Origin of the sequence: Pantoea sp. MQR6, assembly GCF_022761075.1 — a bacterium.
GTDB classification, from domain to species: Bacteria; Pseudomonadota; Gammaproteobacteria; order Enterobacterales; family Enterobacteriaceae; genus Pantoea; species Pantoea phytostimulans.
The window spans coordinates 173,014-230,684 of the sequence record NZ_JAKYXB010000002.1; the positions used below are offsets into that span (position 1 = coordinate 173,014).

Annotated in this window: 47 protein-coding genes, 1 pseudogene and 1 other annotated feature (2 of these 49 only partly in view); of the genes and pseudogenes, 18 read left to right on the top strand and 30 right to left on the bottom strand. The window is 52.7% G+C overall.

Annotated features, from left to right (window positions below; all coding sequences use genetic code 11):
• Nucleotides 1-371, bottom strand: partial view of a type 3 dihydrofolate reductase gene (gene folA / locus MUG06_RS10955; RefSeq protein ID WP_215847661.1) — the 5' portion only. It extends 112 nt beyond the left edge of the window; 371 of the gene's 483 nt are visible here — the first part of the coding sequence; it begins with the start codon at nucleotides 369-371; its stop codon lies beyond the left edge, outside the window.
• Nucleotides 372-670: 299 nt separating this feature from the next.
• Here folA and MUG06_RS10960 point away from each other — a divergent pair, with 299 nt between their 5' ends.
• Nucleotides 671-1,045, top strand: a complete 375-nt coding sequence (locus MUG06_RS10960; protein WP_243078619.1) for a DUF805 domain-containing protein — start codon at nucleotides 671-673, stop codon at nucleotides 1,043-1,045.
• A gap of 45 nt (nucleotides 1,046-1,090) precedes the next feature.
• Here the strand turns inward: MUG06_RS10960 and MUG06_RS10965 are convergent, their stop codons facing one another.
• The 9 genes from MUG06_RS10965 to ribF all read right to left on the bottom strand — a co-directional run bounded on the left by MUG06_RS10965 (nucleotide 1,091) and on the right by ribF (nucleotide 14,105).
• The gene (locus MUG06_RS10965) at nucleotides 1,091-2,230 is read right to left on the bottom strand and encodes a porin (protein ID WP_215847663.1); all 1,140 of its coding nucleotides are present in this window, start codon (nucleotides 2,228-2,230) and stop codon (nucleotides 1,091-1,093) included.
• A gap of 296 nt (nucleotides 2,231-2,526) precedes the next feature.
• Nucleotides 2,527-5,748 (bottom strand): carbamoyl-phosphate synthase large subunit, encoded by a 3,222-nt coding sequence (carB, locus tag MUG06_RS10970; RefSeq protein WP_215847664.1) that lies wholly within the window; start codon nucleotides 5,746-5,748, stop codon nucleotides 2,527-2,529.
• 13 nt (nucleotides 5,749-5,761) lie between these two features.
• Nucleotides 5,762-6,910: a glutamine-hydrolyzing carbamoyl-phosphate synthase small subunit gene (gene carA / locus MUG06_RS10975; protein ID WP_243078620.1), complete on the bottom strand. Its 1,149-nt coding sequence runs from the start codon at nucleotides 6,908-6,910 to the stop codon at nucleotides 5,762-5,764.
• Between the two features lie 467 nt (nucleotides 6,911-7,377).
• The gene (dapB, locus tag MUG06_RS10980) at nucleotides 7,378-8,193 is read right to left on the bottom strand and encodes a 4-hydroxy-tetrahydrodipicolinate reductase (protein ID WP_243078621.1); all 816 of its coding nucleotides are present in this window, start codon (nucleotides 8,191-8,193) and stop codon (nucleotides 7,378-7,380) included.
• 225 nt (nucleotides 8,194-8,418) lie between these two features.
• Nucleotides 8,419-9,372 (bottom strand): 4-hydroxy-3-methylbut-2-enyl diphosphate reductase, encoded by a 954-nt coding sequence (gene ispH / locus MUG06_RS10985; protein ID WP_215847667.1) that lies wholly within the window; start codon nucleotides 9,370-9,372, stop codon nucleotides 8,419-8,421.
• A complete protein-coding gene (gene fkpB / locus MUG06_RS10990) occupies nucleotides 9,353-9,823 on the bottom strand; it encodes an FKBP-type peptidyl-prolyl cis-trans isomerase (protein WP_215847668.1) in 471 nt (156 codons plus the stop codon). The genes ispH and fkpB overlap by 20 nt, the downstream gene beginning before the upstream one ends.
• A 3-nt stretch (nucleotides 9,824-9,826) precedes the next feature.
• A complete protein-coding gene (lspA, locus tag MUG06_RS10995) occupies nucleotides 9,827-10,333 on the bottom strand; it encodes a signal peptidase II (protein WP_243078622.1) in 507 nt (168 codons plus the stop codon).
• Nucleotides 10,333-13,149, bottom strand: a complete 2,817-nt coding sequence (gene ileS, locus MUG06_RS11000; protein WP_243078623.1) for an isoleucine--tRNA ligase — start codon at nucleotides 13,147-13,149, stop codon at nucleotides 10,333-10,335. Before ileS ends, lspA begins: the two co-directional genes overlap by 1 nt.
• 29 nt (nucleotides 13,150-13,178) lie before the next feature.
• Nucleotides 13,179-14,105, bottom strand: a complete 927-nt coding sequence (ribF, locus tag MUG06_RS11005; RefSeq protein ID WP_215847669.1) for a bifunctional riboflavin kinase/FAD synthetase — start codon at nucleotides 14,103-14,105, stop codon at nucleotides 13,179-13,181.
• 317 nt (nucleotides 14,106-14,422) lie between these two features.
• Between ribF and rpsT the strand changes: the two genes are divergently transcribed.
• A complete protein-coding gene (gene rpsT / locus MUG06_RS11010; protein ID WP_006117633.1) occupies nucleotides 14,423-14,686 on the top strand; it encodes a 30S ribosomal protein S20 in 264 nt (87 codons plus the stop codon).
• A 37-nt stretch (nucleotides 14,687-14,723) separates the two neighbouring features.
• Here the strand turns inward: rpsT and nhaR are convergent, their stop codons facing one another.
• The 4 genes from nhaR to dnaK all read right to left on the bottom strand — a co-directional run bounded on the left by nhaR (nucleotide 14,724) and on the right by dnaK (nucleotide 20,148).
• Nucleotides 14,724-15,641 (bottom strand): transcriptional activator NhaR, encoded by a 918-nt coding sequence (gene nhaR, locus MUG06_RS11015; protein WP_243078624.1) that lies wholly within the window; start codon nucleotides 15,639-15,641, stop codon nucleotides 14,724-14,726.
• An 18-nt stretch (nucleotides 15,642-15,659) separates the two neighbouring features.
• Nucleotides 15,660-16,832 (bottom strand): Na+/H+ antiporter NhaA, encoded by a 1,173-nt coding sequence (gene nhaA / locus MUG06_RS11020; RefSeq protein ID WP_243078625.1) that lies wholly within the window; start codon nucleotides 16,830-16,832, stop codon nucleotides 15,660-15,662.
• Between the two features lie 167 nt (nucleotides 16,833-16,999).
• Nucleotides 17,000-18,133 (bottom strand): molecular chaperone DnaJ, encoded by a 1,134-nt coding sequence (dnaJ, locus tag MUG06_RS11025; protein ID WP_215847672.1) that lies wholly within the window; start codon nucleotides 18,131-18,133, stop codon nucleotides 17,000-17,002.
• 104 nt (nucleotides 18,134-18,237) lie between these two features.
• Nucleotides 18,238-20,148 carry a molecular chaperone DnaK gene (gene dnaK / locus MUG06_RS11030; protein ID WP_243078626.1) on the bottom strand — a complete coding sequence of 637 codons (1,911 nt, stop codon included), beginning with the start codon at nucleotides 20,146-20,148 and terminating at the stop codon, nucleotides 18,238-18,240.
• Nucleotides 20,149-20,449: 301 nt separating this feature from the next.
• Here dnaK and MUG06_RS11035 point away from each other — a divergent pair.
• Nucleotides 20,450-20,530: pseudogene (locus MUG06_RS11035) on the top strand (GPR1/FUN34/YaaH family transporter); the annotation flags it as partial.
• A gap of 68 nt (nucleotides 20,531-20,598) precedes the next feature.
• Here MUG06_RS11035 and MUG06_RS11040 read toward each other — a convergent pair.
• The 3 genes from MUG06_RS11040 to tal all read right to left on the bottom strand — a co-directional run bounded on the left by MUG06_RS11040 (nucleotide 20,599) and on the right by tal (nucleotide 23,683).
• Entirely contained in the window at nucleotides 20,599-21,909 is a 1,311-nt protein-coding gene (locus tag MUG06_RS11040) for an MFS transporter (RefSeq protein WP_243078627.1), read from the bottom strand.
• Between the two features lie 106 nt (nucleotides 21,910-22,015).
• Nucleotides 22,016-22,603: a molybdopterin adenylyltransferase gene (gene mog, locus MUG06_RS11045; protein ID WP_215847673.1), complete on the bottom strand. Its 588-nt coding sequence runs from the start codon at nucleotides 22,601-22,603 to the stop codon at nucleotides 22,016-22,018.
• Nucleotides 22,604-22,729: 126 nt separating this feature from the next.
• Nucleotides 22,730-23,683, bottom strand: coding sequence for a transaldolase (gene tal / locus MUG06_RS11050; RefSeq protein WP_215847674.1), 954 nt, complete (start codon nucleotides 23,681-23,683; stop codon nucleotides 22,730-22,732).
• A gap of 209 nt (nucleotides 23,684-23,892) precedes the next feature.
• Between tal and yaaA the strand changes: the two genes are divergently transcribed.
• The gene (gene yaaA, locus MUG06_RS11055) at nucleotides 23,893-24,669 is read left to right on the top strand and encodes a peroxide stress protein YaaA (protein ID WP_243078628.1); all 777 of its coding nucleotides are present in this window, start codon (nucleotides 23,893-23,895) and stop codon (nucleotides 24,667-24,669) included.
• A 49-nt stretch (nucleotides 24,670-24,718) separates the two neighbouring features.
• Here the strand turns inward: yaaA and thrC are convergent, their stop codons facing one another.
• From thrC to MUG06_RS11075, 4 genes are all read right to left on the bottom strand, one after another.
• Nucleotides 24,719-26,005: a threonine synthase gene (gene thrC, locus MUG06_RS11060; protein ID WP_243078629.1), complete on the bottom strand. Its 1,287-nt coding sequence runs from the start codon at nucleotides 26,003-26,005 to the stop codon at nucleotides 24,719-24,721.
• Between the two features lie 3 nt (nucleotides 26,006-26,008).
• Nucleotides 26,009-26,938, bottom strand: a complete 930-nt coding sequence (gene thrB / locus MUG06_RS11065) for a homoserine kinase (RefSeq protein WP_215847676.1) — start codon at nucleotides 26,936-26,938, stop codon at nucleotides 26,009-26,011.
• 2 nt (nucleotides 26,939-26,940) lie between these two features.
• The gene (gene thrA, locus MUG06_RS11070; RefSeq protein ID WP_215847677.1) at nucleotides 26,941-29,403 is read right to left on the bottom strand and encodes a bifunctional aspartate kinase/homoserine dehydrogenase I; all 2,463 of its coding nucleotides are present in this window, start codon (nucleotides 29,401-29,403) and stop codon (nucleotides 26,941-26,943) included.
• Nucleotides 29,404-29,429: 26 nt separating this feature from the next.
• Nucleotides 29,430-29,548, bottom strand: a sequence feature (Thr leader region).
• A gap of 194 nt (nucleotides 29,549-29,742) precedes the next feature.
• Nucleotides 29,743-30,447, bottom strand: a complete 705-nt coding sequence (locus tag MUG06_RS11075) for a tRNA/rRNA methyltransferase (protein WP_243078630.1) — start codon at nucleotides 30,445-30,447, stop codon at nucleotides 29,743-29,745.
• Nucleotides 30,448-31,047: 600 nt separating this feature from the next.
• Between MUG06_RS11075 and arcA the strand changes: the two genes are divergently transcribed.
• Entirely contained in the window at nucleotides 31,048-31,764 is a 717-nt protein-coding gene (gene arcA / locus MUG06_RS11080; RefSeq protein ID WP_215847679.1) for a two-component system response regulator ArcA, read from the top strand.
• 37 nt (nucleotides 31,765-31,801) lie between these two features.
• On the opposite strand, the gene creA is transcribed toward arcA, so the two are convergent.
• Nucleotides 31,802-32,275 (bottom strand): protein CreA, encoded by a 474-nt coding sequence (gene creA / locus MUG06_RS11085; RefSeq protein ID WP_215847680.1) that lies wholly within the window; start codon nucleotides 32,273-32,275, stop codon nucleotides 31,802-31,804.
• Nucleotides 32,276-32,473: 198 nt separating this feature from the next.
• Here creA and robA point away from each other — a divergent pair, with 198 nt between their 5' ends.
• A complete protein-coding gene (robA, locus tag MUG06_RS11090) occupies nucleotides 32,474-33,352 on the top strand; it encodes an MDR efflux pump AcrAB transcriptional activator RobA (RefSeq protein WP_243078631.1) in 879 nt (292 codons plus the stop codon).
• Between the two features lie 45 nt (nucleotides 33,353-33,397).
• Here robA and gpmB read toward each other — a convergent pair whose 3' ends face one another.
• Nucleotides 33,398-34,045 (bottom strand): 2,3-diphosphoglycerate-dependent phosphoglycerate mutase GpmB, encoded by a 648-nt coding sequence (gpmB, locus tag MUG06_RS11095; RefSeq protein WP_215847682.1) that lies wholly within the window; start codon nucleotides 34,043-34,045, stop codon nucleotides 33,398-33,400.
• Nucleotides 34,046-34,105: 60 nt separating this feature from the next.
• Here gpmB and yjjX point away from each other — a divergent pair, with 60 nt between their 5' ends.
• Nucleotides 34,106-34,624: an inosine/xanthosine triphosphatase gene (gene yjjX, locus MUG06_RS11100; protein WP_243078632.1), complete on the top strand. Its 519-nt coding sequence runs from the start codon at nucleotides 34,106-34,108 to the stop codon at nucleotides 34,622-34,624.
• Here yjjX and trpR read toward each other — a convergent pair.
• Together trpR and sltY are read right to left on the bottom strand one after the other, a co-directional pair.
• On the bottom strand, nucleotides 34,599-34,934 hold the full coding sequence (trpR, locus tag MUG06_RS11105; protein ID WP_215847683.1) for a trp operon repressor: 336 nt from the start codon (nucleotides 34,932-34,934) through the stop codon (nucleotides 34,599-34,601). The genes yjjX and trpR overlap by 26 nt on opposite strands.
• A gap of 45 nt (nucleotides 34,935-34,979) precedes the next feature.
• Nucleotides 34,980-36,899 (bottom strand): murein transglycosylase, encoded by a 1,920-nt coding sequence (gene sltY, locus MUG06_RS11110; protein WP_215847684.1) that lies wholly within the window; start codon nucleotides 36,897-36,899, stop codon nucleotides 34,980-34,982.
• 269 nt (nucleotides 36,900-37,168) lie between these two features.
• Here sltY and atzF point away from each other — a divergent pair, with 269 nt between their 5' ends.
• The 8 genes from atzF (at nucleotide 37,169) to urtE (ending at nucleotide 49,084) form a co-directional block, all read left to right on the top strand.
• Entirely contained in the window at nucleotides 37,169-38,965 is a 1,797-nt protein-coding gene (gene atzF / locus MUG06_RS11115) for an allophanate hydrolase (protein ID WP_243078633.1), read from the top strand.
• 3 nt (nucleotides 38,966-38,968) lie between these two features.
• The gene (gene uca, locus MUG06_RS11120; protein WP_243078634.1) at nucleotides 38,969-42,586 is read left to right on the top strand and encodes an urea carboxylase; all 3,618 of its coding nucleotides are present in this window, start codon (nucleotides 38,969-38,971) and stop codon (nucleotides 42,584-42,586) included.
• A 9-nt stretch (nucleotides 42,587-42,595) separates the two neighbouring features.
• Nucleotides 42,596-43,297 (top strand): GntR family transcriptional regulator, encoded by a 702-nt coding sequence (locus MUG06_RS11125; RefSeq protein ID WP_243078635.1) that lies wholly within the window; start codon nucleotides 42,596-42,598, stop codon nucleotides 43,295-43,297.
• Nucleotides 43,298-43,326: 29 nt separating this feature from the next.
• Nucleotides 43,327-44,595: an urea ABC transporter substrate-binding protein gene (gene urtA, locus MUG06_RS11130; RefSeq protein WP_215847686.1), complete on the top strand. Its 1,269-nt coding sequence runs from the start codon at nucleotides 43,327-43,329 to the stop codon at nucleotides 44,593-44,595.
• Nucleotides 44,596-44,952: 357 nt separating this feature from the next.
• Nucleotides 44,953-46,518, top strand: coding sequence for an urea ABC transporter permease subunit UrtB (gene urtB / locus MUG06_RS11135; protein ID WP_243078636.1), 1,566 nt, complete (start codon nucleotides 44,953-44,955; stop codon nucleotides 46,516-46,518).
• Nucleotides 46,518-47,594 carry an urea ABC transporter permease subunit UrtC gene (gene urtC, locus MUG06_RS11140; RefSeq protein WP_243078637.1) on the top strand — a complete coding sequence of 359 codons (1,077 nt, stop codon included), beginning with the start codon at nucleotides 46,518-46,520 and terminating at the stop codon, nucleotides 47,592-47,594. Before urtB ends, urtC begins: the two co-directional genes overlap by 1 nt.
• The gene (urtD, locus tag MUG06_RS11145) at nucleotides 47,587-48,384 is read left to right on the top strand and encodes an urea ABC transporter ATP-binding protein UrtD (RefSeq protein WP_215847688.1); all 798 of its coding nucleotides are present in this window, start codon (nucleotides 47,587-47,589) and stop codon (nucleotides 48,382-48,384) included. Before urtC ends, urtD begins: the two co-directional genes overlap by 8 nt.
• A 1-nt stretch (nucleotide 48,385) precedes the next feature.
• Nucleotides 48,386-49,084, top strand: a complete 699-nt coding sequence (gene urtE, locus MUG06_RS11150; RefSeq protein WP_243078638.1) for an urea ABC transporter ATP-binding subunit UrtE — start codon at nucleotides 48,386-48,388, stop codon at nucleotides 49,082-49,084.
• A 38-nt stretch (nucleotides 49,085-49,122) separates the two neighbouring features.
• Here the strand turns inward: urtE and MUG06_RS11155 are convergent, their stop codons facing one another.
• Genes MUG06_RS11155 through rbsK form a run of 3 tightly spaced genes read right to left on the bottom strand, consistent with a single transcriptional unit; the run spans nucleotide 49,123 to nucleotide 52,433 of the window.
• Nucleotides 49,123-50,139 carry an aldose 1-epimerase family protein gene (locus MUG06_RS11155; protein WP_243078639.1) on the bottom strand — a complete coding sequence of 339 codons (1,017 nt, stop codon included), beginning with the start codon at nucleotides 50,137-50,139 and terminating at the stop codon, nucleotides 49,123-49,125.
• Nucleotides 50,136-51,461 (bottom strand): L-fucose:H+ symporter permease, encoded by a 1,326-nt coding sequence (fucP, locus tag MUG06_RS11160; RefSeq protein ID WP_243078816.1) that lies wholly within the window; start codon nucleotides 51,459-51,461, stop codon nucleotides 50,136-50,138. The genes MUG06_RS11155 and fucP overlap by 4 nt, the downstream gene beginning before the upstream one ends.
• A 54-nt stretch (nucleotides 51,462-51,515) precedes the next feature.
• Nucleotides 51,516-52,433: a ribokinase gene (gene rbsK / locus MUG06_RS11165; protein ID WP_215847690.1), complete on the bottom strand. Its 918-nt coding sequence runs from the start codon at nucleotides 52,431-52,433 to the stop codon at nucleotides 51,516-51,518.
• A gap of 406 nt (nucleotides 52,434-52,839) precedes the next feature.
• On the opposite strand from rbsK, the gene deoR reads away from it, so the two are divergent.
• Nucleotides 52,840-53,604, top strand: coding sequence for a DNA-binding transcriptional repressor DeoR (gene deoR, locus MUG06_RS11170; RefSeq protein ID WP_243078640.1), 765 nt, complete (start codon nucleotides 52,840-52,842; stop codon nucleotides 53,602-53,604).
• 4 nt (nucleotides 53,605-53,608) lie between these two features.
• On the opposite strand, the gene MUG06_RS11175 is transcribed toward deoR, so the two are convergent.
• Nucleotides 53,609-54,556: a 2-hydroxyacid dehydrogenase gene (locus tag MUG06_RS11175; RefSeq protein ID WP_243078641.1), complete on the bottom strand. Its 948-nt coding sequence runs from the start codon at nucleotides 54,554-54,556 to the stop codon at nucleotides 53,609-53,611.
• Nucleotides 54,557-54,740: 184 nt separating this feature from the next.
• Here MUG06_RS11175 and ettA point away from each other — a divergent pair, with 184 nt between their 5' ends.
• The gene (gene ettA / locus MUG06_RS11180) at nucleotides 54,741-56,408 is read left to right on the top strand and encodes an energy-dependent translational throttle protein EttA (RefSeq protein ID WP_215847693.1); all 1,668 of its coding nucleotides are present in this window, start codon (nucleotides 54,741-54,743) and stop codon (nucleotides 56,406-56,408) included.
• Nucleotides 56,409-56,461: 53 nt separating this feature from the next.
• On the opposite strand, the gene MUG06_RS11185 is transcribed toward ettA, so the two are convergent.
• The gene (locus MUG06_RS11185) at nucleotides 56,462-57,358 is read right to left on the bottom strand and encodes a LysR family transcriptional regulator (protein ID WP_243078642.1); all 897 of its coding nucleotides are present in this window, start codon (nucleotides 57,356-57,358) and stop codon (nucleotides 56,462-56,464) included.
• Between the two features lie 94 nt (nucleotides 57,359-57,452).
• On the opposite strand from MUG06_RS11185, the gene MUG06_RS11190 reads away from it, so the two are divergent.
• Nucleotides 57,453-57,671, top strand: the 5' portion of a protein-coding gene (locus tag MUG06_RS11190; RefSeq protein WP_243078643.1) for a zinc-binding alcohol dehydrogenase family protein. The gene runs 783 nt beyond the window's last position; only the first 219 of its 1,002 coding nucleotides appear in the window; the start codon lies at nucleotides 57,453-57,455; its stop codon lies beyond the right edge, outside the window.

The following is a 57,671-nucleotide window of genomic DNA, read 5'->3' on the forward strand; positions in this document are numbered from 1 at the left end:
TGCGTGTCACCTTCAACTTCAGCGTCGATATGGGTCAGGTAAAGACGATCGGCACGGTTCAGCATCTGCTCGTATACACGACCGCCACCAATCACCATGATCTCTTCTGCATCACCGGCAGCCTGAACGGCCTCCTCCAGAGATGTTACCCACGTCACGCCTTCTGCGTCACCCGGCTTGCTGCTCACAACGATATTCAAACGTCCCGGTAACGGTCGGCCAATAGACTCAAACGTCAGGCGACCCATAATAACCGGCTTTTTCAAGGTATTACGCTTAAACCAAGCCAAATCCGCAGGCAGGTCCCACGGCATGGCGTTTTCCATACCGATAATGCGATCAGCTGCTAATGCCGCGATAAGACTAATCATGTTAAAAGACTCACTGGAAAAAATTGGCGCCATCATACGTAAAGGCGAAACTTTCGTCGATAGCGATAAGGGTCTATTTGCGTAAAGCTTTTTTGCCGCCGCATTTTTGTTACTGGACAGAATTTTAAACCGTGTTTTTGCGTTCTTTTGAATCAAGCCGCCAGTTAAGATCCGTTAGCGAGTACAAGGAGAAGGTTGCAGCTTCTGGCCGTGACGTCGGAGAGAGAGCTGCATAGAATACACTTGGGTTTACCCTACCAGGTCGCACCTACTGATCACGCAAAATAAGGAAATATGCTGTGAATGAATATCTCTCTGCGTTAAAGCAGTATGGCGTAATACAGGGTCGCTGCCGCCGCAAAACTTACTGGCTGTTTGTTTTAGTGAACATTCTCGTTTCAGTGGTTTTAACCGTGCTTGATACAGTTTTAGGCTTCAATATTTGGCTTGATGAAGGGTTACTCTCAACGCTCTACTCTTTGGCGATATTGATTCCTTCCATCACGGTTTCAATTCGCCGCCTTCACGATCTTGACCGATCCGGCTGGTGGTTGCTGCTAATACTTTTACCTTTCATCGGTACGCTGTTACTGCTGATTTACTTCTGCTTCAAAGGTAGCGAAGGGCCAAATCGCTTTGGCGACGATCCGTTGCGCGCGCCCTCTCATTCTTAAAAAAAACGGCTCCCAAAGGAGCCGTTACGTTTTGATTTTTTTCGCTTAGAAATCGTAGCGTAAACGTACCAGGTTCATATCACCCAGATTGTCCGTGCTTGAGGTAAATACGTGTTCGTAGTCAACACGGAAGCCGTAGTCGAGGAACAGCGTTACGCCCAGGCCATTATCGATACGCTGATAGTCACGACCATTCACGTACTCGAGACGATCGCCCATCACGTAAGGCTGCACAGCTTTCAGGCCATATTGCTTAACCGGGATCTTGTAACCGGCAAAGTATTCGATGCCCCACGCATCATCAGCAAAATAGTTGTTCACATTACTTTGCTTGGTCGGGATGAAGTTTTCGTACCAGCCGCCGCCGGCAGAGAATGTCCAGTTACCTGGCGTCCAGCTCAACGCGGTACCGAAGATATTCTGGTCGTAATCTTTGCTGTCGCCCGTCTCTGCGTTACGCATCGTTGCATGCGTGTAGTTCCACGCGGTGCCCCAAGTCAGATCGTCAGTGATGTGGTAATCAACACCCAACGAACCGCCGCCTTTACGCTTGTAGCGCAGGCTGTTGCCCGGTAAATACTCGTTATCATTAAACAGATAAGAAGCATAAACATCGAGCGCGCCGAAGGTGTTTTTATACTTCAACTGCTTGCGGGAACGGTAAGAGCCGTCATAGTCGCCGCTAATGCCGTTGCCTGGCGCCTGAGCGAGCATATCGTAATCCCAGATGTCAGTTTTAGCGCCAACCACATCGTAATAAACGCTGTTTTGCTGACCAAAGGTCAACTGGCCCCACGTTTTGCTTTTCAGGCCGGTATAGAGCTGGCGGCGAGTGGTGTTGTTTGCACCGTCAGCGTAGTGATCGTCCCAGTCAAACAGCTTAGGAATGTTCACACCCAGCTCGTAATAACTGACCCAGCTCACATCATCGAACAGGTAATAATCTGCACCAAAACGGAAGCGCGTACCGCCGTCGAAGCCGTCGCGTTTGTAAGATGAGTCGTTAACGCCAGTCTGGTGATTGACCTGAGCACGGATGCTGCCGCCCACGGCAAAATTCAGGCGGCTCAGCGGATCGCCTGCCTGTACATCTTGTTTCAGAATCGTGATTTCTGCCTGGCTGGCAAACGGTAAAAAGGTCATCAGTGCAGCCACTGCACTCAGTGAAAATTTATGCATTTTCATTTTTTATTAATATCTCTGTTAACGCTCCAATAATGAGCGAACGAAATATTACATTGTGAATTATTTAGACAGCTAGCTTTTGCTTTATAGATTTGTGCGGAGTAGGATAATTCGCATTATTCGCTAAAAATTAAGTCAAATCAGATACTTTTATAATCAAAGCTTAGAACATATTTTTCTTTATTGTTATATTTCAAACAACAAATACGCTGTCTGCATTCGAATAATTTAAAATAAATCGAAATATTTAAGTAAAAAAAACGGCTCCCGAAGGAGCCGTTTTTTACACGTGATGCTTATTTAATTTGCGCGTGCATTTCCTGCACGGAAATCACTTGCTCAGTCGGATCGGCATTCAACGACATTGCGGTAGCAAAACCACCGTTCAGCGTAGTGTCGTAATGCACTTTGTACTGCAGTGCACTGCGGCGGATTAACTTGGAATCTTCAATCGCCTGGCGACCTTCCGTGGTATTCACGATGTAGGTGTATTCGCCATTCTTTAAACGATCCTGAATGTGCGGACGACCTTCATGCACCTTGTTTACCAGACGTGGGTTGATACCCGCTTCACCCAACACCACGGCAGTGCCGTGAGTTGCGTCCAGTTCAAAACCAAACTTCTGCAGCTTCGCGGCCAGGTCGACGATACGTTTTTTATCGCCTTCACGCACCGACAGTAGTGCACGACCGGTTTTCTTCATGTTGCTCTGCGCACCCAGCATGGCTTTAGAGAAAGCTTCAGCAAAAGTACGGCCCACACCCATGACTTCACCGGTTGAGCGCATTTCTGGACCGAGAATCGGGTCAACGCCCTGGAACTTGTTGAACGGCAACACCACTTCTTTCACTGAATAGTACGGTGGAATCACTTCTTTGGTTACGCCCTGCTCAGCCAGCGTTTTGCCTGCCATCACGCGAGCAGCCACTTTCGCCAGCGGTACGCCGGTCGCTTTTGACACGAACGGTACAGTACGTGCGGCACGTGGGTTCACTTCAATCAGATAGACTTCGTTGTCTTTCACGGCAAACTGGACGTTCATCAAACCACGTACTTTCAGTTCAAAGGCCAGCTTTTCGACCTGCTGACGCATCACGTTTTGAATCTCTTGATTCAGCGTATAGGCTGGCAGTGAGCACGCGGAGTCACCAGAGTGAACGCCCGCCTGCTCGATGTGCTCCATGATGCCGCCAATGAACACGCGTTCGCCGTCGCAAATCGCATCAACGTCAACTTCTACCGCATCATCAAGGAAGCGATCCAGCAATACAGGCGCGTCGTTAGAGACCGATACCGCCGTCTGGAAATAACGCTTCAGGTCAGCTTCGTCATAGACAATTTCCATTGCGCGACCACCCAAAACATAGGATGGACGGACGACCAGCGGATAACCGATGCCAGCTGCTTTCTCGACAGCCTGCTCCAGCGTTGCCACGGTGGCGTTAGCCGGTTGCTTCAGGTTCAAACGTTCTACTGCTTGCTGGAAACGTTCGCGGTCTTCTGCGCGGTCAATGGCGTCTGGACTGGTACCAATTACCGGTACGCCAGCCGCTTCCAGCGCACGCGCCAGTTTCAGTGGAGTTTGACCACCATATTGCACGATTACGCCTTTCGGCTTCTCGATGCGAACAATTTCCAGCACGTCTTCCAGCGTGACCGGCTCGAAGTACAAGCGGTCTGAGGTGTCATAATCCGTTGATACGGTTTCAGGGTTACAGTTCACCATGATGGTTTCGTAACCATCTTCACGCAGCGCTAAAGAGGCGTGGACGCAGCAGTAGTCGAACTCAATACCTTGACCGATACGGTTTGGACCACCGCCCAGCACCATGATTTTCTCACGATCCTGGTTTGGATTGGCTTCGCACTCTTCCTCGTAAGTTGAGTACATATAAGCGGTATCAGTTGAGAATTCTGCGGCGCAAGTATCAACGCGCTTGTAAACCGGATGTAAGTTGAACTGCTCACGCAGTTTACGGATTTCGCTTTCTGCCACGCCCGCTAACGTCGCCAGACGTGCATCGGCAAAGCCTTTACGCTTCAGAGCACGCAGGAACGTTTCATCAAGACTGTTTACCCCTTCGCGTGCAACCTGCTCTTCCAGACGGACTAACTCTTCAATCTGCACCAGGAACCAGCGGTCAACATTGGTCAGGTTGAAAACGCCATCCACTGACATACCTGCACGGAATGCATCAGCGATGTACCAGATACGATCCGAACCGGCGTCTTTTAATTCACGACGGATGCGGGTTAACGCTTCTGTATCATCAAGGCTGACTTTTGGGTCGAAACCGTTAACACCGACTTCCAAACCACGCAGCGCTTTCTGCATTGATTCCTGGAAAGTACGGCCAATTGCCATCACCTCACCGACCGATTTCATCTGCGTGGTCAGGCGATCGTTAGCACCGGCAAATTTCTCGAAATTGAAGCGAGGAATTTTGGTCACAACGTAGTCGATAGAAGGTTCGAATGACGCAGGTGTTAAGCCACCGGTGATGTCATTCATCAGTTCATCAAGGGTGTAACCCACAGCCAGTTTGGCGGCAACTTTCGCAATCGGGAAGCCGGTAGCTTTCGACGCCAGCGCCGATGAACGTGACACGCGCGGGTTCATTTCGATGATGATTAAACGGCCATTCTTCGGGTTTACCGAGAACTGTACATTCGAGCCACCGGTTTCTACGCCAATCTCACGCAGTACCGCCATCGAGGCGTTACGCATGATTTGATATTCTTTATCGGTCAGCGTCTGGGCAGGGGCGACGGTGATGGAGTCACCGGTGTGAATGCCCATTGCGTCGAAGTTTTCGATAGAGCAGACGATGATGCAGTTGTCGTTTTTATCACGCACCACTTCCATCTCGTACTCTTTCCAACCAATCAGCGATTCATCAATCAGCAGCTCATTGGTGGGTGAAAGATCGAGACCGCGTTCGCAAATTTCTTCGAACTCTTCACGATTGTAAGCGATACCGCCACCGGTGCCGCCCATGGTAAAGGAAGGACGAATAATGCAAGGGAAACCGACATCGGCAGCCACTGCCAACGCTTCTTCCATGTTGTGAGCGATGCCGGAACGCGCGGTTTCCAGTCCAATACTCTTCATCGCCACGTCAAAACGACGGCGGTCTTCAGCTTTATCGATGGCGTCGGCGGTCGCACCAATCATGGTGACACCGAACTCTTCCAGTACGCCATGACGCTCCAGTTCAAGCGCGCAATTCAGCGCTGTCTGACCACCCATGGTGGGCAGCACGGCATCCGGGCGCTCTTTTTCAATGATTTTGCGTACCACTTCCCAATGAATCGGCTCAATGTAAGTCGCATCAGCCATTTCCGGGTCAGTCATAATGGTAGCCGGGTTGGAGTTCACCAGAATGACGCGGTAACCCTCTTCGCGCAGCGCTTTACACGCCTGCGCACCGGAATAGTCAAATTCGCAGGCCTGGCCAATCACAATAGGACCGGCGCCAAGAATCAGGATGGATTTTATGTCTGTACGTTTTGGCATGATTAGCTCCTGATTACTTCGCTTTAGAACGGAATGCGTCAATCAATTCAATAAAGTGGTCAAACAGTGGTGCTGCATCACCCGGACCCGGGCTGGCTTCTGGGTGTCCCTGGAAGCTGAACGCAGGCTTGTCGGTGCGATGGATGCCCTGCACGGTTTTATCAAACAGCGAGATGTGCGTAACACGTAAGTTGGCAGGCAGGTCAGCTTCATCAACAGCAAAACCGTGGTTCTGCGCAGTGATCATCACGGTATTATTATCGAAATCTTTAACAGGATGGTTGCCGCCATGGTGACCAAGCTTCATCTTCACCGTTTTAGCACCGCTCGCCAGCGCCAACAGTTGATGACCAAGACAGATACCGAAAACCGGAATTTCCGTTTGCAGGAAGGACTGAATCGCCTTGATGGCATAGTCACAAGGTTCTGGATCGCCAGGACCGTTCGAGAGGAAGACGCCATCTGGATTCAGTTTCAATACGTCTTCTGCTGAAGTCTGCGCAGGCACCACTGTCAGACGGCAGCCGCGATCTACGAGCATGCGCAAAATGTTGCGCTTTACACCGTAATCGTAGGCAACAACGTGATAAGGCAGCTCTTCTGCTTTTGTTTGTTCTGGCAGGCCGCCTTCTAACGCCCAGCTTCCCTGTTGCCAGGCGTAGCTTTCGGTGGTCGAGACTTCTTTCGCCAAATCCATGCCTTTCAAACCCGGGAACGCCTGCGCCTTTTGCAATGCGAGTGCTGCATCCGGGTTATCGCCCGCGATGATACAGCCGTTCTGCGCACCTTTTTCACGCAGCAAACGAGTCAGTTTGCGGGTATCGATATCGGCAATTCCAACAATGTTATTGCGCTGCAGATAAGCGGATAGGCTTTCTTCACTACGGAAGTTGCTGGTAATCAGCGGCAGATCGCGAATAACAAGGCCTTGAGCGTGGATTTGACTGGATTCTTCATCGGCGGCATTAACACCAACATTGCCGATATGGGGATAAGTGAGGGTAACGATTTGGCGGGAATAGGAAGGATCAGTGAGGATTTCTTGATAACCAGTCATTGACGTGTTGAAAACGACTTCCCCCACTGCCGACCCCGTTGCCCCGATGGCCCGACCGTGGAATTGGGTTCCGTCTTCCAGAACCAAGAGCGCTGACTTAATCAAAACATCCTCCAGGGAATAAACAGTCACAATATCTGCATATTAATTCATAATAGCTGCCTGAATCAATGCAAAAACCGCCTGAATTATCGATTTTTGGCAAATTGCGCGCATTCTAATGATCGCCCTGAAGCTTGTCTACCCTATGAACGTATTTTTTTGCCCTTTTCAGGCTTCTGGATGTTAAAACGGGGATAAGCAGTAAAAAGAGGGGAAAACTCGGATAATTAAACGATTGCCAGAGCATGAAAATTACAAAACGGAGCCGCTATACTATTATTTTTGACCATTTGGTCAAAATTGGCATTTTTAGCGGTTTTTCCTAAGTCAAAATCCAAAAAAAAAGCATTTCGAAGTGATTATTAAACCAAGCTCTTATTTTTTATAAAATAAAGGGCAGCAAAAAAGCTGCCCTACTTCAATCAATAAGTTACCGATTGAAACAACCACATCACGATGGTTCACAACACTCACAACATCGACAAATCCAGCACATCACGCATGTCATAAAGGCCACATTTATTGCCCTTCAACCAAAATGCCGCTTTAACAGCGCCATTTGCAAAGGTCATACGGCTTGAAGCCTTGTGCGTTATCTCTACACGCTCGCCAATATCCGCAAACATTGCCGTATGCTCACCGACAATATCGCCTGCCCGCACCGTGGCGAAACCAATGGTTTGCGGTTTGCGTTCGCCGGTATGGCCTTCACGCGCATACACGGCATGTTCATCCAGATTCCAGCTCATCGCATCAGCAATGGCTTCGCCCATCGCTAGCGCTGTTCCAGAAGGCGCATCAACTTTGTGACGATGGTGCGCTTCCACAATTTCGATATCCGCATAATCGCCCATGACCTTCGCTGCTTTTTCAAGCAGCTTCAACACCAGGTTGACGCCAACGCTGAAATTGGCTGCGAACACGATCCCAATCTCTTCTGCGGCAGTGCGGATTGCCGCTTTGCCCGCTTCGTCGAAACCGGTAGTACCAATCACCATCGCCTTTTTATGCTCACGACAAATTGCCATATAAGCCAGCGTTGCTTCTGGGCGGGTAAAGTCGATCAGTACGTCAAAATCATCGATGACACTAAGAAGATCGGCGGTGATAAGCACCCCTGTTTTACCTACGCCAGCTAATTCTCCAGCGTCGCTGCCAATCAAAGATGACCCCGAGCGGGCCAGTGCAGCACCCAGTTCAACGTCTTCCGCCTGCTGAGTTGCCTGAATCAGGTTACGCCCCATACGACCCGGCGCGCCGACGATGGCAATGCGGATATTTTTCATATTTATTCATTCCTAAGACAAAACTATGCATGCAAAGCGTAATCAGGTTAACGATGAGTTAACAACCACGCCACTATTAATCCAGGATAATAAGAATTTTATGCCAGCCGTGATCGATTATCAGTAAAAGCAATCTCATTGAGTGGAACCGCCGTTTTTTCAATCGGATAAAAACAAAAAAGGCCGAACTCAGTCGGCCTTTTTATCTCTTTCAGTATTATCGCTTTACTGAACGTTTCTTACATCAACACGCAGCTCTTTTGGCACTTCAAACACGATATTCTCTTCACGGCCAATCAACTCGATCGCCGCTTCCCCGCCCAGCTCACGCAGGCGTTGAATAACTTGCTGTACCAGAATATCGGGTGCCGATGCACCCGCCGTCACGCCAATGCAGTCAACGCCTTTAACCCACTCTTCCTGAATATCATCAGCGGAGTCGATCAGTTTCGCTAACTTTCCTGCGCGTTGCGCCAGTTCTGCGAGACGATTCGAGTTAGAGGAGTTTTTCGATCCCACCACTAACACCACAGCAGCATCGCGAGCCAACGTGCGCACCGCTTCCTGACGATTAGTGGTGGCGTAGCAGATGTCATCTTTACGTGGGCCGATGATCGCGGGGAAGCGTTGGCGCAGCGCATCAATGATGTCAGACGTATCATCCACTGACAGCGTGGTTTGCGTCATAAAGCTCAAATTGCTTTCATCTTTGACTGACAATTTGAACACGTCTTCTGGCGACTCGACCAGATACATGCCGCCATTGGGATTACTGTATTGGCCCATGGTGCCTTCAACTTCAGGATGGCCTGCATGTCCAATCAGAATCGCTTCTACGCCTTTACGGCTGGCACGTGCCACTTCCATATGCACTTTGGTAACCAATGGACAGGTCGCGTCAAACAGCATGGTCAGGTTACGTGCTTTCGCTTCAGCGCGAACAGCTTGTGAAACGCCGTGCGCTGAAAAAATCAGAATTGCGTTATCAGGCACTTCACTGATTTCTTCAATGAAGATCGCGCCGCGCTCGCGCAAGCTATTAACCACGTAGCGGTTATGTACCACTTCGTGGCGTACATAGATTGGCGCCCCGTACATTTCTAATGCACGCTCAACAATACTGATTGCCCGATCAACCCCAGCGCAGAAGCCGCGCGGATTAGCCAACAGAATTTGCATCGTTCGCCTCCAGTACCGGATCAATCTCCAGCACTTCTACATCAAACTGAACGCGATGGCCTGCCAGCGGATGGTTGAAATCAACGGTGATAGAATCGCCGGAAACCTCACGTATCACGCCTGGCATTTCGCTTCCGCCCATGCCGCTAAACAGCATGATAGCGCCGACTTCAGGTTCACCTGCGTCGATAAAATCGCGACGCGAGAAATACTGGATGAGATCGGGACTGATGCTGCCAAATGCGTCTTCAGGCGCCAACGTGAAGTTACGCTTCTCGCCCACTTTTGATCCCAGTAACGCCTGTTCCAGCGCAGCGGAAAGGCTGCTATCGCCCAGACGAAACAGCGCTGGTTTGCCGTTTGCACGGGTCGATTCCGCCGTGGAGCCATCTTCCAGCTTCAGCGTAAAATGCACCAACACCGCGCTTTCGCGCTGTACAGACTCAGTCATGACTTACCCTTTCTGTTTTGCCTGTTTGCTGGTTGGGCTGAAAAAGCCCTCCAGCACCACCAACGCAGCACCAATACAGATGCCGCAATCAGCAATATTAAACGTAGCGAAATGCCAGTTGCCGACGTAGAAGTCGATAAAATCGACCACAAAGCCGTGATACGAACGATCAAACAGATTGCCCACCGCGCCACCCACAATCAGTGCGTAAGCGATGTTCGCGATTTTTTGGCTGGCGCGATTGCGATACATCATCACTAACAGCGACACGACGATTGCAATCGCAATACCGGCAAAGAACCAGCGTTGCCAGCCGCCTTTATCGGCTAAAAAGCTAAACGCCGCACCGTAATTGTGGGCGTAAAACAGGTTAAAGAACGGCATCAGTGGCTGCGTCTCGTGCAGCATCATGTTGTTCATCACCCATTGCTTACTGGCAAAGTCGACAACGATGACGATCAGCACCAGCCATAGCCAGCGCAGTCCGGTAGAGAAAATAGGTTTACTCATCAGGCAAACTTACGCTCTTCACCGTTACCGGCTACGTTGGTGAAACAGCGACCACAAACTTCTGCGTGCTCTGGATTTTGACCAACGTCGGTCGTGTAGTGCCAGCAGCGTGGGCATTTCTCGCCTTCCGCTTTATGCAGTGCCACTTTCAAACCTTTCAACAGCTCACTTTGCTGCGCTTCGTCACTCGCCAAGGCGTAATCTGCAACCTGCGCGCCAGACGTCAGCAGTACAAAACGCAGTTCGTTGCCCAATGCTTGCAGCTTAGCCGCCAGCTCAGGGTCCGCATACAGCGTAACCGTGGCTTCCAGCGCGCCGCCGATGCGTTTATCGCCACGCGCCTGTTCGATCACCTTGTTGACTTCGCCGCGCACTTTCAGCAGCTCGCTCCAGTAGGCATCGTTCAATGCTTCGTTTTCTGCCAGACCAAACAGGCCGTCATACCACTCTTCAGTGAAGACATACTGCGCACGATCGCCCGGTAGGTAACCCCAAATTTCGTCAGCGGTGAAGGACATGATAGGTGCCATCCAGCGCACCAACGCCTCAACAATATGCCACAGCGCGGTCTGGCAGCTGCGACGCGCCAGGCTATCGCCTTTGGCGGTATACTGACGATCTTTGATGATATCGAGATAGAAGGAACCCATTTCTACTGAGCAGAACTGCATCAGGCGCTGAATCACTTCATGGAAGTCATAATTTTCGTAAGAGGCAACGATATCAGCCTGCGCGGCTTGCGCACGACCAACAGCCCAGCGATCGACCACCACCATATCTTCTGGTTTTACCAAATCGGTGGCGGGATTAAAGCCACTCAGGTTCGCCAGCAGGAAACGCGAGGTGTTACGAATACGACGGTAAGCATCAGCTGAACGCTTAAGGATTTCGTCAGAAACGGCCATCTCGCCAGAGTAGTCAGTAGAAGCGACCCATAAACGCAGGATATCAGCGCCCAGTTTGTTCATCACATCTTGCGGCGATACGGTGTTACCGATGGATTTCGACATTTTGCGGCCTTGGCCGTCAACGGTGAAGCCATGGGTAAGCACCTGACGATAAGGCGCTTTGCCTTTCATTGCCGTGGAGATCATCAAGGATGACATAAACCAGCCGCGATGCTGGTCTGAGCCTTCCAGGTAGAGATCCGGCGTGTGTCCCTCAAATTCTGAACGCGCATCAACCACGGAATAGCTGGTTGAACCGGAGTCAAACCAGACATCAAGTGTATCTGGCACTTTACGATAGTGATCGGCGTCATCGCCCATCAGCTCACGCGGATCGAGATCCCACCATGCCTGGATGCCATCTTGCTCAACGCGTTTGGCGACTTTTTCCATCAGCTCAAGCGTATCGGGGTGCAACTGCTCCGATTCATTATGAACGAACAGCGCCATCGGCACGCCCCACGTACGCTGACGTGAAATACACCAGTCAGGACGGTTAGCGACCATTGATTCAATGCGCGCCTGGCCCCAGTCTGGGATCCACTGCACACCTTTGATCTCTTTCAGCGACTGCGCACGCAGGCCTTTTTGATCCATGCTGATAAACCACTGCGGCGTCGCACGGAAGATGATCGGCGTCTTGTGGCGCCAGCAGTGCGGATAGCTGTGCAGCAGTTTTTCAACGTGCAGCAGCGCCCCTTTCTCTTTCAGCAGCTCAACGATCACATCATTGGCTTTAAAGACGTTGATACCATCCAGCGTTGGATAAGTACCTGGCAGGAAAGCGCCATCTGGCCCAACAGGGTTAGCGACTTCGATGCCATATTTCTGGCCGATGACATAGTCATCCGGGCCGTGGCCTGGCGCAGTGTGAACGGCACCCGTACCTGCTTCGAGCGTAACGTGCTCGCCTAAAACCACCAAGGATTGGATATCAAGGAAAGGATGCTGGAATTTTTGCAGCTCAAGGGCTGCACCTTTGCATTCGCCCAGCACAGTCCACTCGCTGACACCTGCACGCTTGAGCACGCTTTCGACCAACTCTTTGGCAAGGATCAGCGCACGGCCTTCGATCTGTACCAGCTGATATTCGAATTCAGGGTGCAATGAGATGGCACGGTTAGCCGGCATGGTCCAAGGCGTGGTCGTCCAGATCACTAAAGAAATGGGGCCGTTAACCTGTGATACGCCGAAAGCACTGCGCACCGCATCCGCATCGATGGCGTTAAACATCACATCAATAGATGGCGAGGTTTTGTCGTAATACTCAACTTCCGCTTCCGCTAATGCTGAGCGGCAATCCATACACCAATGCACCGGCTTAGCGCCTTTGTGTAGGTGACCATTGCCGATAATTTTGCTCAGCGCGCGAATGATATTGGCTTCGGTCTGGAAATTCATCGTCAGATATGGACGATCCCAGTCACCTAATACGCCTAAGCGGATAAAGTCAGCTTTCTGACCTTCTACCTGCTCAGCAGCATATTTACGGCAGGCTTCACGAAATTCAGCTGCAGTGACTTTCTCACCCGGCTTACCAATCATCTGCTCGACTTTATGCTCGATAGGCAAACCGTGGCAGTCCCAGCCTGGAACGTAAGGCGAATCATAGCCCGCCATGCCTTTCGACTTAACGATAATGTCTTTCAGAATCTTGTTAACTGAGTGACCAATATGAATGCTGCCGTTCGCATAAGGAGGGCCATCGTGCAGGATAAAGGTTTTTTTCCCTTTTTTGGCTGCGCGGATGATGCCGTAAAGGTTGTCATCATACCAACGTTGCAGCATTCCCGGTTCGCGCTTGGCCAGATCGCCACGCATCGGGAACCCCGTTTCCGGCAAATTCAGGGTAGATTTATAGTCACTCATCAGATTCTCGATTCCGTTTTTCGCTCAGGTTAAAGCCCAAAGAACTGCCGGGCCGTTACCACATCTTTCGCAATTTGTTCTTTCAACGCCTCCAGTGAGGCAAAGCGCTGCTCGTTTCGTAATTTTTTCTTCAGCACAACATCAATGTGCTGGCCATATAGATTCATATTGATGTCAAGCAGGTGAACTTCAAGCTGCTGGCGCAAACCTTTTACCGTTGGGCGCGTACCAATATTGGCCACACCCGGCAGCGGCTGCGGCGTCAAGCCGTGCACCTCAACCGCAAAAACGCCTTTCACCGGCGAGACAGCGCGGCGTAAAGGAAGGTTCGCGGTGGGAAAACCAAGGGTGCGTCCCAGTGCATCACCATGCACTACGCGGCCTGAAATACTGAAAGGATGGCCTAACAATGACTGCGCTAGCGCAAAATCATCATCGGCCAGCGCCTGACGCACAGCGGTGCTGCTAATACGCTTACCGCCGTCACAAAAGGTCTGCGTGCTGACTACATCAAAGCCATATTCAGCACCCGCTTTCTGTAATAACAGGAAATCACCCAGACGACCAGCGCCAAAACGGAAATCATCGCCGACCGCGAGAAACTTCACATTGAGCTTTTCGACCAGCAGTTCAGCAATAAAACTCTGGGCTGATAATGCCGCAAAGCGGCGATCAAAACGTACGCAGACCACTTCATCAATACCGGCTTCAGCCAGATACTTCAGCTTTTCGCGCAGACGCGTTAAACGGGCCGGGGCTTTTTCGCCAGCAAACAGCTCCAGCGGCTGTGGCTCAAACAGCATCACCATTACCGGCAGATTACGTTTACGTCCCTCTTCGCGAAGCTGGGACATCAGCGCCTGATGACCGCGGTGCACGCCATCAAAATTACCAATGGTCAGAACGCAGCCGCGATGCTGCTCTTTAATGTTATGAATGCCGCGGATAAACTTCATGGCTGACTCAACGCGATGGAAATCGGCGGATTATACCCTCGAAAGCCGCGAAGGTTAACCCGTCAGCACGCCTTTCCTGCTTTATGGCGGTCATTTCCTGTTGTCAGAGCGATACAGAAGAATTTTGTCGCGAAATACTGTATTCAGCGAGGGGAAGCTGGTAGAATCTTGCGCCATCAAATACGTAACCGAGTGTCGTCCGCGCTGTTGAATGTAAGCGACGCTTATTTGCACAAATCCATTGACAAAATTAGGTTCGAAAGGCATAGTCCTCGGCCTTTGATTTGTCTATATAGAACACATTTGGGAGTTGGACCTTGGCTAATATCAAATCAGCTAAGAAACGCGCCGTAACATCTGAGAAACGCCGTAAGCATAACGCTAGCCGCCGCTCTATGATGCGTACCTTCGTTAAGAAAGTATACGCGGCGATCGCTTCAGGCGACAAAGCTGCTGCGCAGAACGCATTCAACGAAATGCAACCAATCGTGGACCGTCAGGCTGCTAAAGGTCTGATCCACAAAAACAAAGCTGCCCGTTATAAAGCAAACTTAACGGCTCAGATCAACAAACTGGCTTAATCGCCTTTTGTTAATCGCTTTGTTGAAAGAACCGGCGCTAAGCCGGTTTTTTTTCGTCTGCTGATCGTGGCGCAAACAGTTCACTAAAATCGCGATGGCAGATACGCTGCACTGCCGGATGCTGAATCATCCGCTCGGCAAAAATAACGTGATACTCCTCCATCACTGAATCCAGCCTCCCCAGCTCACACATTCCATCGCTTTGATAGATATCTTGCCCGTACAGACTCGGGGCAACAAAAATGGCATTTTGCTGCGTACCGAAAGATTTCATCAGTGCTGCATCATCAAACTCGCCTAAAATTTCAACCTGCAATCCCTGACTATGAATCCAGTTAAGAATCTTGCGGCCCGGCATTGAACGTCGTCCTGGAATGAGTAATTGACGCGTCTCCAGACACGCAGGGAACGGTAATTCTGGCAGCGGCTGTGTACACCAAAAGCTCAACGGACATTCGCCCAGCTTCACCGAAAACAGCCCTTCCTGCTGCGTGGAATCAATCGAGCAATCCGATACAATCATATCCAACTTATGCTGGCTGAGTTGCTCCAGTAGCATTTCATGGGTCGATTCAAAACAGCGCAGATGAATCTTTTCACCCGATACCACCGCCGCTTCTAATATTTTACTGACGAGCTGTTTAGACAACGCATCCGCAACCCCGACATCAAACAACAGATGCGATTCTTTGCGGTAATTAACAATATCCAGCATTTCATGACTCAGCATAAACATGCGATCGGCATAGCGGAAAACCAGTTGCCCCAGTTCAGTCGGCACTAATCCCCTTCCCTGCCGCCGGAACAGTTTGCCTTGCAGGCGCTCTTCGAGCGCCTTGATTTGGCCAGTTATGGTTTGCGGTGTCAGAAAGAGTGCTTCTGACGCACCAACGATTGAACCTTCACGGCACACATGCCAGAAATAATAAAGGTGGTTGTAATTGAGGTGCGGCATACCTACTTTCTCAACCTTTTACGCTGCACGGTTTGCCAGACGACGCCACAGAATGAGATAACCCAAGACAGCAGAGAGTATCGAGCCCATCAGGATGCCAAGCTTCGCGAGCGTAATAAGTTCTGCATTGTGGTCGCCATACGCCAGCGAGGCGATAAAGATCGACATCGTAAAACCGATGCCGCACAGCACACCGACTGCGGCGATGTCTTTCAAATCAGTTTTTTCAGGCAGTTTGGCCAAGCCGGTTTTTACCGCCAGCCAACAGAACAGCGTAATCCCCAAAGGCTTACCGATCAGTAATCCCGCCACGATGCCCAGCGGTAACAGTGAAAACAGGTGCCCGAATGAAACACCGTCTAGCGAGACACCGGCATTAGCAAAAGCAAACAGCGGTAAAATCAGCCAACGCACCCAAGGATGCAGCGCATGCTCAAGGTGAATGGCTGGAGAATGCCCATCCTTCTTAGCCAATGGAATCAGGAAGCCGACCACAACACCCGCCAGCGTCGCATGTACCCCTGATTTCAACACTGCAGTCCATAACACGATTCCTACAATCAAATAGAGACCGGTATTACGCACATTCATCAGGTTCATCAGCCCCAATACAACAATGGCTGCAGCGGCAACGCTCAAGGATACCAGGGAAAGATCGGAGGTATAAAACAGAGCAATGATGACTATCGCGCCGAGATCGTCAATGATTGCCAACGCCATCAGGAATATTTTCAACGCGGGCGGCACGCGACTGCCCAATAACGCCAAAATACCCAAAGCAAAAGCGATATCCGTTGCGGTAGGAATGGCCCAGCCGCTGTGTGTGGCTGGATCTGCACCATTGAATAGCAAAAACAATATTGCTGGTGCGACCATGCCGCCCAGGGCTGCAATCAGCGGAAAAATGGCTTGTTCACGTTTAGCTAGCGCGCCCATCACTAATTCGCGCTTCACTTCTAGTCCAACCATCAGGAAAAACAGTGCCATCAGCGCATCGTTAATCCATAACAGTAAATTTTTGCTGATATCGAGATCGCCGAAACGGAACTCCACCGGAATAGCGAGGAAGTCGAGATAGCTTTGCTGCGTACCGCTGTTATTTGCTAAAACCATCGCCAACGCCGCAGCGATGATCAGTACGACGCCACCCGTTGCGTCACTATGGAGAAATTTTTTAAGTTGAATGTTCATGAACAAGCATCCTTTTCCAAAGGGAAAATTAAAGGCGTTAGATTATCGCCTATGATAGCTCGAAAAAAGCAGGTTATTCATGAGACATGGCTCGGAAATACCGAACCTTTGAAGATAAGCATAAAAAAGCCAGCGACAGTGCGCTGGCTTTTTCAGAGAGTGAAAACTTATCGGGTCAAGTCATCAAAGAACTTCTTTACGCCATCAAAAAAGCTTTTTGAGCGCGGGCTGTTGTGTTCACCGCTTGGCCCGCCAAAGCTCTCTTCCAGTTCACGCAGCAGCGATTTCTGTTTTTCGTTGAGGCTAACCGGGGTTTCCACCACAACGCGACACAGCAAGTCGCCCACTGCACCACCGCGCACCGACTTCACCCCTTTGCCACGCATACGGAACAGCTTGCCCGTTTGCGTTTCAGTAGGCACTTTCAGCTTCACACGACCATCCAGCGTCGGCACTTCAATTTCACCGCCCAGCGCTGCCATCGCAAAATTGATCGGCACTTCGCAATAGAGGTTGTTATCTTCACGTTCAAAGATCGGGTGTTTCTTCACCGATACCTGAACATAAAGATCGCCCGCTGGTGCACCGTGCTCACCCGCTTCACCTTCGCCAGTCAGACGAATACGATCGCCGGTATCCACACCCGCAGGGATTTTCACTGACAGCGTTTTCGATTTCTCGACGCGTCCATGACCATGACAGGCGTTGCACGGGTCTTTAATCACCGAGCCACGACCGTGACAGGTTGGACAGGCTTGCTGCACGGTGAAGAAACCTTGACGCATCTGCACCTGGCCTTGGCCATGGCAGGTAGAACAGGTTTGCGGTTTGGTGCCGGCTTTCGCGCCGCTGCCGTGGCAAACTTCACACTCTTCCAGCGTTGGAATGCGGATCTCTTTGGTCACGCCGCGTACCGCTTCTTCCAGCGACAGCTCCATGTTGTAGCGTAAATCAGCGCCACGGGATGCGCGCTGACGGCGACCACCACCAAAGATGTCGCCAAATACGTCGCCAAAGATATCGCTGAAATCGGCACCGCCGCCGCCACCGAATCCACCGCCGCCCATACCGCCTTGTTCAAAGGCTGCATGGCCATATTGATCGTAGGCCGCACGCTTCTGCGCGTCGGTCAGGATTTCGTAAGCTTCTTTTATCTCTTTAAACTTGTCTTCGGCCGCTTTATCCCCAGGATTACGGTCCGGGTGAAATTTCATTGCCAGGCGTTTATATGCCTTTTTGATTTCACGCTCGTCTGCGGATTTGGCGACGCCTAAAATCTCGTAGTAATCACTCTTCGCCATATTTATTTAGCCCTTAACATGATCGCACGGGCGTGGAGAAAACTCCTACGCCCGTGCTGGTTTCAACGGCTGTCAGGCCAACCGTCGCGCCCGGTCAGGGGCAATTATTTCTTGTTGTCTTTTACTTCTTCAAATTCAGCGTCAACCACGTCATCTTCTTGCTTCGCTGACGCGTCGCCTGCATCGGCAGCACCCGCCTGAGATTGCTGTGCTGCTTCCATCAGTTTGCTGGATACTTCCATCAGCGCCTGCATTTTAGCTTCGATCTCTGCTTTATCTTCACCTTTCAGCGCTGTTTCCAGCTCAGCCAGGGCTGCTTCGATCGGTGCTTTGTCATCAGCTGACAGTTTGTCGCCCGCTTCTTCCAGCTGCTTGCGCGTGCTGTGGGCAATCTGATCGCCCTGGTTACGCGTTTGAACCAGCTCTTCGAACTTGCGGTCCGACTCAGCGTTCGCTTCTGCATCACGCACCATTTTTTCGATCTCTTCTTCATTCAGACCTGAAGAAGCCTTGATGGTGATTTTCTGCTCTTTGCCGCTGTTTTTGTCTTTTGCAGAAACATGCAAAATACCGTCAGCATCAATGTCAAAGGTCACTTCAACCTGTGGCATACCGCGTGGCGCTGGCTGAATACCGTCGAGGTTGAACTGGCCCAACGATTTGTTATCGCTAGAACGCTTACGCTCACCCTGCAACACGTGAATGGTCACGGCGCTCTGGTTATCTTCAGCTGTTGAGAACACCTGGCTGTGCTTGGTTGGGATCGTGGTGTTCTTGCTGATCAGCGAAGTCATCACGCCACCCATGGTTTCGATACCCAGCGACAGCGGAGTAACGTCCAGCAGCAGGACGTCTTTCACTTCGCCGCCCAGAACACCACCCTGCACTGCAGCACCTACTGCCACTGCTTCGTCCGGGTTCACGTCTTTACGTGGCTCTTTACCGAAGAATTCAGTCACTTTAGCCTGAACCAGCGGCATACGCGTTTGACCACCAACCAGAATCACATCATTGATTTCTGATACAGACAAACCAGCATCCTGCAGCGCCACTTTCAGCGGAGCAATCGAACGTGCAACCAGATCTTCAACCAGCGATTCCAGCTTAGAGCGCGTTACTTTGATGTTCAGGTGCTTAGGACCCGTCGCATCTGCAGTGATGTACGGCAGGTTAACGTCAGTCTGCTGCGCAGAAGAGAGTTCGATTTTCGCTTTCTCTGCGGCTTCTTTCAGACGCTGCATTGCCAGCGGATCGTTGTGCAGATCGATGCCCTGATCTTTCTTAAATTCTGCAACCAGGTAGTTGATCAGGCGGCTGTCGAAGTCTTCACCACCCAAGTGGGTATCACCGTTGGTCGCCAGAACTTCAAAGGTTTTTTCGCCGTCAACTTCATCAATTTCGATGATGGAGATATCAAAAGTACCACCACCCAGGTCATATACCGCGATAGTGCGGTTACCCTGACCTTTGTCCAAACCATAAGCCAGTGCAGCGGCTGTTGGTTCGTTAATAATACGTTTTACTTCCAGACCCGCGATGCGACCTGCATCTTTGGTCGCCTGACGCTGGGCGTCATTGAAGTAAGCTGGAACGGTAATAACCGCTTCAGTCACTGGCTCACCGAGGTAATCTTCCGCGGTTTTCTTCATTTTTTTCAGCACTTCGGCAGAAATCTGCGGTGGTGCCATTTTCTGGCCTTTCACTTCCAGCCATGCATCGCCGTTATCGGCGTTAGCAATTTTGTACGGCATGATTTTAATATCACGCTGTACTTCTTCATCCTGGAAACGACGGCCAATCAGGCGCTTGATCGCGAACAACGTGTTCTGCGGGTTAGTCACTGCCTGACGTTTAGCCGGCTGACCAACCAGAATTTCGCCATCCTGGGTATAAGCGATAATCGAAGGCGTGGTGCGATCGCCTTCGGCGTTTTCCAACACGCGAGCTTTACCGCCATCCATGATCGCAACACAAGAGTTGGTTGTGCCCAGGTCAATACCAATAATCTTACCCATCTAAACGTCTCCCACTTAAATTCTTTGCCAATTTGGGTTGTGAACCTGTTATGCGGGCGGGTTGTTTACTTTCAACCATCACCACATGCTTTTTTCCAACGTTCACAACGCTCGATGACAAGTAAATGGGGCCGCTTCGAAGCGCATCAAGGGTTAAACCAAAAAAAAATTTCGATCTTCTTTCTACTCAGATCAAAGACGTTGCGTCAGCGCCTCTCTGTGAGCTGCTCCCAGCCATTGCAAACAGGGCTTTCGGGCAAAAAACATCCCCTAAATCCACATTCGAGACATTACAGGAACAATGAGCACCATAACGTTGGCTAACCCCGCTCCACTCGGTTTAATGGGGTTCGGCATGACCGCCTTTCTGCTCAATATTAATATTGATCTGCCAGATGCAAAACGCGGAGCCAGGCTCCGCGTTTTTATTTTTAAAGCTGCTGCTCGTGATTAAGGCTGCTGCGCAACGGCCTCATGCACCGCATTTTCGTGGCTAATATCACTTCGCAACCAAATTCCCGTCACTAACCCAACCAGCGCTAATGCCAGCACATACCATGAAGGTGCCATCGATGAGACATTCATCAACAAGGTAACAAAAATCGGCGTTAAGCCACCGAAAATTGCGTAGGCGACATTATAAGAGAAGGAGATTCCACTAAAGCGCACCTCGGCTGGAAAAGCGCGCACCATCACAAAAGGCACCACGCCGACAACGCCAACGCTCAGGCCTGCTAACCCGTACAGCAGGAAAAGCTGTTGCGGATACAACGGCGTAAAGTGGTAGAACGCCCAACTGCACGCCGCCAGTAATACACTGCCTGTGATCAACGCTTTACTTGCACCAAAACGGTCTGCCGCTACGCCGGCAACGATGCAGCCTATACAAAGCATAATGGTTGCAAAACTATTGGCCTGTAAGGTTAACGCAGGCGCAAGGCCATGCTGCTTCTGCAACCAGACCGGCGACATCAGAATCACTACCACAATGCATGCTGAGAGCAGCCAGGTCAGCAGCATAGAAATGATCACTGACTTTTTATGGTTCACCACCACCGCTTTTAAAGGCAGTTCATCCGCCAGCGCTTTACGCTTTTGCATGGCAATAAAAACGGGTGTCTCATGCAGCCAACGGCGCAAATACATCGCAGCTAAACCAAACACACCGCCGATAAAAAACGGTAAACGCCAGCCACCTTCGCGAATGGCTTGCGGTGTCATTGACGTGTTTATTAGCGTTGCGACCACCGAACCCAACAGAATGCCCACGGTTAGCCCAGCGGTTAACGTGCCGCAGGCAATACCAATTCGCTTGTAAGGCACGTGCTCGGCGACAAATACCCAAGCGCCCGGCACTTCCCCACCAATTGCAGCACCTTGCAACATGCGCATCAACAGCATTAATAAAGGTGCCGCAATCCCGATAGTTTGGTAAGTCGGCAGTGCGCCCATTGCCAGCGTGGGCAGCGCCATCAATAAAATGCTTAGGCTGAACATCTTTTTGCGGCCCACTTTGTCGCCGAAGTGCGCCATGATAATGCCGCCTAGCGGGCGCGCCAGATAACCTGCCGCGAAAATGGCAAAAGTTTGTAGCTGGCGCAGCCATTCAGGAATATCAGGTGGGAAAAAGAGTTCGCCAATCACCGCAGCGAAAAAAACAAAAATGATGAAGTCGTAAAATTCTAAAGCACCGCCGAGGGCAGCGAGTGAAAGGGTTTTATAATCCTGGCCGTTCAGGCGTTGAGTCTGATTCGATTCCATAACATTCCAGAGGCAAAAGAGAAACGGTTGTAAAGCTGAGCTTACTATACCGTCAATCTTTCACCACACCAGCCAGGCTATAGCTTATGCCTGAAAATCGGAATATTTAGTTATTTATCTCACGTATCGCGCTTTTGGGGCGAAAAGCTGCTACGACTTGCGTATGCGTTTCAACGTAGGGCCCTTCCAATAGCTGTAAACAATAAGGTACAGAAGCGAAAATCCCCGCAACGCTAACGTTACCCTGCTCATCTTTCAGGCCTTCCAGCGTCTCTTTAATCGATTTGGGCTGACCAGGAAGATTAAGAATTAAAGATTGCTTGCGGATCACGCCGACCTGACGCGATAAAATGGCAGTCGGCACGAATTGCAGGCTGATTTGACGCATCTGCTCACCAAAACCGGGCATTTCACGATCGGCAACGGCCAGGGTGGCATCGGGTGTCACATCGCGACGCGCCGGACCGGTTCCGCCTGTGGTTAACACCAAATGGCAAAAGCGTTCATCCACCAGCTCGCAAATCGCCTGTTCAATCATCGGCTGCTCATCCGGCACTAAACGGGTTTCAATCTCAAACGGCGTGCTAATCGCACTGCTCAGCCAACTTTCGAGTGCGGGGATCCCTTGATCCTGATAAATGCCGTTAGCGGCGCGATCGGAAACGGAGATCAACCCAATGCGTAATGTATTCATCGTTTTGGTTCGCTGTGATTTACCGCGTTGCGGTGGAGTAGAAAGGGGGAACAGAGAGAGGATAATACAAAGCGAAAGGTGCGGAAAAGAGAAAACCGTGACGACATCTGCCGCCACGGTGCAAGATTACAGCAGTTCTGCCAGCATCTTCTCAAGTTTGCCTTGGTCAACAGCAAAGTTGCGGATGCCTTCCGCCAGTTTTGCCACCGCCATTGGATCCTGATTGTGCTGCCACAGGAACTCAGATTCAGTCATTTTAGCAGGACGCGCTTTCACATCGCCGCTGTAGCTGAGCTTACGTTCAAGAGTGCCTTCGCTTTCAGCCAGTTCTTTCAGCAGCGCAGGAGAGATGGTCAGTCGATCACAACCTGCCAGTTCAACGATTTCGCCAACGTTACGGAAGCTTGCGCCCATCACCACGGTTTCATAACCGTGCTGCTTGTAGTAGCTGTAGATTTCAGACACGGAAACCACGCCTGGATCTTCATGAGGTGCGTACTCTTTCTTGTCGGTATTCGCTTTGTACCAGTCAAGAATACGACCCACGAAAGGGGAAATCAGGAACACGCCAGCTTCTGCACATGCACGCGCCTGTGCGAAGGAGAACAGCAGTGTGAGGTTACAGTTGATGCCTTCTTTTTCCAGCTGCTCCGCTGCGCGGATGCCCTGCCAGGTTGAAGCCAGTTTGATCAGGATACGATCGTTGCTGATGCCCGCATCGTTATAGAGTTTGATCAGGCTACGCGCCTTAGCGATGCTGCCTTCGGTGTCGTAAGAAAGGCGAGCATCAACTTCAGTTGAAATACGGCCTGGAACCAGTTTCAGAATCTCTAAACCAATGTTGACGGCCAGCTTGTCAGAAACCAACTGCAGCTGCTCTTCTTTGTTGCTGCTCTGCTCACGTGCCCAGCTAATCGCTTCATCGATCAGTTTGCGGTATTCAGGAATTTGCGCGGCGTTGAGAATCAAAGAAGGGTTGGTGGTAGCGTCTTGTGGCTGGTACAGCTTCATGGCTGCGATATCACCGGTGTCAGCAACCACAGTGGTCAGCTGACGCAAGGAGGTAAGTTTGTCCGTCATGTTCTTTTCTCTTAGTTAACTGTCAGGGTGAAAAAAGGCTGTTGCGATAATATCACGCAGCAACAGCGGTGCAAGGTCGAGAAATGCCGTTTACGATAGCGCTAACAAATAGCTGTGATTTGCCGATCTTTGCGACTTTTTTGTTACACTGCGAGGCTAAATAATCAGCCAATGCCCTGTAAAAATAGGGGTTATATGAGGAAGCGAACATGTTGATGGTGATCTCTCCCGCCAAGACGCTGGACTATGAAAGCCCGCTGGCGACCACGCGCTATACCCAACCTGCGCTGTTAGAAAAGTCACAACAGCTAATTGAGGTAGCGCGCGATCTGTCACCTGCACAAATCGCTTCGTTAATGGGCATCAGCGATAAGCTGGCTCACCTCAACGCCGATCGTTTTAACAGCTGGCAGCCTGAATTCACGCCTGATAATGCGCGTCAGGCGATTCTGGCCTTTAAAGGCGATGTCTACACAGGCTTGCAGGCTGAAACCTTTAGCGACAACGATTTTGACTTTGCCCAACAGCATCTGCGGATGTTGTCTGGCTTATATGGTGTGTTGCGCCCACTGGATTTAATGCAGCCTTATCGGCTGGAAATGGGTATCAAATTCGCCAGTCCGGCAGGCAAAGATCTTTACAGCTTCTGGGGCGAGCTACTGACAGACACACTCAATGACGCTTTGGCTGAGCAAGGCGATGATGTGTTGATTAATTTGGCATCAGATGAATACTTCAAAGCGATTAAGCCGAAGCAATTGCAGGCGCAGTTAATCAAACCGGTGTTTTTAGATGAGAAGAACGGCAAGTATAAAGTGATCAGCTTCTACGCCAAAAAAGCACGCGGATTAATGAGTCGCTATATCATTCAAAATCAGCTGCAAAAACCGGAGCAGTTGAAGGCGTTCGATGTGGACGGTTATGCGTTTGATGCGGCCAGCAGCAATGACAGCGAGTGGGTATTTAAGCGCTCAGAGCAGGTTTAATTAACTCGATAAAAAGAAAAAGGGACGATGATCGTCCCTTTTTTTGTGCTTACGCTTTCAGCAAGAAAGCGCGCAATGGGGTAAAATCGGCTTTCATCGTATGTGATAGCAGCGGCAGTTCAGCGCGCTCGGCTAATTCAGCCGGCAATGCCAGTTTCTGATCCAGAATCGCTTCCACGCTCTCGATAAATTTCGCCGGGTGCGCCGTCCCGAGGAACAGGCCATATTCGCCTTCCTGCAACTGATCGCGCAGCAAGCGCCAGGCAATTGCCGCATGTGGCTCTGAAATATAACCTATGCCCGCCAGCTCACGCATGGCAGCTTTAGTGGTGTCATCAGTTACCGCGCCATACGCCAGATCGGTCAAGCGCCAGGTTTTACGACGGAATAACTCTTCTACGCGTGGCCAGTTATTGGGCTGGCTCACATCCATCGCGTTCGACAACGTTGCTACAGTAACATTTGGCTGCCATGCGCCGTTGCCCAAGAATCGCGGCACGGTATCGTTAGCATTGGTGGCGGCAATGAATCGTTTGATCGGTAAACCCAGCGATTTTGCCAGCAAACCGGCGGTTAAATCGCCGAAGTTACCGCTTGGCACGGACACCACCAGTTGATTACGTTTCTCCTGCGGCAGCTGTGCCACTGCTTCAAAGTAGTAGCAAATCTGCGCCAGCAGGCGGCTGATATTGATGGAGTTGGCGGAGTTCAGGCCAATGGCCTTTTTCAGCTCTTCATCATCGAATGCCTGTTTCACCAGCGTTTGGCATACATCAAAATCGCCGTCAATGGCGATGGTTTCGATATTGCCACCCAGCGTACAGAACAGTTTTTCCTGCAATGGACTGATTTTTCCTTGCGGATAGAGGATCACGACGCGCACATTTTTCATGCCATAAAATGCGTGCGCGACCGCCGCGCCAGTATCGCCTGACGTCGCAGTTAAAATCGTGATTTGCTCATCGCTACCGCTGAAATAGGAGAGCATTTGCGCCATGAAGCGACCGCCGAAATCTTTAAATGCCAGCGTCGGGCCGTGGAACAGTTCCAGACAAGCGACATCATCACTGACCTGCTTAACCGGTGCAGGGAAAGCAAAGGCCGCTTTAACACGTTCAGCCAACTGCTGCGCTGGGATTTCGTCGCCTATATAAGCAGAAAGAATCTTGCTGCTGCGGCTAACAAAATCCATTTCCAGCATGGCGTCGATGTCGGTCAGTTCAAACTCAGGCAGCTCCAGCGGAAAAAACAGCCCTTGCTGCGAACCCAGACCTTGTTTCACCGCCTGGGCGAAGCTGACCTGCTCGTTGTGATCCTTTAGATTATAGAGTTTCATGCGTTATCCCAATTTACGTGCGCCAGCCGTATCCAGGCGGCAGATATGGACGAAGCCTTCATCATTTTGCAGATAGTGCTGGCTCAACCAGTCAGCCATCCGCTGGGCCGTTTCCATTTGATTGCAAACGGCGAAAAGTGTTGGACCTGAGCCGGAAATTCCGCAAGCCAGTGCACCGATATCCTGCGCAGCCTGACGCGCTTCGGCAAAGCCTGGTAACAGTTTGGTGCGGTACGGTTCCGCAATCACGTCCTGCATAAGTTTAGCTGCCAGCAACGGCTGACGCGTATGGCAGGCGTGAATGAATCCCGCGAGCAAGCGACCATGCTTGATGCAATCCTGCTTACGGTATTGTGCGGGCAGAATAGCGCGCGCTTCGGCGGTAGAAACTTTGATGCCCGGATATGCCATCACCCAGAGCCAGTCATCAAAACCCGGCACTTCCTGACTGATAATGCCGTTCTCTTCCAGCATCAGCTGGATGCCACCAAGGAAGCATGGCGCAACGTTATCGTAATGTACGCTGCCTGAAATGCGGCCTTCAAGCTCGCCCATCAGCGTCAGTAGTTCTGTATCGCTGAGCGGTTTGCCGCAAAATTCGTTCATTGCCATCAAACCCGCAACCACAGAACAGGCGCTGGAACCGAGGCCGGAGCCAATCGGCATGTTCTTTTCCAGCGTCATCGCTACCGGCACGGTTTGGCCAATCGCTTCGCAAAAGCGCTGCCAGCATTGATATACGATGTTCTCTTTGGGATCGTCCGGCAATTTGCTGACGAAGCGGCCAGAGTTGGTCAGACTAAACGTGTCTGCGGCTTCGACTGAGACGCAATCGCCCAGTAACGAGCCATCCACCGGCGAGACCGCAGCGCCCAGCACATCAAAGCCGACGCTAACGTTACCAATTGAGGCCGGTGCATAAATTTTTACCATTATTAAACTCCCAACTTCCATGACAGCGTACGCAACAAATCGGCAAATACACCGGCCGCAGTTACGTCATTTCCGGCACCGTATCCGCGCAGCACTAACGGAATCGGTTGATAGTAGCGGCTGTAAAACGCCAGCGCGTTTTCGCCATTTTTCACTTTATAGAGCGGATCGTTGCCATCTACGGCATCAATTTTCACTTTGCAACTGCCGCCCTCTTCAATCGCACCAACGAAGCGTAAGACTTTACCCTCATCTCGCGCTTTGGCTACGCGGGCAGCAAAGGCGTTATCCAGTTCCGGCAGACGCTGCATAAACTGTTCAACATCTTTGATTTCAAGCAGGCTTTCCGGCAACAACGGTTCGATCTCAATATCACTCAGCTCAAGCTGGTATCCCGCTTCACGCGCCAAAATAAGTAACTTACGCGCTACGTCGGTGCCAGAGAGATCGTCACGCGGATCCGGCTCGGTGAAGCCCATTTCACGCGCCATGTGAGTGGCTTGCGACAGCGACACGCCTTCGTCCAGCTTACCGAAAATAAATGAAAGCGAACCTGAGAGAATACCGGAGAACTTGATTAATTCATCACCCGCGTTCAGCAGGTTTTGCAGGTTTTCAATCACCGGCAAGCCTGCACCCACATTGGTGTCATAGAGGAATTTGCGACGCGATTTCGCTGCCGCCGTACGCATCTGCTGGTAGTAATTCCACGACGAGGTATTGGCCTTTTTGTTCGGCGTCACCACGTGAAAACCGTCCGCAAGGAAATCGGCATACTGATCGGCAACCGCCTGGCTTGACGTACAGTCAACGATGACGGGATTCAGCAAGTGATACTCTTTCACTAAACGAATCAAACGGCCCAAATTGAACGGCTCTTTGGCTTCGTTCATTTCGGCTTTCCAGTTGCTTAAATCAATGCCGTGCACGTTAGTCAGCAATGCACGTGAATTGGCGATGCCGCAAACGCGTAAATCGATATGCTTCTTCTTAAGCCAGGCCTGCTGACGATGCAGCTGATCCAACAGCGCACCACCTACCCCGCCAACGCCAACCACGAAAACTTCAATAACCTGATCGGTGGCAAACAGCATTTGATGCACGACGCGCACGCCGGTGGTCGCTTCATCGTTATTCACGACTACTGAAATCGAACGCTCTGAAGAGCCCTGCGCAATTGCTACGATATTGATATTGGCACGCGCCAACGCTGAGAAGAACTTGGCGGAGATACCGCGCAGCGTGCGCATACCATCGCCCACTACCGAAATCACCGCCAGATTTTCGAGTACATCCAGCGGATCAAGCAGGCCATCTTTCAGCTCAAGATAGAATTCCTCTTCCAGCACGCGACGCGCGCGTGCCTGCTCGCTCTGCGGTACGCAGAAGCTGATGCTGTATTCAGAAGAAGATTGCGTGATCAACACCACCGAAATACCGGTGCGGGACATGGCGGCAAAGACGCGTGCAGCCATGCCGATCATGCCTTTCATGCCTGGGCCGGAAACGTTGAACATCGCCATATTGTTCAGATTGGTGATGCCTTTGACCGGACTTTCATCCTGATCGCCTTCGCCACCAATCAAGGTGCCGGGCGCTTGCGGGTTGGCGGTGTTTTTGATCAGACAGGGAATCTGGAACTGGGCAATCGGGGCGATGGTGCGCGGGTGAAGTACTTTGGCCCCGAAATAGGAAAGCTCCATCGCTTCCTGATAAGACATCGATTTCAGCAAGCGAGCATCTGGCACCTGGCGCGGATCACAGGTATAGACGCCGTCAACGTCAGTCCAGATTTCACAGCAGTCGGCACGCAGGCAAGCGGCCAATACCGCAGCAGAATAATCGGAACCGTTGCGGCCCAGCACTACCAGCTCACCGCGCTCGTTACCGGCAGTGAAACCCGCCATCAAAATCATATTCTCTGCTGGGATTTTACTGGCTTCAATACGACGCGTGGACTCAGTGATATCCACGGTGGATTCAAGATAATGCCCAACAGCCAATAACTTCTCGACCGGATCGATGACGCTAACGCCATGACCGCGTGCTAGCAGCAGCGCTTCCATAATAGCGATAGAGAGTTTTTCACCGCGGCAAATAATGGCGGCGTTAACGCTATCTGGGCATTGTCCCAGCAAGCTGATGCCGTGCAGCACCTGCTTCAACTGAGCAAATTCTAAATCAACGCGAGTTTTCTGACGGTCATAATCAAAACCCGGCTGCGCATCGGCTAAGCCACGCAGCAGGTCAGCAAAAATACGTTCGGCATCACTGATATTCGGTAAAGCATCCTGACCGCTGATGGTTTTCTCAATCATCGCCACCAAGTGATTGGTGATTTTGGCCGGGGCCGAGAGCACGGTTGCAACTTGTCCCTGCTGCGCATTGCTTTCCAAAATGTCGGCTACGCGAAGAAAACGTTCCGCATTTGCCACCGAAGTCCCGCCGAATTTCAGCACTCGCATGATATACACTCTCCTGAATTTGAGCCGAAAAAAAAGCCCGCACTGGTTAGGTGCGGGCTTTTTTCTATTTTATCCTGTATGCGTCAGCCCGCACCGTTACCTGTAGTAATGGTGGTGGTAATAATTGTGGTAATCAGGCTGAAGTTACGCATTTAGATTTATTTTCTGTCTGTCTTTGGTTGTCCGTCTGCCTTCCAGAAGTAAAGCAAAGGGCACTTTAAGTCAACGAATTTGTCGATTGTGTAAATTCTCAACGCTGCGCACAGTTTCGTCATCTTCTAAGAATCCAGAGTGGATCTTTCGCACTGGCGAATTCTGCTACGATCTGCCGCTAAAAAATCATACTTTTCCGGACGATTTATCTATAAGTTTTTTTTCTATGTCATGCAGCAAACGATGCAGCATCGCACTGTCGCGTTGCTCCAGCACGCCGATACGTTGATCGATCCAGTCCGCGAGTTTTTCATCATTGCTAACGTCCAGCTGAACCAACAGATGCTGGAATCGCTGATGCAGCGCTTTCAATTGCTGGGCATCGGCTATTTGAGGGGCCGGTGCCGCAACCTGATTCAGCGCTGACAGCTGATAGCTATACACCATCACCGCCTGCCCTAGATTTAAGGAGGGATAGTCGTTTGCCATCGGGATTCCGGTCAGCAAGTCGACCAGATCCAGCTCTTCATTCGTCAACCCGTTGTCTTCACGGCCAAACACCAGCGCCATGCTTTTCACCCACTGTCGTTTTTCCAGCAGCTGCGTTTCAACCTGCGTTGGCGTGGCGTAATGGCGGAATTTAGCACGGCTGCGGGCGGTGGTAGCGACTGAAAATTCGATGTCATGTAGCGCATCAGCGAGCGTGTCAAAGGTTTGCAGATTATCGAGTATCTCCCCGGCACCGTGAGCGACACGTCGGGCCGCTGGATCTTGCCACGCGTCGCTGGCAACGATTCGTAATTCACTAAATCCCATGGTTTTCATCGCACGTGCGGCAGCGCCAATATTTTCTGCCCGTGCGGGCGAAACCAGAATGAAAGGGAAACGCATGATTATTCCATCAGTTTATTAACATCGCGCCATATTGTAACACGCACGTTCATGACATCGCGGATCGATAAGAAACAGGAAAATGAAATGTTAACGATGTTAAAACCTATTAAAAAAAGCCACAGAGCAAGATTTCGCCACCAAGCGCGTTAAAACAGAAAGTAAAATAGAAAATCCTTTTATTTCAGCTTAGTGAAACATTAATTCCTGCACATTGCACTTTGTGTATCATGCAGTGAAATTGTAGCGAAAATGCTGCTTTTTGTGAGCTAAGCAGGCAATCTACGAGAAGTTTTTCACAAAAGTGTTAACGTGCTACACTTGCATTTGATATAAGTCAACGAAGCGTTGTTTTTATGCTTATCGGTTGTTGTTGGTGCTGTTAGGTTGCTGTTAATGCAGTTAGGATATGCGCCATCCCGGGGCATGCAAGTTTCATCCTGACTGGCTGAGCTAACACTGTTGTTGACGTTGATAGAGAGTTTATCAAAACATAATTTCGTACAACGGTTCAGCGCGGCACGCCGCTCTCCGTAAGGAGACCGAATAACCGCTGTACGCCCTGATTTCGATTTGTTGGCAAATTTTAGGTAGCGAAATATGCAGACCCCACACATTCTTATCGTTGAAGACGAACTGGTCACGCGTAACACCCTCAAAAGTATTTTTGAGGCTGAAGGTTATGTGGTGTATGAAGCGACCGACGGTGCTGAGATGCATCAGGTTCTGACCGACAATGACGTCAATCTGGTGATCATGGACATCAACCTTCCCGGCAAAAACGGCTTGCTGTTAGCGCGTGAACTGCGTGAACAAGCCAACGTTGCGCTGATGTTTCTGACCGGTCGTGATAATGAAGTGGATAAAATCCTTGGTCTGGAAATCGGTGCCGATGATTACATCACCAAACCGTTTAATCCACGTGAGTTAACCATCCGCGCACGCAATCTACTGTCACGCACCATGAATTTGGCGCTGCCGAGTGAAGAGCGTCGTCAGGTGGAAGATTATAAATTCAATGGCTGGACGCTGGATATTAATAGCCGCTCGCTGATTAACCCGAACGGTGAACAATATAAGCTGCCACGCAGTGAGTTCCGCGCCATGCTGCACTTCTGTGAGAACCCGGGTAAAATTCAAACCCGTGCCGATCTCCTGAAGAAAATGACTGGCCGCGAGCTGAAGCCACACGATCGTACTGTTGATGTGACAATCCGCCGTATTCGTAAGCACTTTGAATCCACGCCGGATACGCCAGAAATCATCGCCACGATTCATGGCGAAGGTTATCGTTTCTGCGGCGATCTCGAAGACTAAATGAAAAAAACGCCCATTCGGGCGTTTTTTCTTTGCCTTAATGCCACGGCATAATCGGCACTGCGCTCAGCGCATTCTTTGGTGAACCATCCACCACTTTGTCTGAATAGGTTAAATAGACCAAAGCGTTGCGCTTTTTATCAAAGAAGCGTACAACCTGCAGCTTCTTAAAAATCAGTGAAGTGCGCTGGCGAAACACGACTTCACCCTGCGCTTTGCCTTGGACAATTTTATCACTGAGTTCAACAGCACCGATTTGCTGACAAGAAATGGCTGCATCTGATGTATCTTCCGCCAGACCTAATCCGCCCTTAATACCGCCGGTTTTTGCTCGGCTGATATAACAGGTTACATTTTTGACGTCTGGGTCATCAAAGGCTTCAACCACGATCTTGTGATCGGGTCCGAACATCTTGAAAACCGTGTCTACTGAGCCAATCTCTTCGGCGAGTAAAGGGCTGGAAAAAGTCACCGTGGCGACTGCGGCGATGAGAAGGCGAGATATTGTCATGGAGTTACCATTGCAAACGTAATAGATGAGAATGTAATGTACTGGCAATTGTCCACAAAGACCAAACCATAACGGGTCTAAACCCGCATTGATGTAGCACAATCATCCCAAATGAAACTGCCCACGCCCTTTGAGCAATTAGTGCTATTATTCGTCGACTGCGTTTAGCTGCGCCACCAGAAAGTATGAGGATGTTTTATGGACCAAGCCGGTATCATTCGCGATTTGCTTGTCTGGCTGGAGAGCCACCTGGATCAACCACTTTCACTGGATAATGTTGCCTTGAAAGCGGGTTATTCCAAGTGGCATTTACAACGGATGTTTAAAGACGTCACCGGGCACGCCATTGGCGCCTATATTCGCGCACGCCGCTTATCTAAGGCGGCGGTCGCCCTGCGCCTTACCAGCCGCCCAATCCTGGATATTGCTTTGCAATATCGCTTCGATTCACAGCAGACCTTTACCCGCGCGTTTAAAAAGCAGTTTAATCAAACACCTGCGTGGTATCGCCGTTCATCAGACTGGAATTCATACGGTATTCGTCCGCCGATTCGCCTTGATGACGATAAACAGCCAGAACCGAGTTTCGTCACTTTGCCTGAAACGGTACTGGTAGGGCAAACGCAGAATTACACCTGCACACTGGAACAAATTTCCAGCTATCGCGACGAAATGCGCATCCATTTTTGGAAGCAGTTCCTGCTGGAAACCGATACGGTGCCGCCGGTACTGTATGGCTTGCATCAGGTGCGCGCCAGCCACGATAAAGATGATGAGCAGGAAATTCTCTATACCACCGCCGTGCCGGCCGATAATGCCATCAACATGCATTCGGGCCAGAGCGTAATTCTGGAGGCGGGTGATTACGTCCAGTTCACCTACACCGGACCGCGCGTTGAGCTGCAAGAATTTATTCTGCTGCTGTATGGAACCTGCATGCCAACGCTGGGCCTGACACGTCGCCAGGGTCAGGATATCGAGCGCTTCTTCACCCACGGTGGCAAAAAGCGCAGCGAGCCGCCAACAGAAATTCGTTGCGAATATCTGATTCCTATCCGCCCTCAACAGGCGAGCTAAACAAAAATGCCGTCCTCGAGACGGCATTTTTTATCAACGTTGCCCTTAGCGCTGCAACTCGTCGAGTGCAGGGGCATCCAGATGTGAAATATCCCCCGCCGTTTCAACCACCCAACCTTTGGCCAGCCAGGCGCTTTGCTGATGATCGACGCGTGAAATTGAACAGTTACGCAGACGCAGACGACGTTCGGCATAAGCAGGCAATCCGAGAATGGTGCTCACCAAGACGCCCAACGCCATACCGTGGCTGACAATAAGTGGGCGGCTGCCTGCAGGCAGATCAAGACAGGTATTCAGCGCATCATGCATACGCTCCGCCATTTCCGTCATTGATTCGCCATCCGGGATACGGCCGCCTTCGGTGCCATTAACCAATCCAGCACGCCATGTTTCCTCTTCTGCCGTCAAACCGTCCAGTGGGCGCTTCTCCAGCACGCCCATGTTCAGCTCACGTAGACGTGGATCCAACGTAACGGCACAACCGCAGGCATCGGCAATGATCTCTGCGGTGCGACGCGTGCGGCCTAAGTCGCTGGAAATGATATGCGTGATGCCCCAATCTTTAACGCGCTCGCCCACTTGATGGGCTTGTTGTTCACCTTTTTCCGTCAGCGGACTGTCGGATTGACCTTGAATGCGTCGCTCCGCATTCCATACCGTTTCACCGTGACGAACAAGATAGACCTGTAACATGCTTAGTTTCCGTTATACTGCGACCAAAATTGCCTTAATCACTCAAGGGTTCAACCAATTATGTACCATGTTGTCGCAGCCACCATCAACCCAGCAAAAATTCGCGCGATTGCACAAGCGTTCAACGACGTTTTCGGCGAAGGATCCTGCCATATTGAAGGGGTCGAGGTCGATAGCGGCGTGGCGGCTCAGCCCTTAACCAATCTGGAAACGCGAACTGGCGCACGTCAGCGCGTGATGAATGCGCGTCAGGTCCGACCAGAAGCGAACTTTTGGGTAGCGATTGAAGCCGGCATTGAAGACGATTGCGCCTTCGCCTGGATGGTAGTGGAGAACCAAAAGCAGCGGGGGGAATCTCGTTCAGCCAGCTTTACCCTGCCGCCGGTGGTAATGGCAGGTTTACGTGAAGGACGTGAACTGGGCGAAGAGATGGCGCGATTAACTGGCGAAGAGAATATTAAACAAAAAGGTGGCGCAATTGGGGCTTTTACCCATGGTTTATTGAGCCGTTCAAGCGTTTATCATCAGGCTTTGATACTGGCGCTGTGCCCGTTTACTCACCCTTTGTATCAGCAGTAATCAGCCGCGCCTCCAGCCAGCGCTTTAGCTCTGGCGGCGCCTCTTTTAAGCTATTTGATCCGCGCGTAATGGTCGCAATGCCCACGCCAAGCTCATTCTTCAGCTCGCGTTGGCTCATTTCTCCCGTCATCAACTCTTCGATAATGCGCAAGCGCGTGCCAAAGGCTTCGCGTTCATCTGGCGTCATCATCAACTGCATCAGCGGCAGCGCATGGCCATTAGCGAAAGCTTCTTGCATCAAATCGACAAAGCGCAGCCAATTATTGTCAGCAGAACCGGTGTGGGTCGAAGGGGCAAAAGATTGGGTCATGAAAGGGCTTCCGTACTCGCTAAAGAGTACGGAAGCTTAGCACAGCTAGTAACGGCGATTCCACTCACCATCCGAAAGGATCTTATCCGGCTGGCCCATAAAGTGACGATAGTACGCATCATAAGCCAACACGTTCTTCACATAGCCACGCGTTTCTGAGAACGGAATGGTTTCAATAAACGCGACCGCATCCAGATTTCCTGCGCTGGTTTTCTGCCAACTTCGCACACGGCCTGGGCCAGCATTATAGGCTGCTGAAGCAAAAATGCGGTTCTGCCCAAACTGCTGGAAAACATACTCCAGATACTGCGTACCAATCTGAATATTGGTTTGCGGATCCAGCAACTGGCTGTTATTCACGTAACCGGGAATGTTATACATCTTCACGGTATGGGTAGCCGTACCCGGCATAATTTGCATCAAACCGCTTGCGCCCACCGGTGAACGAGCTTTAGGGTTCCACGCACTTTCCTGACGAGAAATCGCCATCGCATAGCTTTGCGGAATGCCTTTATCGCGGGTGTATTGCTGATAAAGACTTTGCCATGCTAGTGGGAAACGCTCTTTTAAGCTGTCCCACATTTTCGCGGTGATGGTGGCTTGTACACTGAGATCCCACCAATCCTGCTCGTTGGCGTAGCGCGCCAGCATCTGTTGCTGCACGTGCGTTCTGCTCGCCACCAGATTCGCCCACTCGCTACGCGCCAGGTTATCCAGTCCCCAATACATCAGCTCACGCACGCGCGCCAACTCCGCGCCTTGCAGCGTGGTACTGTCGGGTTTCGGAGCGGCATCGACCTGCAACGGATAATCCACGCCTAAACGCTGCGCTGCGACCATCGGATAATAACCACGTTGCTTCATCAGCTTACGCAGGATCTCTTCCGCCTCTTCTTTGCGGTTTTGTGAAAAGAGCAGGTCAGCTTGCCAATATTGCCACTCATCTTTCTCTTTGGCTTCCACCGGCAGGCGGGCAATCCAGGTATTCAGGCTACGACGATTGTTTTCGCTTAAGGCCAGACGCACGCGACGTTCCACCAGCGCCGTTGATTCGCTGTTCATCACTACCGCATCACGCCAGCGCGCCTGCTCGGAGGTCAGATCGCTGCCCATCATGCGCCACACCACAATCTCTTTCAGCGCCTGTTCGTCGGCCGCTTCCATCTTTTGCGCACGCACTAAGATCGGAATCATGCTGCGGGCATTTTCCATGTCCTCACGCGCTACACGCGTAAAGGCGTAGATTGTGGCCTGGCGGGTAAAATCGGTTGGGCCGACTGCGCTGGCAAAGGTGGTGACCGAAAGCGGATCTTTCTGCAAAGCCAACACGGCATCGGCCATGGTTTGATAATCGGCAGGCAGCATTTTTGCCAGATAACTGACCAGGCTGTCATTGCCCGCTTTCATCGCGAGGCGAATACGCTCCAGAATAGTGATTGGCGAAAGCTGACCGGACGATTGCCATGCCGAGAAAAGCGCGTCGCAGTCATTAGGCAAGGCGGTGCCGCGCAGCCAAATCGCTTTCGCGCCCTCAAAGGCGGCTTGCTGCTGCCCGGTTGCCCATTTGGCGTAATACCAGTTACAGCGCGCCTGTACCGGTTTGGGTTCAGTCGGGCTGAAGGTCAACACACCTTGCCAGTCTTGACGATGTGCCAGCACATTGACGAAGCGCGTGCTCAGCGATCTTGCGGGCGGCAAGGTAGGATATTTTTGAATGAAATTCTTTACCGCCAAGCTGGTCTCCTGATCGAGATCCTGCGCCAGCAAACGATATTCCAGATACGGATACAGAGGGTAATCCTGTAGCGTGGGCAACAGTTGATCCACCGTCGCCATCTGATTGCTGTCCCAGGCTTGCTTAATTTGTTGATAACGTTGCCGTTGTTGATCGAGCGAGTCAGCCCATACGCTGCTGGCCGTGCTGACCAGACAAATCCCTATCATCCAGTTACGCCACTTCTCCACGTAAATCTCCTCTGTTTCTGGGCTCCGGCTACGTGCCAGACTTTCTTCATGCTAACCAGGCCATTGCGCTCTTGCCATGTTCTTCACAAAATTTACTCAACGTGAGCCAAACGCACTGCAATTGCGCAAACCCTGCGCTGCGGTTGTGCATTTTATCATCAGTTAAACTTATGACTGGTGAACTTTAACCCTCAGATCATAGCGTTAAAAATCTGGCACAGCCTTTGCTCTGTTGAATTCCATCTTGTATACCAGTTGGAATTCATCGCATGGCTTCGACATTTGGCTTGACCCTTAACGAGTGGCAGCAGCGCTACCAACAGGAACCGCAACAGATCTACACGCTGCTGCAAACGCATCTGGCAGCGCTTAATACCCAAGACAACGCCTGGCTCTATTTGGCGACACCCGCCCAGCTTAACGCCCAGATCGAGCCGCTGCTGGCCAGCTATCTTCGCAACCCTGCGGCGCTTCCGCTGTTCGGTGTGCCTTTCGCCGTGAAAGACAATATTGATGTCGCGGGCTGGTCCACCACCGCCGCCTGCCCCGCTTTCACTTATACTGCCGAAAAAGACGCCTTTGTTGTCGCGCAACTTAAAGCCGCAGGCGCGATTGTGATCGGTAAAACTAATCTCGATCAATACGCCACGGGTTTGGTCGGCACACGTTCGCCCTTTGGTGCGGTATGCAACACCTTTGATGCCGACTATGTCAGTGGTGGTTCCAGTTCCGGCTCGGCTTCAGTTCTGGCGCGTGGTTTAGTCGCGTTCTCATTAGGCACCGATACCGCCGGTTCAGGTCGCGTTCCCGCCGGATTCAACAATATGGTGGGCTTGAAACCGACCAAAGGCTGGTTTTCTGCCAGCGGCGTTGTTCCGGCCTGCCGCCTGAATGACACCATTTCGGTGTTCGCCTTAACGGTAGAAGATGCCTTCATCGTTGCCAGCGTAGCGGGCGGTTACGACGCTGATGATGCCTATTCACGTCACAATCCTCATACCGCGCCCGCCAGTATGAAAGCGCATCCCGACTTCGCCATTCCGGCTAACCCAGAATTTTTTGACGATGCTGCGGCTGAAGGCGCGTGGGATCAGGCGTTGGAAGCATTATTGGCCAGCGGTGCAACATTGCATCCTATCGATTTCACCCCTTTTGAAAAATTAGCTGAACAGCTCTATTACGGCCCGTGGGTCGCAGAGCGCACCGTGGCCGTCGGGGAGATGATTAATCGCCCGGAAGAGATGGATCCGGTGGTTCACGGTATCGTTTCCAGCGGCCTGAAATACAGCGCGGTTCAGGCTTATGAAGCGGAATATCTGCGCGCTGAATTGACGCGTCAAATTCAGCAAACGCTGGCGCAGTTTGATGCGCTGGTGGTGCCGACTTCACCCACCATTCACACCCAGGAAGAGATGAAGCAGGAGCCGGTGCATTACAACTCGCACTTTGGTTATTACACCAACTTCACCAACCTGGCCGATCTTGCTGCGTTGGCGCTGCCTGCGCCGTTTCGCAATGACGATTTACCGGCAGGCATCACGCTGATTGCACCGGCCTGGCACGATCGTGTACTGGCGGACTTTGGCCTGCGCTGGCAGCAACAAATGGCGCTGCCGCTGGGCGCGACCGGTAGAGCTCAGCCCGTGGTTCACGCCGCTCTGCCCGTTTCAACCGATCACGTGCGCGTCGCTGTGGTGGGTGCGCACCTTACCGGAATGCCGCTCAACTTCCAGCTCACCACACGTCAGGCCGTTTTCGTTGAAGAGACGCAAACCGCCCGCTGTTATCGCCTGTTTGCGCTGCTGGATGGCCCCATCAAAAAGCCAGGCCTGATGCGCGCTGAGCAAGGCTCTGCCATCACCGTCGAGTTGTGGGATATCCCACTGGCGCGCTTCGGTGAATTTGTGGCGGAAATTCCCGCGCCGCTGGGCATTGGCAGCCTGACGCTGGCAAATGGCCGCGTGGTGAAAGGCTTTATTTGTGAAGGTTCCGCGCTGAACAGCGCGCTGGAGATTACCGAATTTGGTGGCTGGCGTAACTGGCTCGCTGCTCAGGGGAGTAACTAAACCATGTTCAGTACCGTGTTGATTGCTAACCGTGGCGAGATCGCCTGTCGCGCCATTCGTACCCTCAAACGCCTCGGCGTAAAAAGCGTCGCGGTCTATTCCGATGCTGACCGCAATGCGCAGCACGTAAAAGATGCGGATGTGGCTATTGCGTTAGGCGGTGACAAAGCCAGCGACAGCTATTTGCGTATCGACAAAATTTTAGCGGCTGCCAAAGAAACCGGTGCGGAAGCTATCTGGCCTGGCTACGGTTTTCTCTCTGAAAGTCTGCCGTTTGCGGATGCCTGCGAGCAGGCCGGTATCGCCTTTGTTGGCCCCACCGCACAGCAGATTGGTGAGTTTGGTTTGAAGCATCGCGCACGTGAACTGGCGGCCAGCGCCGGCGTACCGATGACGCCAGGCACGCCGCTGCTGGCTTCGCTGGACGACGCGCTGAGCGCCGCTGAACAGATTGGTTATCCGGTCATGCTAAAAAGCACTGCCGGCGGCGGTGGCATTGGCCTGACGCGCTGTGCCGATGCCGACGCGCTTCGCAATGGCTGGGAAGGTGTGCGGCGTCTCGGTGAGCAATTTTTTAGCGATGCCGGTGTGTTTCTCGAACGCTGCATCGACCGCGCCCGCCATGTAGAAGTGCAAATCTTCGGCGACGGCAGCGGCAAAGTGGTGGCGTTGGGTGAGCGCGATTGTTCACTGCAACGTCGCAATCAAAAAGTGGTAGAAGAGACCCCTGCTCCGAATTTGCCACACGCTACGCGTGACGCCCTGCTCTCTTCAGCGGTGCGTCTTGGCGAGTTAGTGAATTACCGCAGCGCCGGTACGGTGGAATATATTTACGACGCCGAACAGGATGCTTTTTACTTCCTCGAAGTGAACACGCGTTTGCAGGTAGAACATCCGGTCACTGAATGCGTCACCGGTCTCGATCTGGTGGAATGCATGCTGAAAGTGGCAGCAGGCGAAAGTATCGATTGGGCGCGTCTGCAACAGGATCCGCAAGGTGCATCCATTGAAGTGCGCCTGTATGCCGAAGATCCGTTGAAAAACTTTCAGCCTAGCCCCGGCGTATTAACCGGCGTCAGCTTCCCGGAAGGCGTGCGCATTGATGGCTGGATCGATACCGGAACTGAGGTCTCCAGTTTTTACGACCCGATGGTCGCCAAGCTGATCGTTCACGCCGACACACGTGAAGCCGCGCTGGAAAAGCTGCAGACTGCGCTCAACGCCACGCAGTTGCACGGCATTGCCACCAACCTCGACTATTTGCGCCAGATTATTGCAACGAATGCCTTTCGCAGCGGCAAAGTCTGGACGCGTTTCCTCGACAGCTTCACGCCAGCCGCCTCGGTGATTGAAGTGCTGCAACCTGGCACCTTTAGCTCGATTCAGGATTTCCCTGGCCGCCTCGGCTATTGGGATATTGGCGTGCCGCCCTCCGGGCCGATGGATGACTTCGCTTTTCGCCTGGCGAACCGCATCGTCGGCAATCATGAAGCCGCTGCCGGTCTGGAATTTACCTTGCAAGGCCCGACCCTGCGCTTTCACAGCGAGGCAACCATTGCATTAACGGGCGCCGATTGCGCCGCCACGCTGGATGGCGAAGCAGTAAATTACTGGCAACCACTGACGGTCAAACCGGGACAAACATTGACGTTGGGCCGTGCGCAGAGTGGCTGCCGCAGTTATCTGGCGGTGCGCAACGGTTTTGACGTGCCGGAATATCTCGGCAGCCGATCGACCTTCTCGCTGGGTCAGTTTGGCGGTCACGCCGGTCGTACGTTGCGCGTTGCAGACATGCTGGCCATTTCTCAGCCGCAGCTTGCCGCCTGCACCACACCGGCACCGGTTAGCGAACCGCAAGCGCTGGATAACGCGCTGGTGCCGCATTACGGCACGGAATGGCGTATCGGCGTGCTGTATGGCCCACACGGCGCACCCGACTTTTTCACTCAGGCCGCCATTGACGCGTTCTTCGCCAGCGACTGGCAGGTGCATTACAACTCCAACCGCTTAGGCGTGCGCTTAGTGGGCCCGAAACCGAGCTGGACTCGCGCCAACGGCGGCGAAGCTGGCTTGCATCCTTCGAACGTGCATGACTGTGAATACGCTATCGGCGCGGTGAACTTTACTGGCGACTTCCCGGTGATCCTGACGCACGACGGCCCAAGCCTTGGCGGTTTCGTCTGTCCAGTGACCATCGCCAAAGCGGAATTATGGAAAGTCGGCCAGGTGAAACCGGGCGACAAAATTCGTTTCCATCCAATTGGAGCCAGTGAAGCGCTAGCGCTGGAAAAAGCGCAGATGCATGTGGTAGAAACGCTGCGCCCCGAACACGTGCCGAAATTTGATGTGCCTTCGCTGGCAGAAACTGCGTTTGGCTCAGCCACTATTCTGGCTGCTATTGATGCCACTGACCGCACACCAAAAGCGGTTTACCGCCAGGCGGGCGACAAATATGTGCTGATCGAATATGGCGATAACGTATTGGATCTGGCGCTGCGTTTACGGGTCCACTTGTTGATGAATGCGCTGCGCGAACAGGCGGTGCCGGGTGTGGAAGAGCTTTCGCCAGGCGTTCGCTCTTTGCAGGTGCGCTATGACAGCCGCATCCTCAGCCAGTCGCAGCTCATGCACGTGTTGTTAGGGCTGGAAGCCACGCTTGGCGACGTCAGCACGTTGAAAGTGCCGTCACGTATTGTCTGGATGCCGATGGCGTTCGAAGACAGCGCCACCTTAGGCGCGGTCGAGCGCTATCAGGAAACGGTGCGCGCCAGCGCGCCGTGGCTGCCAAATAATGTCGACTTTATCCAACGCATTAACGGCTTAGCCAGCCGCGAAGCGGTGCGCGATACGATTTTCGATGCCAGCTATTTAATTCTCGGCTTGGGCGATGTTTACCTTGGCGCGCCTTGCGCGGTGCCGATTGATCCCCGTCATCGCCTGTTGAGCTCCAAATACAGCCCGGCGCGCACCTTTACTGCGGAAGGCACCGTGGGTATCGGCGGCATGTACATGTGCATCTACGGCATGGATTCACCCGGCGGTTATCAGTTGGTAGGCCGTACGCTGCCGATCTGGAACAAATTCCTGAAAAACAGTCAGTTTGCTGCTGACGAACCTTGGCTGCTGCACTTTTTCGATCAGGTACGTTTCTATCCGGTGAGCGAAGCGGAGCTGAATCAGCTACGCGATGACTTCCGTGAAGGCCGCGCCACCCTCCGTATTGAAGAAACGCTGTTCGACTTTGCTGAGCATCAACAATTCCTGGCGAATAACGCCGAATCGATTGCCGACTTCCGTCAGCGTCAGTCGGCCGCTTTCGAACAGGAAGTCACGCTCTGGGCGCAGGAAGAGCAGAGCGCGCCGCTGACCAGCGAAGAGACATTACACGTCATGGAAGAGGACGACAGCGCATTCGCGGTGCAGGCCGATATGAACGGCAACATCTGGAAAGTAGTGGTGCAGCCGGGCGACGACATCGAAGCGGGTCAGACGCTGATCATTGTGGAAGCGATGAAGATGGAGCTGGCGATTGTCGCGCCGCAGGCGGGTCGAGTGAAACGCATTGCCTGTCAGGCGGGCCGTCCGGTCAGTCCCGGCGATACGCTGCTGTGGCTGGAATAAGGAGCGTTGATGTCATCTCCAATGCAACGCGGTAAAGGACGCCCGGAAGCGCTGGCAGAGCGCGTTTATCAGGCGTTGAAAAACGATATTTTCGAGTTCCGCCTGATGCCCGGCGATCGTTTTAGTGAGAATGAAATCGCCGAGCGCATGGAAGTGAGCCGCACGCCAGTGCGCCAGGCACTTTTCTGGCTGGAGCGTGAAGGCTACGTCGAGGTCTGGTTTCGCAGCGGCTGGCAGATCAAGAACTTTGACTTCGAATATTTCGAAGAGCTGTACGACCTGCGCACCGTGCTGGAGTGCGAGGCGGTAAAACGCCTGTGCGCCTTGCCATCTGAACAGTGCGCCGCGCTGTTAACTGAACTCAAACAATTTTGGATTCAGGCGGAGCGGCTAGAAGAGGGAAAAACCGTTTCGCAGCACGATGAGGCGTTTCATATGACGCTGGTGGCGTCGGCGGGGAACCGTGAAATGGCGCGTATCCACGCGGAGTTAACCGAAAAAATTCGCATTATCCGTCGTCTCGACTTTACCCGTGATGATCGTGTTGATGCGACTTACCAGGAACACGCTCAGATTTTACAGGCGATCTTTCAGCAACGGACCGAGGAGGCGCAGCGCATCCTGACCAACCATATCGCCGTCAGTAAGGCGGAGGTCAGGAAAATCACCTTACACATGTTACAGCAGGCCCGGCTTCAACCCATTGAATAACTCAAAACACATTTAGGGGTTCTAAAACGATGAAAAGACGTTCGTTGCTCAAGGCTTTCGCACTCTCCGCTACGGTTGTCAGCATGGGCCTTTCCTGGGGCGCTCAGGCTGCCGACACCATAAAAGTGGGGATCATGCACTCCCTTTCCGGAACCATGGCGATTTCAGAAACACCGCTGAAAGATGTGGCGCTGATGACCATTGATGAGATCAATGCCAAAGGCGGCGTGCTGGGCAAAAAGCTGGAACCGGTGGTGGTCGATCCCGCGTCTAACTGGCCGCTGTTCGCCGAAAAAGCGCGTCAGCTTCTGACACAGGATAAAGCCGCAGTGGTGTTTGGCTGCTGGACGTCGGTATCGCGTAAATCGGTACTGCCGGTATTTGAAGAGCTAAATGGCCTGCTGTTCTATCCGGTGCAGTATGAAGGCGAAGAGATGTCGCCCAATGTCTTCTATACCGGTGCAGCGCCAAACCAGCAGGCGATTCCCGCGGTGGAATACCTGATGAGTGAAGATGGCGGCAGCGCCAAACGCTTCTTTCTGTTAGGCACTGATTACGTTTACCCACGCACCACCAACAAGATTTTGCGATCTTTCCTCCACTCGAAAGGCGTGCAGGATAAAGATATCGAAGAGGTCTACACGCCGTTTGGTTACAGCGATTATCAAACTATCGTCTCTAACATCAAGAAGTTTGCGACGGGCGGCAAAACAGCGGTGGTCTCCACCATCAACGGTGACTCCAACGTGCCGTTCTACAAAGAGCTGGCAAACCAAGGCATCAAAGCTACCGATATTCCGGTTGTGGCTTTCTCGGTGGGCGAAGAGGAACTGCGCGGCATTGACACTAAACCGTTGGTCGGCCAGTTAGCGGCGTGGAACTACTTTGAATCGGTTGATAACCCAACCAACGCGAAGTTTGTGGCGGATTACCGTGCCTATGCCAAGGCGCATAACCTGCCGAATGCTAACTCTGTTGTGACTAACGATCCAATGGAAGCGACCTATGTCGGCATTCATATGTGGGCGCAGGCGGTAGAAAAAGCGGGCACCACCGATGTAGATAAAGTGCGTGCAGCGATGGCGGGCCAAACCTTTAAAGCGCCGGACGGCTTTACGTTGACCATGGATCAGACCAACCACCATCTGCATAAACCGGTGATGATCGGTGAAGTGGAGGAGAATGGTCAATTCAACGTGGTGTGGCAGACCGATCAACCCGTACGTGCGCAGCCGTGGAGCCCGTATATCGCGGGTAATGACAAAAAGCCTGACCATCCGGTGAAAACGACGCAGTAGGTTAGGCGTCTGCTGCCTCCAAACTCTGTAAGAGGTTAGGTGGCTGCTGTCCCCCACCTCGGTCCTCCCCCACCCGTGGGGGAGGAAGACGCTGCTAAATATCAGCCACTAAGCCGCGTGCAGCACGGCCTTCTCCTTCCCCCGCGTGCGGGGGAAGGCAGGGATGGGTAGGTTAGGTGCCTGCTGTCCCCCACCTCGGTCCTCCCCCACGCGTGGGGGAGGAAGACGCTGCTAAATGTTAGCCACTAAGCCGCGTGCAGCACGACCTTCTCCTTCCCCCGCGTGCGGGGGAAGGATGGGATGGGGGACCGCACGCACCTTACCCGCATTTTTATCAGACCAACGAGGCCCAATCCTATGAATCTTCGCCTCTGCCTGTTTAGCCTGCTGCTGTGGCTGCCGCTGTTTGCCAACGCCGGACCGGCAGCGGATTTCGCTGCGGCCAGCCGCACCCAGCAGGCAATGCTATTACAACAGTGGGCCGCCGCGCCGGAAGCCAGTCGTTTGCCGCTGCTGCAAGCACTGAAAGCCGAAACCGTGGTCATCGATCAGAAAAAACAGCCTTTCAGTAAAGTCGGCGACGCTCTGCTGCCGTTAGACGCCAGCCCGCAGCCTGAAGGCGACGTAAAAAAAGTCTTCATGAATAACCGGTTACGCGTTCTGGTTACGGGTGCACTCGCCGCTCACCAGTTAGTCAGCGACGATGCAAATGTCCGCCTGCGCGCCGCTCAACAACTGCAGAATGACGGCGTCGCTGACCAGCTACCGCTGATTGAACAACGCCTCGCCGCTGAACAAGAGAGCCGCGTTCACGCTGCGCTGGCGATGGCTATCGCTAACCTGCAACTGGCCGATCCTCAACCGTTGGTGCGTCTGAAAGCCGTGAAGCTGCTCGGCGATTCCAGCGATCCTAACACCCAAGCCAGCCTGCAACGTTTAACTCAGGCAGCTAACGAACCTGACGCGACAGTGCGTGACGCCGCTGCCGAAAGCTTGCAGCGAATCCAAAAACGGTTGATGTGGGGCGATCTGCTGGGTCAGGCGTTTAGTGGTCTTTCGCTCGGATCGATTCTGCTGTTAGCTGCGCTGGGCCTGGCGATTACTTACGGCCTGCTCGGCGTGATTAACATGGCCCACGGCGAAATGCTGATGCTGGGCGCTTACGCCACCTGGTTTGTGCAAAACCTGTTTCAGCAGTTTGCACCGCACTATCTGGCCTGGTATCCGCTGCTGGCGCTGCCGGTGGCTTTTTTGGTCACCGCCTGCATCGGCATGGCGCTGGAGCGCACCATCATTCGTCATCTGTATGGTCGCCCGCTGGAAACCTTGCTGGCGACATGGGGCATCAGCCTGATGCTGATCCAACTGGTACGCGTGTTGTTTGGGGCACAAAACCTGGAAGTTGCTAACCCGGAATGGCTGTCGGGCGGCTTGCAGGTGCTGCCAAATCTGGTACTGCCGTGGAACCGCATTGCAGTGATCCTGTTTGTCATTGGGGTAATGGCGCTGACCTGGCTGCTGTTGAATCGCACCCGCCTTGGCATGAATGTGCGCGCAGTAACGCAAAACCGCGCCATGGCAGATTGCTGCGGCGTGCCCACGGGTCGTGTGGATATGCTCGCATTCGGCTTAGGTTCCGGCATTGCCGGTCTTGGCGGCGTGGCGCTGTCGCAGTTGGGCAACGTCGGCCCGGAACTCGGTCAGGGCTATATCATCGACTCGTTTCTGGTAGTGGTGCTGGGCGGCGTCGGCCAACTGGCGGGCACCGTTGTCGCGGCCTTCAGTCTTGGCATTCTTAACAAAGTGCTGGAGCCGCAAATCGGTGCCGTGCTGGGGAAAATATTGATTCTGGTAATTATCGTGTTGTTCATCCAGAAGCGTCCGCAAGGCCTGTTTGCCGTTAAAGGAAGGGTGATTGACTGATGACGCAACCCATAACCTTAACCGTGGCGCGTAGAGCGCCGCGTCTCACGCTCAGCATCGGTATGCTGCTGACCCTCGCGCTGCTGGTGATGCCCTTTCTGGCGCTGCTGCCCGCCGCACATCCGTTAGCCATTTCCACCTACACGCTGACGCTGGTGGGCAAAATCCTCTGTTATGCCGTGGTAGCGGTAGCGCTCGATCTGGTGTGGGGTTACGCCGGATTGTTGTCGCTGGGCCACGGGCTGTTTTTCGCCTTGGGCGGTTACGCCATGGGCATGTACCTGATGCGTCAGGCATCAGGCGATGGCATGCCCGCTTTTATGTCATTCCTCTCGTGGAATGAGATGCCGTGGTTTTGGGCAGGCACCCAACATTTTGCCTGGGCGCTGTGCCTGATTGTGTTGGTGCCCGGTTTGCTGGCGCTGGTGTTCGGCTTCTTCGCCTTCCGCTCAAAAATCAAAGGTGTGTACTTCTCGATCATGACGCAGGCGCTGACTTACGCGGGCATGCTGCTGTTTTTCCGCAACGAAACTGGCTTTGGCGGCAACAACGGTTTCACCGGTTTTACCACCCTGCTCGGCTTCAATGTCACCGCCACCAGCACGCGCATTGGGCTGTTTGTCGCCACGGTCTTATTGCTGCTGCTTAGCCTGGCAGTGGGTTTTGCGCTGGCACGCAGCAAGTTTGGTCGGGTGTTGACGGCCGTTCGCGATGCCGAAAACCGCCTGATGTTTTGTGGTTACGATCCCCGAGGTTTCAAGCTGTTTGTCTGGACGCTCTCTGCAGTGCTTTGTGGCCTGGCGGGCGCGCTTTACGTGCCGCAGGTTGGCATTATCAACCCCAGCGAAATGTCGCCCACTAATTCAATTGAAGCCGCCATTTGGGTGGCGCTCGGCGGTCGCGGCACGCTGATTGGCCCGCTGTTGGGCGCTGGCATTGTCAATGGTGCCAAAAGCTTCTTCACCGTTGCTTTCCCGGAATACTGGCTGTTTTTCCTCGGCCTGATGTTTATCCTGGTCACGCTGTTTCTGCCGCGTGGCGTAATTGGCCTGCTGCGTCGGAGGAAAGATGACTGAACCTTTACCGCTGTTTACCCAACCGCACCGCGCGGATCGCCACCGTGCGCAAACCGATCCGATCCTGCAGCTGGAAAAGATCAACGTCTCGTTTGATGGCTTTCGCGCCCTAACCGATCTTTCCCTGCAGATCGGCGTAGGTGAATTGCGTTGTGTGATCGGCCCCAACGGTGCAGGTAAAACCACGTTGATGGATGTGATCACCGGAAAAACCCGGCCCGATAATGGCCGGGTAATCTACGACCAGAACAGCGATTTCACCCAGCTTTCGCCAGTAGAAATTGCACGCGCGGGGATTGGCCGCAAGTTTCAAAAACCCACGGTGTTTGAGGCGCTGACGGTATTTGAAAACCTTGAAATTGCCCTGAAAGCGGATAAATCCGTGTGGGCCAGCTTGCGCGCCCGTCTGAGCGGCGAGCAGCAGGATCGTATTGATGAAGTCTTAAAACTGCTGCGTTTGGGCGGTGAGCGCCAGCGCAAAGCGGGTTTGCTGTCACACGGACAAAAGCAGTTTCTGGAGATTGGCATGTTGCTGGTGCAGGAACCGCATCTGCTGCTGCTGGATGAACCAGCGGCGGGCATGACCGATGCCGAAACTGAGTACACCGCCGAACTGTTTCGCAGCCTGGCGGGTAAACATTCGCTGATGGTGGTGGAACACGACATGGGTTTTGTTGAAACCATCGCCGATCACGTCACGGTATTGCATCAAGGTCAGGTTTTGGCTGAGGGATCGTTGCGCGAAGTACAGGCCAACGAACAGGTAATCGACGTTTATTTGGGACGCTGAGATGCTACAGGTTTCTGAACTGAATCAATATTATGGCGGCAGCCACATTCTGCGCGGCCTCTCTTTTGAGGTGAAGATCGGGGAAGTGACCTGTTTGCTGGGCCGTAACGGCGTAGGCAAAACCACGTTGCTAAAATGCCTGATGGGATTGATTGCCGCGAAGTCAGGGGAAATTCGCTGGCAGGATAAAGTGATTAATTCACGAAAACCGCATCAGCGCGTGCAATCCGGCATTGCTTACGTACCGCAGGGCCGCGAGATTTTCCCCCGTTTGACGGTGGAAGAGAACCTGCTGATGGGACTGTCGCGCTTCTCCGCGTCGCAGGCGAAACAGGTGCCAGATGAGATCTATCAGCTTTTCCCGGTGCTGTTTCAGATGAAATCACGTCGTGGCGGCGATCTTTCTGGCGGTCAGCAGCAGCAATTGGCGATTGGCCGCGCACTGGCGTGTCGCCCGCAGCTGTTGATCCTCGACGAGCCCACAGAAGGGATCCAGCCTTCGGTGATCAAAGAGATCGGCGCGGTGATCCGCCAGCTGGCACAGCGCGGTGATATGGCGATCTTATTAGTCGAGCAGTTCTATGACTTTGCGGCGGAACTGGCAGACAATTATCTGGTGATGTCGCGTGGCGAAATCGTTCAGCGCGGACGTGGCGATAACATGGAAGCGGAAGGCGTGCGCGGGTTAGTGGCAATATAGCCGCGATTTAAGGCAGCCTTGCGGCTGCCTCATTGACCTTACAGCAGGCCGGTTTCAACCGAAAAATGCCGCTGCTCGCCCGGCGCCAGTTCGATCAGCGTGCCGGCCTGTTTCGCTGCTAAAAAGCCTTCTGGCCGACAGGTGGCGGGCAGGATATAGGCTGCAACCTGCTGATCGCGATTATGCAGTAACCAGCGCGTGGCATGCGGAAACTGCGCAGTGGAAAAGCGCGTCATCAAGGCGTAATCTTCTTGCGGCGAATGCAGTTCAAACTGTACTTCCTCACCATATTGCGCCAGATCGTCAGCAAAAAAGACGATCTCAGGATCGCACATCTGCGGTTGATCCAACTGCTGTAAAGATTGTGGATCCCGCGCCAACCGATCGGTATATTCCCGCCAGGCTGGCGTAGGCCGCACATGCGCTGGGATGGTGGTGCGCAGCTGGAAAGCATCATCAGGGATCGACTGCTGGAAACGTCCCTGATCCACCCATGCGCTGTTGAGATGGCACATGTACTGCAGCGGCATTGGCGCACCCGCAAGATTGGTGACTGTCATTTCGATATGCAGTCGCGCGTGATTGGCCTGCAAACGCACCGCCGGTGCCGCCAGATAATGATGACCAAATCCTTTCACATATTCGGTTTCACCTTCCAGTGACACTCGCCCCTCTTCCAGCACGATCCAGGCGTTGTCCATGCGGGCGCACGCCATTTCGCCGTGTAGCGGATGATCATCCTCCGCTGAAGGGCAGCCATTCGCCAGCAAACCGGAGTGAAAGGCGAAACAGCCGTAAGTATCAATAATTGAACTGCCCGGCAGCGGCTGCTTAAAGCTGTGGCCCATAGTCAGCGAATGCCCATCAAAGCTTGCTTGCCAGATCATCTGCCCGTAAAAGGGCAGCACGATGACCGTACCGCGCCGATTGTGGATGCGTACCGCTTCGATGCCCGCAGGATAGCGAAACAGCTCTACTGTGAAATCTTCATTTTGCAGCAGCACGCCTGGCGTGGCGTGAAACTGCTCACGATGCAACGGTAAACGGGTTTTCATGGCAGCTCCTCCACTAAACGTCCTGCTGCGTTAGCCTGTTTTTTATGACGCAGTTCGCCCCAGAAATAGAAGCCAACCCAGGCAAAACAGAGCAGCGAGACGCCAAACGCCAGCTGCATTGAACCCAGATGATCAGAGACGAAGCCTTGCAGCGCAGGCACAAAAGCCGCGCCAACAATCGCCATGACAATAAACGCCCCCGCCACTTCGGTATATTTATTATCTACCGTAGCGAGCGTCCCGGCGTAGATGGTGGCCCAGCACGGCCCAAACAGCACGCTGACAAACACGGCGGCGTAAACTGCCGTGAAGTTAGGCACCAGCATCACATAGGCTAAAGTCAGCACCCCCAGCACCGAATAGGCGATCAAGACTTTTTCTGCCCGGAAGCGTGTCATCAGGAAGTTAGCGACGAATTTACCGATGAAGAAGCAGATAAAGCTGTACATCATAAAGTTGGAGGCGTGACGTTCATTGGTTGCGCCCAATGTTAACGCCAGGCGAATAGTGAACGACCACACCGCAACCTGCATACCAACATAGAGAAACTGCGCCACAATGCCGCGTTTAAAGTGGCGATTATTCGCCAGATAGCGGAACGTTTCGCGCAGGGAAGGCTGCGATTTTTCGCTGCTCTCCGGCTTGCAGCGCGGATAACGCGTGAACATAAACAGCAACATCACGACCACCAGCACCATGACCAAATATTTATAGGGTTCTAAGGTGTGCTCCAGCATGGTCAGGCGAAATGCATGAGCCTGCTCGACGCTCATTCCCGCCATCTGGCTTTCCAGGCTCTCTCCATCCTGAAACACCAGATATTTACCCAGCACAATGCCCATCAGCGCACCAATCGGATAGAACGTCTGGCTGACGTTCAGACGCAACGTGGCGTGATCGCGGTGGCCAATCATCGAGCTGTAAGTATTAGCAGCGGTTTCAAGAAAGCTCAGACCAATGGCAATGGCAAAGATTGCCGCCAGAAACATGGTGTATGTCGCCATGTGCGAGGCGGGATAAAACAGCATGCAGCCGACAATATAGAGCGCTAATCCCATTAAAATCGCCAGTTTGTAGCTGGCTTTACGGATCACCAGTGAAGCCGGGATCGCAATCAGAAAGTAGCCGCCGTAAAACGCACTTTGCACCAGCGCGCTGGCGAAGTCGCTCAGGGCAAAGACGCTTTTGAACTGGGTGATAAGAATGTCATTCAGGCTCGCAGCACAGCCCCAAAGCGGGAACAGGCAAGAGAGCAAAATAAACTGGAACAGCGGCGTTTTATTTAGGTAGCCATCAGATTGCTGAACAATATTCTGTGGCATTGCGTTCTGTTGCATCGTTTTAGTTTGCAGGGTTTTGGGTTGCATAACAGGGCCTCATTGAACGTTCAGAAAACGCTGGAAGCTGTCCGCGTCGGGGTAAGAGCGCTGGGTGCCGCGGCCGGTCACGCTACAGGCGGCATAGGCAGATGCCTGTGACATCGCTTCAGCGATATCACCGGTTTTCACTAGCACGTAAGCAAAGCAGCCAATAAAAGCATCGCCCGCTCCGCTGGTGTCCACTGCCTTGACCGGCGTAGGTGCAACGTGGTGCAGATCATCGCCCGTCATCCACAGCGAGCCGCGACTGCCAAGGGTAATGATCAGGTTTTTCAGCCCACGTTTTAGCAGCGACTGCCCTGCAAGTTGCACCTCTTCATCGGTGCTAACGGGCATACCGGTCAGAATCTCCAGCTCGGTTTCATTCGGCATGAAGAAGTCGCATTTGCAGGCGTACTGAATATCCAGATCCGCGACTGCGGGCGCGGGATTAAGAATCACCTTGATATTGTGCTGGCGGGCAAAATCGATCGCGTAATAGACGGTTTCAAGCGGGATTTCGAGTTGCAGGATCATCAGTTTGCAGGATGTTAGCGCCTCAGCGGCATCATCAATATCTGCCGGTTTAAGCTGCTGATTAGCTCCTTTGATGATCAGGATGCGGTTTTGCGACTGATCGTCGACAAAAATAGGTGCCACGCCGCTGGAGGTGCCCGGTGCAGTGGTGACGTAGCGGGTATCCACGCCTTGCTGTTGCAGATTGGCGACGGTGTTAGGCGCGAACAGATCGTCCCCCACTTTACTGATCATCATCACGTTGCCGCCCAACTTTGCCGCCGCCACGGCCTGATTAGCGCCCTTTCCGCCGCAGCCGATAGCGAAATCGGGCGCTTCAAGGGTTTCGCCCGCTTTCGGCAGGCTGTTGGTATAAGTAATAAGGTCCACCATGTTTGACCCGATAACGGCTATCTGCATCTTTTTCTCCTGGCTCTTTTTTAACCTTAAAATGTTATTAAAATAACAATAACAATTCGCATAAGTTAAATATGTGATAAAAACCACATCCTGAGCGCGTGGCAACAGCCGTCTTAGCGAGCTTTATACATAAATATCGTGTTACTATTTTAACAAAGCAACATCAACCCTCAGACAAAGATAGCGCTCAGGGCTGGGTTAAAGCGTGATTATCTGGCGGAGAAGCGTGCTGATCTCGCGGCGCGGCGCGAAGTTTGCGGGCCGTTTCTATTACGGGTAAGATTGAAAATCCATCTGCAAGATGAGAGGCAACTCATTAAAATTCGGGGGGATTTGTCCCGATTGGCAGGCCGAAAGAGTGAAACCTCATGCGGAACATCAGGATACTAATAATACAGAGATGAACATGGAAACCCGGCGCGACGAACGTATCCACAAGCTGGCTCAGGCGCTGAAACGCACTGATAAACTGCACTTGAAAGACGCAGCGCAACTGCTCGGCGTCTCAGAAATGACTATTCGCCGCGATTTAACGGAACCCGCGTCCACAGTAGTGCTGCTGGGCGGTTACATCGTTAGCGATCCCAAAAGCCACGCTGGGCACTATTTCATCTCCGATCAGCATGGGCAAAATGCCGCCAGAAAGCAGCGGCTAGCGCAAGCTGCGGCCAGTTTGATTGGTGAAAACGACACCGTGTTTTTTGATTGCGGCACCACGCTGCCGTACATCATCGATGCCATTGCCGACACCTTGCCTTTCACCGCCATTTGCTGCGCCATGAACACTTTTTTAGCGTTGAAAGAAAAAACCGCCTGCAATGTGATCTTAAGCGGGGGTGAATTTCATGCGGACAACGCGCTGTTTACGCCGATTGGGGCACATTCGATTCTCGACGATCTCTGCCCTACGCTGGCGTTTATCTCAGCCGCCGGAATCGATAAGGATCAGGGTGCAACCTGCTATAACACCAATGAACTGGCGATGAAGCATCACGCAATGCTGCGTGCCCGCCAGCGTGTGCTGGTGGCGGACAGCAGTAAATATGGCAAAGTGCTGCCGGTGCGAATTGGAGAGCTGCGTGCTTTCGATTTGCTGGTCAGTGACAGCGCACCCGAGCAGGATCTGAATAACTGGCTGGCACAACAAAACATTCCGCTGCGCCTGCCATAGGCCATTATGCCCAGCGGTTGTCCACCGCTTCGCCATCACGTAACCGGCGCAAATTTTCGCAAACGCCTGCTACATTTCCGGCTAAAGAGATATCGGTTACGCCACCAATGTGCGGCGTAGCGATCACGTTGTAGTTAAACACGGCATCGTTAGGATCGGGCGGCTCCTGCCAGAACACATCCAACCCGGCTCCCGCCAGCGTATTGTTTTCCAGCGCAGCAATAAACGCCTCTTTGTCGATCAAACCGCCCCGTCCCAGATTGATCAGGAAACTGTCAGGCTTCATCTGGCTCAACGCTTTTTCGTCGATGATATGGTGCGTTTGCGCATTATCCGGCAGGCTGAGGATCACAAAATCGGCTTGCTCAAGCAGCTGCGGCAGTTGCGCCATATCACCGACCCAACCCAGACCATACTTTTCTGCAAATGCCGCGTCAGCCTCGCGCTTCACGCCAATCATGCGCATACCAAACGGTGCCAGGCGTTTCGCCAGCGCTTTACCGATGCCGCCCAATCCCACCAGCCCCACGGTTTTTCCCATCAACCCCATCCCCACCGGCTGACCGAGCCGCTGCTGCGCCAGACATTGCGCAATCTCCTGATGACGACGCGCCAGACCAATCATCATCCAGATACCGAGTTCAGCCACGGAATCTGCATTGCCCGACGTATGAGAGGGCACGTTCGCGACCATAATGCCCTGCTGTTTTGCCGCCGCAATATCCACGCTTTCCAGGCCGGTGCCCGCTTGTTGAATCAGCTTTAAGCGGTCAGCGGTGGCTAACAGGCGCGCATCGACTTTGCACATGCCGGGGATCAGGGCGTCAAAGCCCGCCAGGCTTTCTGCCGCATGACCCGCCGAGGCGACAAATTCGACATCCGGCATGGTTTGGCGAATCGACTCAATCAATCCGCCCCAGGCGTTTTCATCCGCTGCGATCAGCACTCTCATCGAACCTCCTCCGTTTTAAGGCAAAAAGACAGCATAGTCTCGAGGTTGTGCGTAAATCAAACAGTTATCCCAAACTGCGGCACACATCAGAAGAATCCCCGTGCGTTGGCTGTGATTAGACGGTGAAAAAGGCTAAACTTCGACATCATCCAAACGACAAACAGACCCAGAGGCTCAATACAACGTGGCTCAATTCGTCTATAGCATGCATCGCGTCGGCAAAGTGGTTCCGCCGAAGCGACATATCCTTAAGAACATCTCCCTTAGCTTCTTCCCTGGCGCCAAAATCGGTGTGCTCGGCCTGAATGGCTCGGGTAAATCTACGCTGCTGCGCATCATGGCGGGCATCGATAAAGACATTGAAGGGGAAGCGCGCCCGCAGCCAGGGATCAAAATTGGTTATCTGCCGCAGGAACCGCAGCTCAATCTGGAACACACCGTTCGTGAATCGGTGGAAGAAGCGCTGTCAGAAGTGGTTGGCGCGTTAAAACGTCTGGACGAAGTCTATGCGCTTTACGCAGAAGAAGATGCTGACTTTGATAAGCTGGCTGCTGAGCAGGGTCGTCTGGAAGAGATTATCCAGGCGCACGATGGTCACAATCTCAACACGCAGTTAGAGCGTGCCGCTGATGCGCTGCGCCTGCCAGAATGGGATGCAAAAGTCAGCAACCTGTCGGGTGGTGAACGCCGCCGTGTTGCGCTGTGTCGCCTGCTGCTGGAAAAGCCAGACATGCTGCTGCTGGACGAACCCACCAACCACCTGGATGCCGAATCCGTGGCCTGGCTGGAACGCTTCCTGCACGACTTCGAAGGCACCGTTGTGGCGATTACCCACGACCGTTACTTCCTCGACAATGTCGCGGGCTGGATTCTGGAACTGGACCGTGGCGAAGGTATTCCGTGGGAAGGCAATTACTCATCCTGGCTTGAGCAGAAAGATGCACGTCTGGCGCAAGAAGCCTCTTCTGAAGCAGCGCGTCGTAAGTCGATTGAGAAAGAGCTGGAGTGGGTTCGTCAGGGTGCGAAAGGCCGTCAGTCCAAGGGCAAAGCCCGTCTGGCACGCTTTGAAGAGCTGAACAACACCGATTACCAGAAGCGTAACGAAACCAACGAATTGTTCATTCCACCTGGCCCACGTCTGGGCGACAAAGTGGTAGAAGTGACGAATCTGCGCAAATCTTACGGTGACCGCGTCCTGATCGACGATCTGACGTTCTCCGTGCCGAAAGGCGCTATCGTCGGCATTATCGGCCCGAACGGTGCGGGTAAATCTACCCTGTTCCGTATGATGTCTGGTCAAGAACAGCCTGATTCCGGCAGCATCGTGCTCGGTGATACCGTGAAACTGGCTTCTGTCGATCAGTTCCGTGACAGCATGGATAATTCCAAAACCGTATGGGAAGAAGTCTCCGGCGGCCAGGACATTATGCGTGTCGGCAACACCGAAATGCCAAGCCGTGCCTACGTTGGCCGCTTCAACTTCAAAGGGGTTGATCAGGGTAAACGCGTGGGTGAACTCTCGGGTGGTGAGCGTGGTCGTCTGCACCTCGCCAAGCTGCTGCAGGTTGGCGGCAACATGTTGCTGCTCGATGAACCGACCAACGACCTGGACATCGAAACCCTGCGCGCCCTGGAAAACGCCTTGCTGGAGTTCCCAGGCTGCGCCATGGTTATCTCGCATGACCGTTGGTTCCTTGACCGTATCGCCACCCACATTCTGGATTACCAGGATGAAGGCAATATCGAATTCTTCGAAGGTAACTTCACCGAATACGAAGAGTACAAGAAACGCACGCTCGGCGCAGAAGCGCTGGAGCCTAAGCGCATCAAGTACAAGCGTATGATTAAGTAAGAGAAATGGCGGCAGAAATGCCGCTATTTTTTTGCCCGTTTTATGGGATAGCGTTAGCGGTAAAACGCCTTAAACACCGTTGACTGCAGCGCAAATTCAATAAACTTTGCCAGCGCAGGCGAGTTCAACTTGCGACTCGGATAGACCAGCCACAACTCGTTCCCCTCCATTTCCCACTCTGGCAGCACAGGCACCAAGCGGTCATCCGCCATTGCGCCCTCGGTTAAAAAGCGCGGCAGCTGCGTAATACCTGCATCACCCAATGCGCATTCGCGTGCATACACCAAATTATCGGTCAGATGACCCGGCGGCAGCAGCCAACGGTAATACGCATCGTCCTGCTTCAGTACCCACTCATTCCACGCGTGATGGGCGATGCAACGATGCTCCGCCAGCTGTTGCGGATGCGTGATGGGCGCGTGCTGTTCAAGATAATGTTTCGACGCCACCAGCGTGCGTTCGCAATAACCGACCCGACGACCAATCAACGACGAATCCTGCGGCTGACCGGTGCGCAGCGCGATGTCGAATCCCTCTTGAACCAGGTCGCGTATGTCATCCGAAACAGAAACATCTAACGTGACGTCTGGATAAAGCTGCAAAAACTCAGCATTACAGCGTGCCAGCAACGTCGCGCCGATGCCTGCCGGGCTGGTAATCCGCAGCCGTCCGCTGGGGTTTTCACGCAAATTAGCAATGGCCAGATCGGCACGTTCACTGGCCTGCATCATCTCCTGGCAATGCAGCAGATAGCGTTCACCGGCAAACGTGAGATTGAGCTGGCGCGTAGTGCGATTCATTAAACGGATTCCAAGACGCTGTTCCAGTTGGCTAATGCGCTGGCTGACGCTGGATTTAGGCAATCCCACCCGCTCAGCCGCTGCGGTAAAGCTGCCACATTCGGCGACTAAGGCAAACAGCGCCATATCCTGCCATTGACGAAATGCCATTGTTCACCTCAGACGAACACGCTATGAAAGATTGTCCATCTTATCATTGGCAAAATGGGGTTCTACACTTAAGTCATCAAAACAGGAGAACCCCATGACTATTCGCGCTATCGCTATCAATCCAGAAAATCCACACACTTTTATTGAAATCACTCCAGAAACGCCAACGCCGGGCGAATATGATCTGCGTGTTGAAGTCAAAGCGGCCTCAGTGAATCCGGTTGATACCAAGGTTCACAAAGGTGCCATTAAGAACGGCTTGCAGGTGCCACGCGTCTTAGGCTGGGATGCCAGCGGCGTAGTATTGGAAGTG

Excerpts from the sequence above, each read along its gene's own strand:
- MUG06_RS10965 (WP_215847663.1), bottom strand. The coding sequence starts at position 2,230 with ATGAAAATGCATAAATTTTCACTGAGTGCAGTGGCTGCACTGATGACC.
- carB (WP_215847664.1), bottom strand. The coding sequence starts at position 5,748 with ATGCCAAAACGTACAGACATAAAATCCATCCTGATTCTTGGCGCCGGT.
- dapB (WP_243078621.1), bottom strand. The coding sequence starts at position 8,193 with ATGAAAAATATCCGCATTGCCATCGTCGGCGCGCCGGGTCGTATGGGG.
- ispH (WP_215847667.1), bottom strand. The coding sequence starts at position 9,372 with ATGCAAATTCTGTTGGCTAATCCGCGCGGCTTCTGCGCTGGGGTTGAT.
- fkpB (WP_215847668.1), bottom strand. The coding sequence starts at position 9,823 with ATGACTGAGTCTGTACAGCGCGAAAGCGCGGTGTTGGTGCATTTTACG.
- lspA (WP_243078622.1), bottom strand. The coding sequence starts at position 10,333 with ATGAGTAAACCTATTTTCTCTACCGGACTGCGCTGGCTATGGCTGGTG.
- ileS (WP_243078623.1), bottom strand. The coding sequence starts at position 13,149 with ATGAGTGACTATAAATCTACCCTGAATTTGCCGGAAACGGGGTTCCCG.
- ribF (WP_215847669.1), bottom strand. The coding sequence starts at position 14,105 with ATGAAGTTTATCCGCGGCATTCATAACATTAAAGAGCAGCATCGCGGC.
- nhaR (WP_243078624.1), bottom strand. The coding sequence starts at position 15,641 with ATGCCGCACCTCAATTACAACCACCTTTATTATTTCTGGCATGTGTGC.
- nhaA (WP_243078625.1), bottom strand. The coding sequence starts at position 16,832 with ATGAACATTCAACTTAAAAAATTTCTCCATAGTGACGCAACGGGTGGC.
- dnaJ (WP_215847672.1), bottom strand. The coding sequence starts at position 18,133 with ATGGCGAAGAGTGATTACTACGAGATTTTAGGCGTCGCCAAATCCGCA.
- dnaK (WP_243078626.1), bottom strand. The coding sequence starts at position 20,148 with ATGGGTAAGATTATTGGTATTGACCTGGGCACAACCAACTCTTGTGTT.
- MUG06_RS11040 (WP_243078627.1), bottom strand. The coding sequence starts at position 21,909 with ATGGAATCGAATCAGACTCAACGCCTGAACGGCCAGGATTATAAAACC.
- mog (WP_215847673.1), bottom strand. The coding sequence starts at position 22,603 with ATGAATACATTACGCATTGGGTTGATCTCCGTTTCCGATCGCGCCGCT.
- tal (WP_215847674.1), bottom strand. The coding sequence starts at position 23,683 with ATGACGGACAAACTTACCTCCTTGCGTCAGCTGACCACTGTGGTTGCT.
- yaaA (WP_243078628.1), top strand. The coding sequence starts at position 23,893 with ATGTTGATGGTGATCTCTCCCGCCAAGACGCTGGACTATGAAAGCCCG.
- thrC (WP_243078629.1), bottom strand. The coding sequence starts at position 26,005 with ATGAAACTCTATAATCTAAAGGATCACAACGAGCAGGTCAGCTTCGCC.
- thrB (WP_215847676.1), bottom strand. The coding sequence starts at position 26,938 with ATGGTAAAAATTTATGCACCGGCCTCAATTGGTAACGTTAGCGTCGGC.
- thrA (WP_215847677.1), bottom strand. The coding sequence starts at position 29,403 with ATGCGAGTGCTGAAATTCGGCGGGACTTCGGTGGCAAATGCGGAACGT.
- MUG06_RS11075 (WP_243078630.1), bottom strand. The coding sequence starts at position 30,447 with ATGCGTTTCCCTTTCATTCTGGTTTCGCCCGCACGGGCAGAAAATATT.
- arcA (WP_215847679.1), top strand. The coding sequence starts at position 31,048 with ATGCAGACCCCACACATTCTTATCGTTGAAGACGAACTGGTCACGCGT.
- creA (WP_215847680.1), bottom strand. The coding sequence starts at position 32,275 with ATGACAATATCTCGCCTTCTCATCGCCGCAGTCGCCACGGTGACTTTT.
- robA (WP_243078631.1), top strand. The coding sequence starts at position 32,474 with ATGGACCAAGCCGGTATCATTCGCGATTTGCTTGTCTGGCTGGAGAGC.
- gpmB (WP_215847682.1), bottom strand. The coding sequence starts at position 34,045 with ATGTTACAGGTCTATCTTGTTCGTCACGGTGAAACGGTATGGAATGCG.
- yjjX (WP_243078632.1), top strand. The coding sequence starts at position 34,106 with ATGTACCATGTTGTCGCAGCCACCATCAACCCAGCAAAAATTCGCGCG.
- trpR (WP_215847683.1), bottom strand. The coding sequence starts at position 34,934 with ATGACCCAATCTTTTGCCCCTTCGACCCACACCGGTTCTGCTGACAAT.
- atzF (WP_243078633.1), top strand. The coding sequence starts at position 37,169 with ATGGCTTCGACATTTGGCTTGACCCTTAACGAGTGGCAGCAGCGCTAC.
- uca (WP_243078634.1), top strand. The coding sequence starts at position 38,969 with ATGTTCAGTACCGTGTTGATTGCTAACCGTGGCGAGATCGCCTGTCGC.
- MUG06_RS11125 (WP_243078635.1), top strand. The coding sequence starts at position 42,596 with ATGTCATCTCCAATGCAACGCGGTAAAGGACGCCCGGAAGCGCTGGCA.
- urtA (WP_215847686.1), top strand. The coding sequence starts at position 43,327 with ATGAAAAGACGTTCGTTGCTCAAGGCTTTCGCACTCTCCGCTACGGTT.
- urtB (WP_243078636.1), top strand. The coding sequence starts at position 44,953 with ATGAATCTTCGCCTCTGCCTGTTTAGCCTGCTGCTGTGGCTGCCGCTG.
- urtC (WP_243078637.1), top strand. The coding sequence starts at position 46,518 with ATGACGCAACCCATAACCTTAACCGTGGCGCGTAGAGCGCCGCGTCTC.
- urtD (WP_215847688.1), top strand. The coding sequence starts at position 47,587 with ATGACTGAACCTTTACCGCTGTTTACCCAACCGCACCGCGCGGATCGC.
- urtE (WP_243078638.1), top strand. The coding sequence starts at position 48,386 with ATGCTACAGGTTTCTGAACTGAATCAATATTATGGCGGCAGCCACATT.
- MUG06_RS11155 (WP_243078639.1), bottom strand. The coding sequence starts at position 50,139 with ATGAAAACCCGTTTACCGTTGCATCGTGAGCAGTTTCACGCCACGCCA.
- fucP (WP_243078816.1), bottom strand. The coding sequence starts at position 51,461 with ATGCCACAGAATATTGTTCAGCAATCTGATGGCTACCTAAATAAAACG.
- rbsK (WP_215847690.1), bottom strand. The coding sequence starts at position 52,433 with ATGCAGATAGCCGTTATCGGGTCAAACATGGTGGACCTTATTACTTAT.
- deoR (WP_243078640.1), top strand. The coding sequence starts at position 52,840 with ATGGAAACCCGGCGCGACGAACGTATCCACAAGCTGGCTCAGGCGCTG.
- MUG06_RS11175 (WP_243078641.1), bottom strand. The coding sequence starts at position 54,556 with ATGAGAGTGCTGATCGCAGCGGATGAAAACGCCTGGGGCGGATTGATT.
- MUG06_RS11185 (WP_243078642.1), bottom strand. The coding sequence starts at position 57,358 with ATGGCATTTCGTCAATGGCAGGATATGGCGCTGTTTGCCTTAGTCGCC.